The organism is Candidatus Marinarcus aquaticus (assembly GCF_004116335.1).
GTDB classification, from domain to species: domain Bacteria; phylum Campylobacterota; class Campylobacteria; order Campylobacterales; family Arcobacteraceae; genus Marinarcus; species Marinarcus aquaticus.
Genome location: NZ_PDKN01000006.1, coordinates 57,672 through 115,342, shown reverse-complemented (window position 1 = coordinate 115,342; position 57,671 = coordinate 57,672). Strand labels below are relative to the sequence as shown.

The window sequence follows — 57,671 nt, the reverse complement described above, 5'->3', positions numbered from 1 at the left end:
TTCCTTTAAAGCGTTCAGTGATCATTCGATACAATTTACTTCGCACATGCTCCAATAAAACATCTGGGGCTTTTGTAAATTCCGCAATATCTGCAATGGCTTCAATGATGGTCAGCATATCCACAATTGGTATTTTCTCGTGTAATAAATCTTTACACACTTTAAGCAATGCTCCATAAGAGGTCACCTTCATCGCTTCTTCAATTAAGACTGGGAAATCTTTTTTCAATCTTTCAACTATCTCCACAATATCTTGACGGGTAATGATATCTTCAGCATGTTTTTTAATCGTTTCTGAAAGGTGCGTTGAGATAATGGTGGGTGCATCAACAACGGTAAATCCTTTCATTAACGCTTCCTCTTTTAAGCCTTCATCAATCCAAGTAGCATCCAGATTAAATACGGGCTCTTTCACCTTTAAACCTTTAAGTGTTTCATTGCCCATACCTCCCATAGCCAGAAGCTTTTGAGGTTGCACACTTCCTTTGATAATTGGAATACGTTTAAGATGCAATGAATATTGATCGGGTTGCAAATTCACATCATCTGAAATACGAATTTGAGGAATCACAAAACCTAATTCACTGGCAATAGACTTTCGTATACCTCGAATTTTATCAAGCAGTTCAGAGTTTCCTTGTACCAATTGAAGCAATCGAACACCCAATTTCAGCTCCAATACTTCCATTTTCATGATATTTTCTAAAGTCTGCTCTTCATTTGGTTTACGTGCCGCAATTTTCTCTTTTTTAACTTCATCTAAATCTTTACTGTGGAGTGTTGATTTGGTTTCACTTTTACTTTTAAACATATTTGTAATAGCATTGTTTTGTCCATCTTCAATCATATAAATTGCGTATCCAATAAACGACAAGATAAGCCCCATAACCATTAAAATACCCGCAGGGAAACCAGGTACGAACCCAAACAGAATCATTCCAATACCGACAAGAATTAAAGATTTGCTGTCTTTGATCAATTGAGAAATCGATTGGTTCGCAAATCGGTCTTCATCCATGTTTGAACGTGTGATAATAATTGCCGTTGCTGTTGATAAAATCAGTGCAGGAATTTGAGCAACAAGTCCATCTCCAATGGTTAAAATCGTATAAATTTCACCACTTTGTGAAACGGTCATATCGTGTTGGAAAAGACCAATAAGTAATCCCCCCACTAAATTCACCAAAGTAATGATAATACCAGCAATTGCATCACCTTTAACAAACTTAGATGACCCGTCCATCGCTCCATAAAAGTTTGCTTCAGAGATAAGCTCTTTACGCCGTTGTTGTGCCTGTTTATCATCAATAAATCCGGCATTTAAATCCGCATCAATTGCCATTTGTTTACCGGGCATTGAATCAAGTGTAAATCTTGCAGTAACTTCTGCAACTCTGGTTGCACCTTTGGTGACAACCATAAAGTTAATCAATACCAAAATAATAAATACAATAATACCAATGACCAAGTTTCCACCCACAACAAACTCACCAAAAGCAGAAATAATTGAACTGACAGCTTCTGGACCATTGTGTCCTTCACTTAAAATTGATCGTGTGGTTGCAATATTCAAAGAGAGTCTAAAGAGCGCCAAAATAAGGATTAAGGTAGGGAAAGTGGTCAGGTCTGATGGTTTTTGAATATACAATGATATTAAAAGAACCAAAAGACCCAACGATAAAGATATCACCAAAAAGAAGTCAAGCGCAAACTTAGGTAACGGTACGATGATGATCATCAAGATTGCTACAAAAAGAGCAACCGTTACTAAATCTTTTGAAAATATCCTTTTTAAATTCATTTATATACTAAAAAAACTTTTATCTTAAGAAATTCACTAAACTCAAGTCATTCATTCGTGAAATCGTTGAATAAAGTGCGGCGTATGTTAACTCTAACTGTTTTGCTTCCATAGCCAATTTAGTCGTGTCAGATGCACCGTTTTCAATTGATAAAATGTTAAAATTAGTAATCTTTGCACTGATATTCACACTGGCATCTTTAATAATTTTATTACGAGATCCCACTTCTGAGTGTGCAATATTAACAGCATCAAATGCTGCTGTCATTTTATCTAGAGCTGCTCGGATAATATCATTTTGTTCTGTTTCTGTAATAGGTGTTACCCCATCAACTAAACTGTATCCATTGAGTGTGGTAATAATATCATCCAAATCATTGAAGATATTATGCTTAGCATTGATAATCATATCTGGATCAGTAACGTTAGCAGTACGATATTTGGGTTCCAATAACCCCGTATCATCACCCCCATCAACAATACCATCCCCATTGTCAATTTCAGTCACGCCCAATACTTTACCCGTGAGGTTTCCATATCGGTCATATTGTCGAATTTCAAGAGCAGGCGCAGTTGCAGAAGTTGCTGTAAACGATGTTACACTTGCACCCAATCCATCTTGAAAACCATCAGATAATTTGTCTTTAAACTGGTATCCTCCATTGAGTTTTACCACTTCAATACTACCACCATTTCCATCTTCGAGTGTTGAACTTAAAGGATTCAATGTCCACGTTGTACCATTATTATCCGTTATAGTATCTGTAGCAAAAAAATCCAATTTTTCCCCGGCATTGATACTTTCAGGAAAATCCCACGTATTTCCAGCATTATCAATGATTTTTTCACTGGCTAAGAAATCAATGCTTTCACCCTGTTTTGCCGTATCAGAAGTATACATAAAGGCATCATAACCCGTTGTACCTCTGTCTCGGTAACTGTTTGGTTCTACAGGTACTTGTTTTAAGACTGCATCCCCTTGATACACAATTCGACCACTTGCATCTTTAACAAATGGTTGCGTAGTCGAGTCAGACCCAGCGAAAAGATACTCATTGTTGATCTCTAAGTTTGCCCAAGTAAAAAAGTTGTCTCGAATTCCTTGAATTTCAGTCGCAACTGATTTTTTATCACTTTGTTGCATTCCTGCATTAAGTGTTTTGAGCATACTTGATTTAATGGTTCTGAGATCTTCCTTTACATTGGCCAGTGTTGAGTCAATTGAATCATTCATGGTCATAGAACGCTTAACTTGGTCTTGAATCCCTTCATAGACTCGTATTTTATCTTCAAAATAAAGCTGTTTTGAAAATATAGCACTGTCATCACTACCATTTTGAAGTATCTTTTGTGAACTTTGCTGGTAACTGATTCTCATATTTTCTTTATTCAGATTTCCCAATCTAAATAGCATTTGGTCAGTTATATTAATCATTTATAACCTCCTTAAACAGGCTAATAATCTGGTCAAAACCAAATTGTTCCTGCATCCCTTGAGTGAGGAACTCTCTGATTTTTTCCTTTTTAGCAAGTGCTGCATCCAGTTCTTTATCCATCCCCTGTTTGTATGCACCTACTCTTACTAATACTTCATTTTCTTTTATTAACGATAATACTCTTTTTAACTTTAAAAATCCATTATAGTGCTCTTTATCTACCACTTTATCCATCACCCTTGATGCAGATTTTAATAAATCAATGGGTGGATAAAAGCCTTGTTCAGTTAATTCTCGTGTTAAAACGATATGCCCATCTAAAATTGAACGACTCTGATCAGCAATAGGGTCATTCATATCATCTCCATCAACTAAAACAGTAAAAAATGCCGTAATAGAGCCTTTTTCATTGTTTCCTGCTCTCTCCATCAATTGAGGTAATAATGCAAATACAGAAGGAGGATATCCACGACTTACAGGAGGTTCTCCTGTACTGAGACCAATTTCACGTTGTGCCATGGCAAATCGTGTCACTGAATCCATCATTAAAAGCACATCATGCCCTTTATCTCTGAAAAATTCGGCAATGGCCATGGCTGTAAATGCCCCGTATTTTCTCATTAAAGCAGATTCGTCACTCGTTGCAGCAATGATAATGGTGTTGTCTAAATTATCATCTAAATTGTAGTGAATAAATTCTGGAATCTCACGTCCGCGTTCACCAATGAGTGCCACCACTTTTATTTGAGCTTCACACCCTTTGACAATCATTCCCATGAGTGTTGATTTTCCAACCCCACTTCCTGCAAAAATACCTACTTTTTGCCCTTTACCAGAAGTCAGCATTGAATCAATGGCTTTGACTCCTGTGGAGAATCGTTTGTCTATAATTCCTCTATCAAGTGCAGGCATGGAGAGTTTATTAATCGCTGAATTCTCTTCAAGATTGCTCACTTTTCCTTTATTATCAATGGGTTCTCCCAAAGCATTCACCACACGTCCTAAAAGGCCATAACCACTTTTAACAGATAAGCCCTCTTTTTGTAAAAAGACTTTATCTTGAATTCTAAATCCATCAATAAACGAAAAAGGCACAATGGCAAAATCATCGCTGTTAATGGATGCCACCATTCCAAGTACAGAGTAGATATGTTGTTGCGATTCTATTTTTACAATATCGCCCACGGCAACTTCTAAACCTGTTGCAGTGATAGTAGTGGTTGAGATGTGTTTGATTCGCCCAAATGGCAAAATTAAGGTATCTTCATTGATATTTTCTATGAAACTGTCTATATCTATCATCACATCTCATCACACATTTTTTTATATAAACTGGTTGTCGTTGCTGGGTCCAATGCTTTACATTGTTGCAGTACTTCATCTTTTTTTGTTTGATTATTGGTCAATTCATACAATTTGATCATCTCATAATAGACTTGTGCCAATTCATTGTTTTTTATTCGTCGTGTATTAGTAATACTCTCTTGTAAATACGCAATGGCTTTTAGATAGTTTTGATTCTCTTTGGCTCTTTTGGCCAACTCTATTTCAATTGAAGGAGAGTAGATAAATGCTTTATACTCTTTTTGTTTTTCATAGAGTTCATTGAGTATGGTATTGGCTTGTGCCGTTTCATTCATATCAAGCAGATAAAAATAGTATTGATAATAAAAATCCAAAATCAATGGATTATCTTGGTTATTTTCAATCAATAAGGGATTTTGAAATGCATAATTAAAAAAACGTCTCATTCGAAGTGGATTTTGAAGTGCATTTAATACTTGAAAACGGTATAAAAACTCTTTTTGTGATGCTTCTTGATCGTTGAGCATTTCAACTTTTTGAGAGAAGTCAAGTGCCTCTTCATAATCTCCAAGTTTATAAGCCACCCGTTCTAAATAGGTATATACTTGAGCGTCACGTGAATTAAACAACCCCTCTTTAGCCATATTGTACCCTTTTTCATTTGGGTACTCCAATAAACATTCAAAGAACTTATACTTTAAAAAATCATCTTCAATGAGTTTGACCATCGTCTCTTTTCTGGTCTTATTCAAAGCTGCATTTAAATCATTACACTTATTTTCAATGAGATATTGTTTGATCAATAAAACTCGAACCTTATCCAATACATCTTCTAAATTTTTATATCCGAATCGATTAAAAATGGTATCAGAAATCTTTTTATACACTTTTTGTGAACGTAAAATCAGCTCATACTGCTCTTTTTTCATTGCATTCACAATCTCTTGCATCAACACTTTTTGTTGCATTGAAGCGGACTCATAATATTTTGAGTTTAACACTGCTGGTTCAATTTTACCTTCACGCATCAATATTTCATCAATAATCATTTTAGCTTGTTGCGTATAACGTCCATCGGGATAATCATTAAGCACATCTTTGTAAAGCTCTTTTGCTTTATTCAGATACTTCATAGTACCATCATACATCAACATATAGGTTTCAGCCAATTCAAATTTAAATGTTTCAATTGATTCTAAGTTTTTCGTTCGTTCCAACAACGCCTCTAAAATTTGAGCTGCAAACTCGGGCATATCACTTTTAATAAGCTTTTTGACTTTAGTAATGGCCAAAAAACTGTCATTCGCATAATAATCCATATTTTTATTCAAAACTTGTTTGGCCAATTTATAGGCTTCAGGTTTTTGATCATCTAAAATATAGACATCAAACAACTCATCTGCAACTACTGTTGCTACATCAATATTGGTTGTTTTTGTTAAGACTTCATACAATACTTTAATGGCTTTTTTATACTCTTTTTTATACTCATAGAGTTTAGCTAAATAGATTTTTCCATAAGCATTAATAATGGGTGTATCAAAGTTATTGATAATCACATCCACAAAGTATCGAGCATCATCGGGTTTATTAGCTGCAAGTTTTAACTCCACTAGCAACATATAAGCTCGGGGCAAATCCTCTTCAGCAATGGCAGAACTGTTAATAGAATCTTCTAAATATTTTGCCCCTTTAACAGCAAAACTTTTAAGTCGTTTTTTAAGTAAAAATTCAGATTCTAAAAGAATGATATCAGAATTTAAAAGTGTTAAATTATTTCGTCCTTTAAAACTTAGAAGTCTTTTATACGCCTCTTCTAAGTTATCATCACGCGCAATTTTTTTAATATTTTCCAACGTGGCATAACCATCTTTCATCTCCTGTTTTTCTTGAGACTTAATTTGTGCACCGCTTGAATCAATATAACTGTAATAAAAATCTTTTTGTGCTTGTGCAACAAAAAAAAGTGATAAAAAAATCAATAAACTCTTCAATACTGCCCTTTATTTCTTTTTTAGTTCATACACATATGAGAAAATTTCTGCAATGGCTTTATAAAACTCTTCTGGAATTTGTTGATCCACCTCAATTTGATCATGCAATGCTCTTGCCAATGAAGGGTTCTCAATAATTGGTACGCTATTTTCTCTGGCAATCTCTTTAATACGGCTGGCAATAAAATCAATCCCTTTTGCAACCACCACCGGTGCGGATGTTGTTTTAGAATCATATTTTAAAGCAACCGCATAGTGTGTTGGGTTAGTAATAACAACATCGGCATCAGGAACATTGGCCATCATTCTTTTTGCTGACATTTGCATTTGAATTCTTCGAATTCGTGCTTTTACCTGAGGATCCCCGTCCATATTTTTAAATTCATCTTTAATATCTTGTTTACTCATGCGCAATGATTTTAAATAGTAAAACCGTGTAAAATAAAAGTCTATTATAGCGAAAATTATAATAATTAAAAGGATGGTAGAGAGGAAATACATGCTCAATGTAATCATTGCATCTAAAGAAGCACTGACTTCTTTATCCATCATGGCCAAGAAAGTGTCCCCTGTAAGTAAAAAAAGTATGACCATCACTGCAAATATGATCAAAAGTTTAAAGGTCAGTTTTAAAGCCTCTAATCCTTTTTTAGCTGAGAATACATTCTTCATTCCAGAGATGGGATCTAATTTTTCCAGTTTGAATTTTATGGGAATCATAATCATGCCAAATTGCACCCAGTTAAATACAAATGTCAATATCACCACCAGTGCAAAAATAGGCATCAAGGCATACAAAGCTGTTCGCACAATCGTGTGTGTAATAGCATACCAGACCGTACTGTCCATCTCTTGACCAATAAAACTATAAACAAAACGCATCATTTTTTGAATTTCAAGCATTGAAAAAGAGGAGAAAAAAAGCAAATAGACCGAACCAAAAAACAAAGTCGAAGCCCCTACAACTTCCATTGATTTAGAGACGTTACCTTCTTTTTTCGCATCTTCAATCTTCTTTGGGGTGGGTTCTTCTGTTTTTTCGTCGTCGTTATCAGCCATGTATGTACCTATAAAACTCTGTTTTAGTAATAAGTTATATTATAGGCAAATTTTGTAAAAAATCAACTAAATTTAGCAATAAAGTACTCTTTAAAATTCTCTGCAAAGATATCAAAGCCAAACATCATAAATAAAAATATCAATAAAAATTTCAATTGAAATGTGATAACAAAAGGAGAGAATGCCGGCATTGATTTGGTGCCATAACCATAATAAACATCCATAATAAAACCAATAAAGAAGAGTGGAAATGCAAAAGAGAATGCAAAAGCAAACATGCGATTAATCTCTGATATAGCAATTTGAATACCATCATATGAGAAGAGATTAAATGTTCCTAACTGCACCATACTGAAACTTTTTGAGAGCATCAAAATGGTCACCTCGTACATCCCTGTTTCAAAGAAAATTAAAATGGCAATGACATACAAAAATCGACTCACAATCCCTTCATTAGCTCCCGTGCTTGGATCAAACATATTGGCCATTGAAAGTGCCGTTGCATACCCTACAAAGTCACCAATAATACGCACTGCGGCGAAGATTATATTGAGTAAAAACGAGGCAATTAAACCTAACGTGATCTCACTGATAAGTGCTTCAACAAACATATCTTGTGTGATGGTGTTTTGAACGTCAATAAAAGGGTAAATAAACACTGTAAAATAAAAAGCCAATGCCACACGAATTGTTGGAGAAACTGCGGTGTGAGAAAAGACTGGCATAAAAGCAACAAATGCCAGTACTCTTCCTAATAGAAGTAAAAAAGGAAATACAAAATTTTCATCCAGAAGTGCAATTAAACTTTCCATTACATATAGTTAACAGGTTCCGCATCTGCCTCAGCTTGTGCTTTGTGATTGAGACTGTCTAATACGTCCGATGTGGTATGACGTTGCCCTTTCGAATTTTGTTGGTCTTGTTGAGCATTGTTACTGTTACTTGAACTGGCTTGTTGTTCAGAGCCACCTTCTTGCATATTGAAACTCAAATTGATATTGGAATCGGTGTTAAAATTTCGAGCCAATGCCGCTCTTAATGCTGCTTGATTATCCACAAATGAATCCAAAGTATTTTGGTTGGACATATTCAAGCTGATACTTAAGCCATTCTCTTTCTCATTTTTAATTAAAACAGCAATGTTTCCTAAATGTGCAGGGTTCAAGTTCATTCTAAATGCAGTTACAGGAGGCTTATAGTTTAAGTACATGTTTCTTGCAACATCAGACATCATGGTATTCATTTGCTGTTGTGCACCCACAATTCTGTTTTGAATATTATACACTGCCGTTGAAGAGAGGTTTATCTCTACATCTTGTGCAATATTGATATTATTCAAAGAGGTTGTCTTTGCACTTTGAGAGATGACTTCATTGATTTTTTGTAAATCATATTTTAATACATCTTTTGAGAAATTAAGTTTAGAAATAAACTCCTCTTTAAGCGTGTTTTTCAACTCTTGCTCTTTGATTAGTTGCGCATCTTCTAAACCTAAATCCAACATTTGTGCACTCTTTTGAACATCTTTAACCGATGTTCCCTCTGTGAGCACTTTTTTTGCATTATAAGCATTCTCAAGTGAAGCTTTGTTTAAGGCACTTTGTTGCGAGGTCAAATAGATATTATTAATGAGCGAGTCAGATGAACCTTTTGGTGTAGCCTCTTTGTTAACACTGTTATTGTGTGTTTGTTGTGTATTCTCTTGTGTTTTTTGAATATTTTGTTTGGTTTGGTCAATCAATCTGTCCAACAAGGATTTATTTTCAGCTTTTGCTTCTACGACTTTAGCATCATCTTTAATCACAGCTACTTTTACGGGTTCTTCTGCACTATTCAGTTTGGCCAACTCTTGCGCTACTTTTTCATTCTTTATATTTTGAGTTTGTGCATCTGTATTTTGAGAAAGAAGAGTTTTTACTTCAGTTTCTTGATTTACAGTGGTTGTTTTTGTAGTTGTTACAACTTGTTCTGCACCTTTTTGTGAGGATTGAGTCGCCTTATTTTTAACCTCATCAAGAACAGCTTCAACACTTTCATCACCACCGTTGACTTGAACAACCTCAGGTACCACTTTTGCATTTATATTTTCAGGTTTGTTTGTTGTTTGTGCAGCACTGACATTTTCAGCTTGTGTGGCCACTTTTGTTGATGGTATTACGGCTGTTTCTGCCTTAACATCTGGTTTTGTTGGAAGAACAGTGTCAATCTTTGATGCTACATTTTTACTGTTTTGCTCTTGTGAAATGGTTTTATTGGCTTGCTCAACCAATTTATCTAATAAAGAGCCCTCTTTTAAAATTTCAACTTGTTTGGTTGAAGTATTCACTTCTGCTTTTTTTGTTTCAGTGTTGGTTTCTTCACTTACGTCTGTTGTTGCTTGTGAAGAAGCCGTGGTCTCAGCTGTTTTTAAAGCATCAATAAGCTCTTTTTTACCCTCTACACTCTCTTTAACCCCATCAGAATTTTTACTGTTTTCTAAAACATCCACTTGTTTCGCATCTTGTACCACATCTTTGATACTCTTTGCTATAGCTGTACCTTTTGAAGTTTCGACTTCGCCTGTTTGATTATTTTCATTATCAATGCTTTGTTGTGCATCCATCATCAATCTATCAAGTAGGGAAAGTTGTTTGTTTTGTACAGTAGAATTTTTTGTATCTTTTTTAGAATTCTCTAAATCTTTATCATTTGTTTTTATTTCAGTCGTTTCAGATGGCTTTGCTTTATTATCTGTTTTGGGCGTTGTAGAAACTTCACTGTCTACTTTTTTAGTATCATTCGTAGAAGTTTCTACTTTTTTATCCAATGCAGTGTTGCTTTGCTCTTTTGGTTCTTCTTGCAATGTTGTTTTTGATTCAGCACTCTTCGTTTGAGCAGGTGTTGTTGTCACCTCTTTTTGTGCATCATTTAGCATGGTATCAAACAGAGATGGTGCCGTTTTAGCTTCACTTTTAAAAGTATTGCTTTTAGATGCAGAGTCATTTTTAGACTCTTGGGGAGCGATGTTTAAAAAACTCATCTCTTTAGTCATGATCTACGCCTTTAAAATATCCAATGTTTGCGTATCCATTTTTTTATGTGTTGTAAAAGCAGAAACATTCGCTTCATACGAACGTGTTGCTTCAAGTAAATCAACCATTTCAATCACAGGATTGATATTTGGATAAGCGACATACCCTTCTTCATTGGCATCAGGGTGATTGGGTTCATATTTCATAACCGGTTCATTTTTAGAATCTACAACTTCTCTGATTCCTACACCTCTTAATGGTGTTTTTTGATTTTGATCCGGCAATACTGCAATTTTATTCTCTTTTGCTTTATCATCTTGATTGAGTAAAATTTCTTCAAAGATTACATTTTTCTTTTGATAAGGTCCACCTTCTGCAGTGTGTGTTGTTTGTGCATTGGCAATGTTTGAACTGACCACATTGACTCTTGTTCGTTGAGCATTCATTCCTGAAGCTGCTACATCATAACCATCAAAAAAACTCATCATAAATCCTTATTAAACCTGAATTCTCATCACTTCTTTATAGGCACTGATTGCTTTATTCTTTACCTCTAAAGAGAGTCTCAAACTCAATTCTGCTTCTTCAATTTTCTGAACAGCCTCTTGTAAGTTTTTCACCTTACCTGTGGCAATGCCTTCCATGGCATCATATGCTTGAACTTGTGATTGGTTCACATCCGAAATTGCATTTTTTAAAATATTTTCAAAAGAATCACCTGCAACTTTTCCTGAGGTGTTTTGTTTTTGGACGTTATTACCTAAGTTTAAACTGTTTGATACGTCGGTGATATTCATTTAAGCTCCTTTGACTAGTTTGCCGATGATTCTTGAATCGTTAAATCGGCTAAAAGTGAATCAATTTTGTCGGTATTGTGTTTAAACTCTAACTCATCGCGTTTATTATCCAAACTGAATAAACCAACCAGCAATGCCAACATAATATTTGCTATGCCTTTTAACACAACCGTAACTGCTACAATACCAAACATCATTTCAATGGGGGTAAACAAATCAGCATTTATCACAAAAAAAATCAATGAACCAAAAAAACCCGTCGCAATATAGAGTCTTAGTATGCCACTGTTAATAATATTTTGTGAAAACTTCTCAATTACCAAGTTAACCCTTTTTGACAAAAAGTATCATAAGCAATTGAATTGATTTGTTTGTTCACTTTTACAATCCACCATTCATTTTTTTTAATACTTCATCAATCACCATTTCCAATTCTGTTGTTACAGTCTCATTTTCAAACTCATATGCAAAGAGTTTTCTCAATCTTCCTGTCGTAGAAATTGTACTAGATGACGATACATTACCTATATATTCTAACATAAAATTGGTATTTAGCCTATTTTTTTTGGCCAAATTCTCCAAAGATTTTGCAATTGAAAATCCAATTTTGGCCGTTTTTGTGTGATTAAAGCATAACATAAGCGAATTTTTATCTTTGGACAGCATTTTCATTAAAGCATAGACATCTGTAAGTGCACTTGGATCTGTTGTGGTTAAAGCCAAAATATTGTCTGAAATTTTTAAGAATTCTTTGACATAATCATTCAAACCAGCACCCGTGTCAATCAAAACATAATCAAATTCATTTAAAGCAACCACATCGCTTACTACTCGAGTCAGTACAAAAGAATTAGAGTGATTCGCATAACTGTAGCCGCTTTTGCCTGCAAGCAAATAAACATTGTAGTATGGCGTTTGCATGATGACATCACTAAGTTCAGCTTTGGCCTCAATATAATCAAAAATTGTATGTACAGGACGTACATTAAACAAAACTTGCATATTTGCCAATCCAATATCCGCATCAATAACGGCAACTTTATACCCTCTTTTAGAGAGCAAATAGGCAATATTAGCAGTGAAAGTGGATTTTCCAACCCCACCTTTTCCAGAGGTAATGGTCAGCAGTTTACTTTTAGAAGAACCATATTGTACGCCCTCTTTTGTCATGGAGACAAGCTTATGCGCTTGTGTCGAAATAGCATCAAACACGCACTATCTCCTAGGACAATTTCGGTTCATAAAACAGTCAATTAAAAACATAGCATCTGAGACAATTAAGTCATCTGGAACATTCTGTCCCACAGAGAAATAAGTGATCGATTTCTTTGTTTTGTGAGAAAAAGAGATCAGGTTTCCAAAACTTCGTGTTTCGTCCAATTTCGTAAACGTTAAATAATTAATACCCAAACGAGAATAGTTGTTATAAATCTCTTGTAAATCGGTCTGTTTTACATTCGCTGGCAACACTAAAGTCTTCTCTATAGGCAGTTCATCGACTTTTATTTGATACTCATTGATGAGTTCAATTTTATCCACATCATACTGACTGCTTCCAGCTGTATCAATAAAAATGTAGTTACAATCTTTTAATCGCAACAACGCTTCAATTAAATCTTCTGGTTTCTTCACCACTTCTAAAGGCAATCGCATGATATTGGTATACGCTTGAAGTTGTTCAATGGCCCCCACTCTAAAGGAGTCAAGTGTGACAATTCCAACTTTATAATTGGCACTCATTTTATACGCATATCGAGCTGCCAGTTTTGCGATGGTTGTTGTTTTTCCTACACCCGTTGGACCTACCATCATCACGATTTTTCTCTGATGCCTTCTTAACGGTTCCTCTTTTTTAATAGGAATGATTCGTCGTAAAATCAGTTTAAAGAAATCATTGATTTTTTTAGGGTTTGACTTCATTGCAACAGGAAGTTGCTTGATAGTTTTTTTCATAATGGTATAGGTCATCTCTTGGTCAAACTCATTTTGCTCAAATAGGGAATAAATATCAACAAATTCTGGAGGTATGGTTAAATCATAAAGCTGACTTTTAGGATCCCAAATGGTTTTTTGAACCTGTGCAATGGCATCTTGCATCTTAAGAATCTCTTCTTTAAAGTCATAAAATTGTGCCTTAAATTGCGTATCTTTTTTAGGGTCTTTGGCTACAATTTTTCGTTTAAAGGGTTGTTGTTTCTCTCCTTCAATCGCAACGATTACTTCATACATATTACTGTTTGAATCAGACGCATCCGATATTTTTTTCGTTGAGATAACAATCGCATCTTCTCCACACTCTTTTTGAGCGTTTTGCAAAGCAATCGTGGGAGTTTCTCCTAGAAAAGAGAGCATATTCATTTTAGTCTTCCATCTTTATATATTTTTTCAATCTGTCCGTCATTCTTTTTTATTCGTATGTATTTGTCATTTTCATAAATCAATTTTCCCTCTTGTTCAATTTGTAAACCACCAAAATCAAACACCACCGATTCACGTTTATAGATTTCAACGTCTTTGGTACAAATAACGCTTCCTTTAATGACATAGTGTGTGGTCACATAGGTATTTTTATTTAGCTTTTCTAAACTCAAAGGGACACAGCGATTATAAGCCGTTGCAACCTTTTTTACTTGCAAATCTTGTAAAGAAACTTTTGCTTTATAGTCCATGTTATTTTTTGCAATTAAAAGATCAAATGCCCATGCATTGATACTCAAAAGCGCAACCATACAGAAACTAAGCTTTAATTTCAAAGACATTCCCCCCTGTTTGTGCTGAAAGTTCATCCACAATCTCTTTATACATCTGTTTAACAGGCAATACAATGGAAGCGAGTTTTCCATTAAGGGCATACAACTCTTTGAGTTGATTCTCTAAGTCATTGACTTGGTCTCTGTAAATATTCACATCCACACCACTTTTCATTGCACTTACAAGTTGTTGATTGAGATCACTTTTAAGTTCAACAATCTCTTCCATGTATTGTTGTTTGACCTCATTTCTCTCTAAAAGTTTTTCATGATTGGCCAATTTTATATCTTCAATGTCATCTTTTATCGCCTGTTTTAACACTTCAATCAATGTAACCATTTTTTCTATTGTTTGTTCTATCATTTGTTATTCTCACTTAAGAAGTTATAGAGCATATCACTGATACCAAACGTTCCAGAAGAACCTTTTGAAATGGCTTCAGTATACATCCCTTTAATAATTTCAGAACCCGTACCCTCACCTGCAATATTACTTGATTTTAAAGATATATCCAACAGTTGTTGAGTAAAAAACGATTCAAAATCATCACATACTTTTTTTAAACTCGCATCTTGGGCATTGTGCACATTTAAACTTTTTAGATCATTTCCTTGAAGTTTTGTTGCATTCACAAAAGTATTATCTATGTTCATTGTTCAATCCTATCGAAGAAGTTTTCCTCTTCTAATATATTGTCATTGCTTTGTTGTGCATAGAAACGCATCTCTACACGTCTATTCTCTACTGGGTTATCGCTTTTTGGTTTATACGATGCAAACGCAGAGACTTTTAGCGAAGCTGGGTCTATTCGGTTTTTAATCAACTCTTTGACCACAGAAACCGCTCGAAGTGCTGATAAATCCCAATTGTCACGAGGTATCGTATCACTGACGTAGATGTTTCGTGCGGTGTGCCCCATGATTTCAATGTTATAAATATTGGGCATGGTGCGTACTACTCGTGCAATTTTTTGTATAAAGGCTTTGGCTTCAGGTTTACTCACATTATATTCACCCTCTTCAAACATCAGTGTTGAGGGAATATCCAAGACAAACTCATTTTTCCCTTGTATGAGTTGTACCGTTTCAAACTGTTCGGAAGCGTCATTGGCAACTCGAATAATCTCCTCAACCTCTTCAATAATCTCTTGATTATCACTGGATTCAGGAATATCACGATTTTCAACAGCAATGGGACTATCAGAGTGTTTTTCTGAATGATCAACCACCGTATCATTATCCGCTAAAAACCCCATCGCTTTTTTCATAATTGTAAAATACTCTTCCACCTTCTTGGTGTCCATAATCGACATCGAAAGCAGAAGAATAAAAAATGTCAAAAGCAGTGACATTAAGTCACCAAACTGGACCAACCATCCGGGTAAACACTTTGGACATTCTGGACATTTTTTATCAGCCATAATAAAACTTACTCTATCCCATCAACTAAGATGGCGTTCAATCTCATTTTAATATTACCAATGGACTCTTCAGCTGCTATCATTGAAGTTCCTACAATGATAATCTCACATGAAGTAATCTCAACACTGTTTTTTTCATTGAGTTTACTTTCAATAATCCCCGCAAAAAGTGTACCTATTAAAGCACCATACAGCGTCGTAATTAATGCAACTGCCATGGCGGGACCAACCGAAGCTGGGTCTGATAAGTTTGCAAGCATCGCAACCAGACCAATTAAGGTACCAATCATCCCCATTGAACCTGCCGTACCGCCAACATTGGTAAAGAGTTTCAGCATACGTTCATGTCGTTTAGCCATAAACTCCAGTTTGGTTTCAAGTAAAGGCACCAATACTTCAGGTTTAATTCCATCTACAAGCAATTGAAATGCTTCTCTAAAGAAGGGATTAGGTTCTTCTAAAACTTTTTGTTCAACGTGCATCACACCATGTTTCTTAATCTCTGTTGCATAAAAGATGATTTTTTCAATCAACTCTGGTTGCTCTTCTACAGATACTTTATTCATTGCAACTTTAAGAGCTGGTCCAATTCGTTTTAACTCATTTCCTTCAAATTGACCACTGGTAACGGAAATCGTTCCTCCCAATACAATTAAAACAGAGGGAATATCTATATAAGGACCAAATCCAACCCCACCTAATAAAATAGCAAAGCAAACAAATCCCCAACCAGCTGCGAGTCCTAGAACCGTACCTTTATCCATGACTTAGCTACCTAATCCCATTGAAGTAAGTCGTGATTGTTCACTTCCAATGTTTTTTACTTTCAGACCGAATTTACCTTCAACAATAACAGCTTCACCTTCACCAATTTTAATCCCATTAACTAAAATCTCCAAAGGCTCATTCACCATCTGTTCAAGTTCAATGATCTCTCCAATATCCCACCTTAAAATATCTTTGAGCAGAAAATTTTTACTTCCCAATCGAACACTCAGTTTCAATTTAATATCAAACAGAAGTTTTAAGTTGGTAATAGAGTCTTCCCCTAAAAGAGACAGAAGACCTGCAGCATCATCATTCATAGAAGGATTGCTTGAAGAAGACATTGCAGGCGCAACGGTACCACTGACAGTTGCTTGAGGTGAAGCTTGTGAAGGTGCAACGCCACTGATTTCATAGACATATGGTAAAATAATATCATCAAATGCAATGACCACTGGAATATCGTCTTCATCCATGGTCACACTGATTTTATAAAGATTTTTTATTTGGGCAAATTTATCCGTATTGACAATTTCGCTTCCACCTGATTCAAATTTTACACTTCCTAAATCTTCATATCCTTGTGCATTTACTGAGGTACTGATGCTTCCACAAATATTCGATACAATCTCATTGACTGCATCTGCAACTTCATCATCGATGTGTTCTTTTAATTCACCCATACCACCGAGCATAAAGTACTCAAACTTAGTTGCTGTTATGGTAGGTATATAAAAAATCCAATTGGTGGTAAGATTTTTAAACTCAAACTTTACATTGGCTTCAATCGCCTGAGAACCTTCAAATTCATTTGATTCAAGTTTTGATGTTCCACTGACTGAAGTTTTTTTAGACAATAATTGTTCCAGAGTGTTTGATAACTCTTCTTTAATAATATTTGATATATCAGATGGCAAAAATGAAACCTTTTATTTTAATTTGTTACTCTTGTTCCGCTTTCATCGCTTCAAGAAGTTGTGCTTTAATTTTCATCATATCCTCTGTAGGGTACTTATACTCTGCATTTCCTCTTGTTACTTTTACAAAAAAGTCTTGTGAACTTTTATTGTATCCAAACTGAACATTATCGATGATAACTTCATTGGTATCGGTTACAATTTCATTTGCTTTTGTGTTTTTGTGTTGCTCATTCGGATCAATTTTTTGATTATTATCCGTCTCTCGAACTTTTTGTGTTTTCTCAATGGTATTAACCTTAGATTGATCAATTTCTGCAATTCTACCTAATTCCATGATAGCCTCCTTGGCATAAACATTCTTTCATTAATTATACCAAAAAAAATTTAAATTTCATAAAAGTTTCAATTTAGTTCGATTTATAAGCCCTCCAAGAACCGGTCGAGTCCTTCAATATCAAAATCTATGAGAGTATCATAATAGGGGTGATTAAACATCTGTTTTGCACTGCTGAGTTTCAACTCTTGTATGAGTTGTACCCCACTTAAAAAATTCGCACCTGTGTCATTTAATAATGCTTTAATATATGACAGCTGTAAAGAGGCATTTTCATAATCCCCTTTTTGCAAATAGGCTGCAACGATTAAGTAGAGTGTAAATCGATCTTGAAGTTCATATTTCTTTTGCAAATATTCCAATACACTGATGGCTGCTTGAGCATTGTCATCATGAATGAGGCCAATACTTTTTGTACGCAAATATGAAGGAGAGTAGTAATTATCTATGGTAAAACTGGCTTTTCCAAACAGGGCCAATCCTTTTAAGATATCGACATAAAATTCCGTAATAATCAAAGAACCATCTAAAAAATTATTGTTAATATTTAAAGGAATCGTATCTTGCAGTCGAGAGATATACGCATACTTATTTTCACCCTCTTTACGAATGACCAATCTCATTAAGTAGACCAAAGGATCTTTTGCATTGAGTACAAAAAGAGGCTCATGTTCACTAATAGGCTTTTTGTCATGCAGTTTGCTTAAAAGGTGTATGGCGTTATATAAAATAGTCTTTTTGTAGGTTCCAGCATGATCTTTTACTTTAAACTTTGGATTAATAAAGAGTCGATACAACTCCTTTCCAAAATAGTTATATAAACCTCGATTTGAGTTAATCGAGTTGACAATATACTCTTTGTCTTTTACCACTGTATTAATACGTTGTGCACTGATTAAGGTCATCACTGCATAAAGCTTATTCCCTGGATTGAGTTTATATGCTTTGGTAAAAAATTTATGGGCATTCACAAAATCATGTATTTGAGCATATGATAATGCTAAGTTATAATAAACATAGGATTTTTGGTCACGGTTATGAATAAGATGTTTAAGTTTTTGAACTCGTACAATAGGATCTTCTTTAATAATATTGATAAATTTAGCATTATAACGTACCATATTTTCAAGGCTCTCTAAATTCTGTTTAGAGTTAAAAATAAACCCTTTCGAAGAGTCATAAATAATCTCTTCATTATCAGAAAAAATAAAGGGTGCAAAGTAAAATACCATGTCCGCTTGACGATTTAAAGAGTAGTCTGTGACGAACTTCATGTATTCACTGTTAAGATATTTATATTCATTAAATGCAATTTTAAGAGGCATCTCTTGATTGACAAAAAAACGCAGTTTTCGTTCATCTAAAATGGTCAAATGATCTTGCAATTTGGTCAAATTATTATCTTTTAAATCTCTGTAAATCATAAACCACAATATTTGATCTATTCTCTTTTCATCAAGTTCATCTTTATAGGCTCGTTCCAATAAAGCCTCTGCTTTTTTATAATCTTTAAGTTTAATATTTAAAAGGGCCTTTTTTAAATCATAAGAAATCTGCAACGAGTCCAATACTTTCAAGGCTTTTTCATACTCTTTTAAAAGAATAAACGTATCTGCAAGCATACGTTTTGAGGTCTCAGAGAGATTTTTTTTCTTTTTTGCTATTTGCGTAATCGATTCTAAATATTTTTGTTCATTATTGATTTTGTACAGATAAAATGCCGCACTCATATAGGCATATGTGTGTGTATAAATGCTCTCTTGAACATTATAAATCTGCTTTAAATAGACCTGTGCATTGTGATAATCATTGAGCTTGTAGTAAGCAATTCCTATATTTAAAAAGGATGGGATTCGCAAAATTCCAGCAGTTTGTTTAAAGATTTTAATGGCCTCTTCATACTGCTCTTTTTCAAGATGAGCCACGGCTTTATTAAAGTCAACTTGCAAGGTGGTAATGGTTTGCTCTTTTTTAAGTTTATCATAGGTGAAAAGGACATTAGGAAGTGCTTCAATGGTATCATTGACACGTGCAAAGATAGATACTGATAAAACCAGTAATAAGCCAATTATTTTCATCATACAACCGTTTAATTATACCATGGTATGAATTTGTGCATACAACTCATCACATCGTCGCTCTAAAACATCCACTTTATGTTTAAGTTCAGAATTCTCTATTCGTAATGATTGTAAGTCTGTTCGAGCCACTTGGAGGTTATCATGTTTTGACTCCAACGCAGAAATACTTCCTTTGATTTTTTGTTCATAATCTTTTTTAAGCCCTTCAAGTTTTTTAATTTCTTGCTCTAAAATCATCTTCTCTTCTTGCAATTTCTTATATAAGCTTTTATAAACACTCATACCTGAAAAGAAATAAAGCGCTAAGATACCAATGATTGTCAGTAGTAAAAAATTTTCCAAGAAGTCACCTTTGATACAAACAGATAGCTTTACCTATCTGTTTGTAGAATAATTAAAATTATCGTTTTAAATTGATCAGTGTGTTTAACAACTCATCTGAAGTTGTGATTGATTTTGCATTGGCTTCAAACCCTCTTTGGAATACCATCAAGTTAACCAAACTTTTACTTAAGTCTGCACCACTGAGTTCCACATATTTATTTTCAACATCTGCTGCTTTTGCATTGTTAAGACTGTAAATTGGATCCCCAGATTCATTTGTTTTTCGAAGAAGGTTGTTTCCAATAGATTCTAAACCACGATTGTTGTTAAACATTGCAATCGATATTTGACCAATGGCATAATCAACCCCATCTTGTCTGATGGTAATCACCCCATTAGAATCAACTGAAAAGTCTCCAAATGCAGTATCTGAAATTCCTAAAGTATCCAGTCTTAACTGTAAAGAGTCTTTTGATGACGTTTGGTCAATTTTAGTCACCATTTCAATAAATTCAGCACCTGCACCTTCTCGTCCACTGTGTGTTGCATTTTTCTCAATCAAACCAAGAGGACCTGATGTCTCATCTAGAACTCCACTGAATTCAACATCAAAGTTTGAGTCTTTTGTCTCAATCACCAATGCATTATTCACAATTGATGCATTCAAATATAAAGATAACTCTGGGTCACCATTAATTTGAGTCACAATATCTGCCATATTGGTTAAAGCATCTGTACCAGTTAGGTATGGCCCAAGAGTTAATGGACCCGCAGTTGGTATAGTTACATTTTGTTTGGCATCATTATCCCAAATTGTTACTCGATAATCAAACCCTGCATCGGCACTGAGTGTTGTTGTTGATGGGGTTAAAGTAAACAAATCACTTGGTAAGAAAACATCTCTTTGTTTTCCACTGACAGCTTCTGATAATGCATCACGAATCGATTCTAAAGCACCCAATCCGCTTCCTTCAACCGCAGCAACACCATCTGATGTTAAAACTGTACCATTGATTTCAGTTTGCCCAGAGGTCGTTAATACGTTACTTACAATAAATGGTTGACCTGGAATCAGTGACTCAATTTTTAAAACACCGCTTGCTACATCTGCATCGGCTGTACTTTCATTGTGTGCAGCTGTTGCATCAACGGTATAAACTTTAATACCAGGAATCGCTTCTGTCAGTTTGTCTGCAAGCTTTTTCATTGTATTTTCATACGAAGTATCAAACTGTTGTGTATATCGTTTGTTATTAATATATACTGAGATAAAGTCATTATCGTCAGCTAAGTGTCCTGCAGCTTTATCTTCAAAGTCTATATACGTTACTTGAGCTACTGAAGTTGCAGATGCCCCATCTGGATCTTCTTGATACTTTTGCAATGCCGCCGCATATGCTTTTTGCAACTCTTGAATATCGGAAATTTTTCCAGATTCAGTATTGTACCCAGCTCCTGCAAAAATTTGATGAGAATCCCCTTTAGCCGTATTGTTATAATCGGTTGTTTTTGCTGCAATGGTTTCAATATATGTACCATGATTGATGATTCGTGAACTGACAAGTTTGGTATAATCACTTGTAAAAATTGTAATATTTGGATTGGTTGTCACAACATCAGCATCAGGATCAATACTACTCAATACCCAACCTTGGACTTCATTTCCGTTGGCATCTTGCAGTGTACCATTATCACCCATACGTAAGTTACCCGCTCGTGTATAGTAGGTCTCAGAGGTTCCTCCTCCGTTATTTCTGTCTGTTACGGTGATAAAACCATCACCTTTCAAAGCGATATCGTAAGATACACCTGTTTTTTTAGTACTTGCTTGTTCATAAATTTTTTCAGCATCTAATACTTTAGAACCTTTACCAATTCTGTTTTGATACACTTGATCGGCAAATGCAATTCTTGTAGCTTTATACCCTATTGTATTAACATTGGCGATATTATTTGCTTCATTATCTAAAGCTGCTTGATGCGAAGCTAATCCGCTAATTCCTGTCCATAATGCACCAATCATAATAAATCCTTTACGTAAGACATAATGTCTTGAATTTTAGAATAGTTTTCATATTCAAAGTTCAATATTCAATAAAATACTGAACTTTAAATATAACAGCCATACAACCTATTTTTTAAGTTGTATGGCAATGTTTAAAAACTCATCCGCAGTTGTAATTGAGCGTGAGTTTGCTTCATAAGCTCTTTGGAAGGTCATCAATTCCACCAAACTCTCTCCCATGTTTGAGTTACTCAACTCTATGGTTTTCCCTACAACTTTTGAACCATAATCAGCATTGATAGGTTCCCCCGCATCTTTTGTACCCTTAAAGAGTCGTCCCCCTTCAGGAACCAGTCCACTTTCATTGTTAAATGCAACCGTTGGGATTTTTGCAATAGCATACTTATTATCCCCTTGAACCATGTAAATAATACCATCATCTACCATGAAATTACTGAACTGATTATCTGAGATTCCCAATTCCGTTAAATTCAATTGCAAATCACCATAACCATCAACATCAACGGTTACACCAGTTGTGGCTGTTCCTTTAGGAGGAATTGTAATATCTGTTACCACTTGGGTTAACTCTGCATTGGCTCTGGTCATGGCAGCTTCTAAAGCAGCATAACTGCTGTTCATCGCCGCTTCACCGCTTCCTGCAACAGCAGCTGTAGTAGCAATTGAAGTATACGCTGTATCATTGACCAGCAATGAGTTAATTTTGATATTCTCACCTGGAATCAGGGTATCTACAGTAATGGTTCCTGTTGCAGGATCAAAACTGGCATCTTTAACACCTTCTGCTTTAGCTATTTTTGCAGCTAAAAATTGCATGGTAGTCTCTGCATCCCCTTCAAAATTTTGCGTATATTTTGTATTATTCACTGTCACTGAAACAGAGTCATTGGCGTCATTTAACTGCGTTGCATAATCTGCAACCGTAATCGCTGTCACTTGATTCGTTGGTGCTGTTCCAGCATTTGTTGGATTGTTAGCATACGCTTGCAGTTTTTTTCTATAATCCGCTTTTAACAGTTCTATATCTGCGATAATGGCAGAGGATTCTTTCGTCTTAATTCCAGTAACCGGATCGATTTCATCGGTTGCTGAGGAGTTATAATCCGTAGCTCTGACATTCACACTTTGAACGCTGGTTGCTGATTTGATGATTTGAGAGGCCATAAAATTAGGAAAATCCTCATTCATAATCATATCCCCAGTAACAGCTGCAGGAATACCTCGAACATGCTCTCCTGTTTGAGTGACTAAAAAACCATCAACCGATTTCTTAAAATCACCCGCTCTTGAATAATAAATTTCATCTTTTTCAGGATCATACACCACAAAATACCCAGTACCTTCAATGGCTAAATCATAAGGATTATTGGTAAGTTTATAATCACCCTCTTTAAAGTTTTTTTGAACTTCTACGGTTGCCGTACCTTTACCCATTCGATTTTGGTACATCATATCCACAAACGATATTCTGTCTGTTTTGTATGCCACGGTATTGATGTTGGCAATATTATTTGACTGAGTATTAAGGGCTTTTTGGAATGATCCTAAACCCGACATTCCATTATATAAAGCACTGATCATTATACACTTCCGTTCATTACTCTTGTAATTTTGTTGTATTCAATAAAATCAGGTTCAGCTTTATAAAGAAGTTCCCCTGTCTCTTCATTGTATCCTACAATTTGGTGCCCTTGCATATAGAGTGTTCCATTAATAATCTCAACAGAGTTCACTTTAAATTGTTTTTGTACACCTGCTTCAGACATTTCACCCGTTTCAATAATTTGCCCAATAATATTTGATGCACTTGAAAGTGCGGTTTGTGCAAAAGAGCTTTGTAACGATTTCATTGCGTCAATGGTTGCCATATTGGTTTCAAGTGTTGACATTTGCAATTGAGAATCCATCATTTGAGTTGAGTCCATTGGTTTGGTTGGATCTTGAAGTTTCAACTCTTGAAGCATCAACTGCAAGAAATCTTCATTCGTTAACTTATCATTACTGATCGCTTTCGTATACGGATTTCCGTTTTTATCAACCCCTACTTCTGAATTTACTGTATCTACTGCCATAATAACTACTCCTTAAATCATTTGTTCTTCGAAGAAGTATCGAACAACATTATCTGAATCCATGGCATCTTGAACCCTTACTGCAAGTTTCTCATCCATAACAATAATATCACCCGTACCGACGATTCGAGTATTTACATAAATATCACCACCACTTCCTGCATCTTTATTCAAAGAGATAATATCCCCTTCACTCAAATTTAGAAAGTCGCGTACAGTTAACTCAGCATCACCAAGTATTACATCAACTATAATTTCAGTATCAACTAATAAATCATAATCTCTTTCAGTAATATCTATCATACTCATCTCTTTTCTTTAAATATGTAAAAATTATAACATAAGAAGGTTCTTTGGATAAGAAGAAAAAATAATAAAAGCGTGGAATTTATAACTTTGAAAGGTATTTTAAGCTAATTTTAATAAAAGTGTAATTAAATTACACTCTCTAACGACTCTAACATGGAGTTTACTTTGGCTTCGATATTGCCATCAAAATTACCCAAGTCGCTCGCAATAACTACCCCACCAAGCGTCACATTGACATCTTCATGAAGTTCAATAAAAGAGTCCAATTTCAATTGATCTTTTAATATAAGATAATCTTTTGGGTTCACATGAATTTGAATACGAGAAGCCGTTTTAACCTTGTTTAAAAGATTTTTGGTGGTCTCTTTAGCAATCATTGCAGAGTTTTCACCCAACTCAATACCAATGATTTTTTTTGCAATGGACATCGAAGTCTTAAGAATTTTACCCTCCATTTGAAAAGTGGCTTGTTCAAAAAAAGAGGCATAGTGTTTCAGATCTTTAATCGCATCAACGACTTGCTTATCAAAATCTTTTCCTTTAACGCCTTCATTCTCAATACTACTGACTTTAGTTTCAATATTTTGAAGTTGTGCTTGTAAATTTCTGATCTCATTTAAAAGGGTATCATGACCTCTGCTTCCTGGGATCATGTTCTCTGTAGCAGAAGGGTTTCCTGGGTCTGATAATGTAGCTACTTGTTGCATCTGTTCATTTTGTTGGTGTTCAATTGTGTTTTCATTAAAAAACGTTCCCAATTGATACGCTTGCAATTTTTGCTCTTTAACAGCTTTATCTTTTTCATTCCCTTTTACAATGGTTGCACTTGAGTATACATTATTTTTTTGCATTATTGTTCATCCATTTCTCGATCAATTACACCCTCTTCAATTAGTTTTTGAGCAACATCTAACATTTTACGTTGGGCTGCTTCAATGTCTTTGATTTTTACTTTAGTCAACATCTCAAACTCCTCCATAAATCGATCTCGTGCTCTTTGACTCATTGCTGAAGTGACTTTTTCAAGGTCTTCAGAAGTTGCATTTTTCATTGCAACTGCCACATCAGGTGTTTCACAGTTTTGCAAAATTTTCATTACATAATCATTATCCAAATTGAGTAAGTCTTCAAATACAAACATGTTCTCTTTGATTTTAGTTGCAAGCAATGTGTCCACTCCATTGATATTTTTAAGAATATCTTGCGATTTTGGTCCCACACGGTTGAGCATATCTGCAACCACTTTCACCCCACCAACATCAACAATAGAGGATAACAATGACTCCAGTTTTTTCTCTAAAATCAACGATACCGTTCGTACAACATCAGGAGAGACATCTTTAATAGTAGCCATTTGCATGGTTACTTTTACTTTCACATCTTCATCCAGTTGCATCAAAACCTCTGCAGCCCCTGGCGCTTCCATGTGCGCTAAAATAACGGCAATGGTTTGAGGAGACTCATCTTTAATAAAGTCTGCAAGCTGTTTAGGGTTAATGGCATCTAAATATGAGAATGCTTGTGAAGCCAACTTAATTTTAGACAATCGTGAAAGAACATCATCGGCTTCTCCTTTTCCTAAGGATTTATATAAAATCTCTTTAGCGTATTCATACCCACCCGAACTGATATACCCACTGGATTTGATTAAGATATGAAACTCATTTAAAATCGCCAATGAAGTCTCTTTATCAATCGACTTGATTTGCGTAATCGCAGTAGAAATATCTTCGACATAGTGTTTAGGAAGATGTTGGAAAATCTTAACAGTTGGGCCTTCTCCTAAGAGGATACAAAATGTTGCAACCCTCTCAATCATTGGCATCCCTTTTAAAATCTCCTTATGCTCTTCTTCTAATAAATCTAACATTCACTATGCCTTATTTTGTTTTGCAGCTTCTCGAAGTTTGAACTTCGCATCACCTTCAGTTAATAACATCTCAATCATTCCTGCAATCTCTTCAGGTTTATCATTGACTTGTTTATCAATCTCATCAATGAGTACTTCATATTTAGCAGCATCCTCTTCATCTAAACCTTCAATATTATTTAATAACTGACTTCGCACTTTTGCTTTGAGTCGTCCATGTGCTGTTTGTCGATCAAACTCATTTTCATAATCTTTAATGATTTGTCCATCATCATCAATAATGTTTCCATCTGCATCAACTTTATTGCCCTTTTCATCATAAATAACAATATCATTCTTTGCAATAAACTTTTTATAAAAAATAAAGAGTAAAAGTGTGGCAATGATATATTGAATATATTCACTGAACTCTTGTAAAATTGTTTTTACCATGGCCAGAGTATCAACAGAACCACCTTCTTCGGCAATAACATTTCCATTTGCATCCACTTGAGCTCCCGAAGTACTCACTCCACTGCTTAAAAACTTAAAGTCTTTAACTGTGATTTGGTCCCCTCGTGTTTCACTGAATCCAATGGTATCTTGAACCACTGACACAATACTGCTCACATACTCATCTTTATTTTCAACTTCCGCTAAAACGGTCGAGTCAAACGTAACCGCTGCCGTAATTCGTTTTAAAGAGGCAAATGCATTGTCTTCTTCATTAACAATACGTTTTGAAATCTCATAATTAATGATGTTTTTTGTCTCTTCAGAGGAAGATTGTGTGGAGTTTTGTCCTGCATTACCATCGGTGTTAACTTCAATATTAGATTGAACCCCTGGTACGCCTCCATTTTGTTGAACAACCCCTTGGGAGTTAGCAATATTTTCAGTCGTTTGTTGGCTTCGAATGGTTCCTTCTGGGTCATAAATCTCTTCACGTACATCTTTTTTAATAAAGGCCAAATCCACGGAAACTCTCGCAACTACTTTTCCCATACCTACAATGGGTTCAAGCAGTGCTATGATTTTGTGTTCATAATCTTTTTCAAGTTCTTCTTTATACTTGTTTTGCATTCGAACTTTGGTATGGTCCATCTCATCTTTAGAGTGTTCAAGTAAAGAACCATCTTGATCAATCAATTTAATGTTTTCTGCCGTTAAATTAGATACAGCTGAAGCAATAAAGTTTTTAATCCCATCAATTTGTTTTTGGGTCAGATAAATACCTGGTTTAATGGTTAACACAGCTGATGCGGTTGGCAATGTTTTTCTTTCTGTAAAAATCGTATCTTTAGGAATCGCAATTTTAACGCTGGCTCGCAGTACTCCCGAAAGAGACTCTAAAGAACGAGAGAGTTCCCCTTCAAGTGCACGTAGATACTTCACTTTGTTTTCAAAATTGGTTGTACCTAAAGAGGATTTTTCAAAAATCTCCCACCCCGTGTGTTTATTGGTTGCTGCTTCACTGGTCACTAGCTTGATTTTTGCAATGTTAATAAACTCTTTACTGGTTCGAAGCGTTAAGGTATTTCCTGAACCAATGACTTGAAAAGGGATTCCTGAAGCTTCAAGCTCACTGCTTGCAAGCATCACTTGATTTTTGGTTAAATTGGCTGCAATCGTATAATTAAGCTTCTCATCTTGAGCTTTAATATTTGACCAAACCAAAAGACCAATGAGTAAAACAAAGAGAATCGAAAAACCACCAATGATTACTGCTCGTTGCGAAGCATTAAGATTATTAATAAATTTAAGCAGTTGGTTCATATATTGTTATTCCTAGTAATCATTATTGACTTTTTGATGACGAATCAATGACGGTTTTCATCCATCCTGAATCTTTTTTAATTGAGGCTTGCAGTGCGTTAAACAAAACACTGTTTTTAGACATTTCACTCATTTGTTTATCTAAACTGACGTTGTTTCCATCATTTTTTTCAATCAGATTAGGTACATTCACTACTTGAGGTCCTGTCTTTTTAGGTTGTGTTAAATCAAATGGAATATGATTTTGATGTGTGGTTGCAAGTTGTAAATCATCCTTGCTTTTTGCTTTTTGAAGTTCATCTTCAAAGACTAAGTCTTTGGTTTTATAATCTGGAGTATTGATATTGGCAATATTTCCAGAGATTACTTTTTGTCTCTCTCCTCGAAAACTCAACTGGTTAAATAAGAGTCCGCTGACATGACTTGCTTCCATTAATTAAACCCTTTCATTAGTTCGCTGTTAGTTTATCCATCATTTTAGAGTTCATCTCTCCAATACCCGTAATCGCTTTTTGTGCTTGTTCAAAACGTCGGTGCGCATCAATGAGCTGTACCATTGCTGTCACAGAATTCACATTTGATTTTTCCAAGACACCTTGCTCTGCTGCGGTTAAAGGATCTTCTACAGCATTATAATTCACAAGCGCATTCTCTTTAACTCGAAAACCATTTTTTCCTACATTTTCTAAGTTATCGTAAGTGGTTTGCGCAATACCAAGTACAGCAGCAATATTGACACCCTCTTCAACTTGAATGGGTTCATTCTCTCCATCAAGTACAGGATAGTTATTGGCATTTACAAGTTGGTCATTGACCACTTTAAATGAACCATCACGTGTCAAATGAATTTCTCCATTAGGTGCTTGCACTTTGAAAAAGGTATCGGGTTGTTTTAAAGCAAAATCCAATGCATTGGCTGTTTGCACCATTGGTCCCATTTCACTGTTGATAAATCGTGCGTCCAGTTTGGGTACATTATTCATAACCACATTGAGTTTAGAAGTGGGTTTGTTTTGTTCCACTGCTTTATCTAAATAGTTGTTAAACGTGCCTTCTGTTAAACCGGTTTGTTTATAACCATTGGTGTTGGCATTGGCTAAATTATTAGAAATAGTATCAACTCGATTAAGTTGGTTGATCATTCCTGCTGCTAATGGATACATGGCTTATCCTTTATTTGTTGAACTCTTGAATTAACGCATCTAAATCATCCGCACCTACAACCTCAGAATCCCCATCACCGTGAATATACTTCGCAACAGCAATCTCTTTAACTTCTCCTTCTTCTTCAAAAAGGTTATTTAAATAGGTGCTGAGTTTTCGAATCACTGACATTACTCGTTCAATTTTTTGTCGGTTAATATCATGAAATTGCATCAACTCCATGGCTTCAAAGATTTGCATATTTTCTGCATCAAGTTTCGATGAAATATCAGCAGTAACAGCCTTCATATTTTCTGCCTCTTCAAGCCGATCTTTAAAAACGGCAATATTGGGAAACTTTTTTGACAATGAAGTTAACAGTTCAACCTCTTTGTCTAAAAACGCATCAATGTCTTTTTTATTTTTTGAAATGGCATCGTTTTCGTCCAACACAAAACTTAAGACGTCAAAAATCTTACTCGCTTTTTCCTCACTGTCATTTGCAACTTCATTAAGTTGGCTTACTACTTTTGTATTCGGCTCTACTGGCAATGGGAACTCTCCCTTATTAATTTTTTCGCTTGTCCATGATTCAGCTTTTTTATTGAACTCTTCATCATCATCGTTGTTGTCATCTATCTCTTGAATGAGTTCCTCTTCTAACTCATCTGTAGAGACATCATCCATTGATATCAATTCTTCATCTACGCTGCTGGTTTCCTCTTCAGACTCATCTTCAGGTACTTCATCCTCTGGCGTTGGCATGTTGTCAATCTCATTAAGTACATCTGTTATATCATCTTTTACATCAGGAGAAGCTAAAGTCTCGTCATTGTCACTCTCAACTTTCTCAATTTCGCTCTCTTGAGCTGATTCTTCTTCATCTTCAACTACGGCAGTCTCTTCTTCAGGGGTTTCTGAATTGGTTGCAGCAATCAATTGTTCGATGTCATCTTCAGACATAGAAGCACCGCTTTCCTCTTCTACTTCTGTACTCTCTTCAGCTGGTTTCTCTTCATCTGAAATATCCAGACCATTCATCAACGCTTCAATTTCTTCTTGACTCATACTCATTGCAAACCCCTTATTTTAATACACCGTCAAGTTTTTCTTTTAGTATTTCTGCACTAAAAGGTTTGACAATATAGTTGTTAACACCTGCTTTTAAAGCAGTAATAACTTCACTTTTACCACCTTCAGTGGTAATCATAATTATTGGTATGCTTTGATGTTGACCTTCACTTCTTACTTTTTTAACCAGTTCTAAACCATTCATATTGGGCATGTTCCAATCTGTTAAGATTACATCATATTTGTTACTTGATAATTCTTTCCACGCTTTTAATCCATCTTCTGCTTCATCGAAATCATCTTTGGTAAACCCGAGTTGCTGTACTACGTTACCTATAATTCTTCTCATAGTAGAACTATCATCAACAATAAGAATTTTCATCTTTTTACCTTTAGCAGCATTTTTATAAAATTTGCTACATTATATTTAATTTGATTTAAATATATACTTAATAATTTAAAAAAAATTGAATGCTAATTTTAATCTAACTTTAAAAGTTCTTTAAATATAATCTTACCATATATGGAAACTGACCTAAAGGATGCAACATGATCAGAGGTTTATACACAGCTGCAACAGGAATGACAGCGCAACAACATGCCATTGATGTCACGTCAAATAACATTGCGAACGTAAATACCATTGGTTTTAAAAAAGACCGAGCCGAGTTTCAAGACCTGATGTATGAAACACTCAACTACACTTCTGGTCGAACATCTCAAACAACAATCAATCCTACAGGTATTGATGTAGGTTTAGGGGTTCGAATCTCTGGTATTCAAAAAAGCTTTTTAGAAGGGGATTTAAAAGAGACAGGGAATCCTTTGGATATGGCCATCGAAGGAAAAGGTTTCTTTCAAATTACTCTGCCTGATGGAGAGATTGCCTATACAAGAAATGGGGCTTTTAAACGAGACAGCGATGGAGCTTTAGTCAATGGAAACGGATTCAAATTAGAACCTGAAATCGTTATTCCAAGTACGTTTACAAAAATCTCTATTGCCGAAGATGGTACAGTCAGTGCAGTTGATCCCGTCACAGGTGATACCCAAGATTTGGGTCAAGTGACCATTGTTGACTTCGTAAACCCAGCAGGACTTGCACCTCTTGGAAAATCTCTTTTCCAAGCAACTGACGCTTCGGGTGACCCAGTAGAAGGTATTCCCAGTGAAGACGCTTTTGGAAACATCAAACAAGCATTTGTTGAATCTTCAAATGTGGCCTTGGTAAACGAAATGGTTGATTTAATTACAGCTCAACGGGCATACGAAGCAAACTCTAAATCAATCACAACCACCGATGAGATGTTAAGTATCGTAAACAGATTAAAAAGTTAGTAGTCAGTTAAACAATGGATTTAGCAGAACTTAAACGAATCCGAAAAGAGAACATGCTTGCGCATAAGAAAAAAAAGCGTGAGTATTATCTCAAACAAAAGCTTGCAAAACAACAAGCAAACAATGCACCAGTCAGACCAGAAATTGACTATTTTAAAGAATTAAACGGAGACTTTTTTACTCAAAAAATCAAAGAGATTGCCAAAAAGCAGAAATCTCATGTTGATAGCCGTAAAGATAAAATTGTACAAAAAATCAAAGATTATAAAGAACAAAAACAGAAGTATTATGAAGAGAACCGAGAAAAACGACTGCAATACGATAAAGAGTACCGTGAGAAGAAAAAAGAAGATTTAAGAGAGTATAGAAGAGAATATTATCAAAGAAACCGTGAGAAAATTCTGCAAAAACAGAGAGAAAAAAGAAAACAATTAAAGAGTTCAAATGGCAAATGATACAACAAATGAAAATCTTGAAAATAATCCACTAGAGAATGAGTCTTTAGATGAGGATAATGTCAATATTGATGACATTGAAGGTCTAGAAAAAGATATAACATCTTCATCTGACAATGAAGAGGAGTCTGCTCAAGAAGAGAAAAAAGAGATTCTTTATGATGATGGTCCAAGACTGGAAGACAGACTACAAGCCATTGAAGACAGCATTGAGAAGAAACCTCCTGTACAAAATATTCCTGAAGAAGAACAGTATGTTGAAGGCACCGAACTGCCAACAAAAGAGTCTACAACACAAGATGATGATGTCGAAATTGTACATCACAATGAAAATGACGAAAATGATAACCAACTGCCTCAAAAACAGAGTTTAAAAGAGAAGCTCCAAGATAAGAAAAATCTGGTTAAACTTTTGATTGCTGTCTTGATTTTACTTTTAATGATCATTACCCTCATATTTATTTTTTTACCTGGTAAAAAAGAACAACCCGTACAAGCAGTCATGCCTGAAAAACCAACAGAGCAAACACAACAAGTGCAAAAACCAGTTGTACAAAAACCAACGTATGAATTTAAATTGGATCATATTAATGTCACTCGTGTCAATAAACAGCTTGAAAAACTTACAAAATATGAACTTCTTGGCATGAGTGAAGAAGAGTATTTACGACAAGAGAAACTCAAAGCTGAACAAAAAGCCAAAGAGGAAGCCGAACGTTTAGAAAAAGAGCGTCTGGCAAAAGAAGAAGCTGAACAAAAAGCCAAAGAGGAAGTTGAACGTTTAGAAAAAGAGCGTCTGGCAAAAGAAGAAGCTGAACAAAAAGCCAAAGAGGAAGCTGAAAAACTTGCAGCTCAAGAAGCAAGCCAAAATGGACAAACGCAACAAGAGCAAACCAATACTAGCAACACACAAAATGATGCGACATCACAACAAAACAGTGAAAAAAATGCCACAATACAAGGAAATACATTCTTAAAATTTGTTCATGTACCTACCTATAAAAAGACTCTGTTTAAAACAGAATTGGCAAAAATTAAAGACATTGATGCACGTATTAATCCCTGTAGAAACACTAAAAATTTTATAGAGATTTTTATTGGACCATTAGATAACAATGAGCAATACTCTGATATAGTAAATGCGTTACAACAAAAAGCAAACTATAAAAATATCACGATGTTAGAACTGACCAAAGATGAGTTTGAAACTCGTTGTATGGTCTATTAAGAGTTTTCTAAAATATAGATACAATCTTGGGTATAGATGGTTTTATTCTCTATATCCACTTTAATTACATACATAGGAATGTAAGGTATTAAGAAGTTTTTTGGAAGCTCTTTTTCCACTAATGCAGATGAAGTAATCACTTCAAAATAATCACTGCTTGGAAGTCGTTGGATGTCATTTACTACACCCAACTCAAGCTTTTCATTATCTACAATTTTACAACCAATCAAATCAAACCAAAAAAACTCATTCTCTTGAAGTTCACAAGTTGCTCTGGTTTGTTCAATGGTTGTAAACAGTTGCAGATTTACAAGTTTTTTTGCACTCTCTACATCATCAATGCTTTCAAATGTACAAATCCCTCTTGAGGCATTATAGGACTTAATGGTTAACGATGTTTTTCTATTGGTATGAAAAGAGATGCCTTTTCTAAATTGTTCAGGAAAGTCTGAGTCTAAATAGACCTTTACAGTGCCATCTAAACCAACAGTTTTACCTATTTTACCAATGTATATATCGTTATTATTCACGTTTTGCCTATTATGTTATTCGTTTGCTAAAACTTGTATTTTGTAAGAAATACCATCTTTTGCTTTACATCCATTGGCCATGGTCTTAATGGCATTAATCATGTTTCCATTTTTACCAATAAGTTTACCAATGTCCGCACTGTTTGCATGAATAACAATCTCTGCAAAAGTATCGTCAATGACCTCTTTTGTCACGGTGATTTCTTCTGGAAAACTCACAATTAATTTTGCGTAGTTTTCAATAAAGTTAGTGATCATGGTGAAAACTATTTAGCTGCTAGCTTTTTAACTTTTTCACTTGGTTTTGCACCAACACTTAACCAGTAGTTATATCTCTCTTCGTCAAGCTTTAATACTTTTGGCTCAACTACTGGGTTGTAGTATCCAATTGATTCAATCCAACCTGAATCTCTTCTCTTTCTAGAGTCTGTTACTACGATTCTGTAAAATGGTTTTTTGTTTCGTCCCATTCTTGTTAATCTGATTACTGTCATGTTTTTTTCCTTTTTATTGTTCAATTATAGTATTGAATTCTAAACTCAACTGAGTTTACAACTCAATACTATTTAAAAGTTTATCGTGGTAAGTTTGGCATTCCGCCGGGCATACCTTGCATTTGAGACATCATGTTTTGAAGTCCTTTCATGCCACCTTTGCTTGAGAGTTTTTTCGCCATTTTAGAGGCATTTTTAAACTGCTTCAAGATTTTATTGATTTGCACTTCTGAAAGTCCTGAACCTGTTGCAATTCTTTTCTTTCTGCTTGGGTTCATTAAGCTTGGATTTTCTCTCTCTTTTGGCGTCATAGAAGCAATCAATGCTTTGATTCGTTTAAGCTCATCCGAGTTTTCAAAATCCATATCTTTTAAAGGACCCGCCATTTGTGAAAGTCCGGGAATCATTCCAATAATTGATTTCATGCTTCCCAGTTTTTTCATCATATTGAGTTGTTCTAAGAAATCATTGAAGTTAAACTCACCCTTTTTAATTTTTTTAGAGACCTCTTTGGCTTTTTTCTCATCGATGATGGCAGCTGTTTTTTCTGCAAGACCTTCCATGTCCCCTGCTCCCATAAGTCGAGAGACAATTCTGTCTGGAATAAAGACTTCGATGTCGGGCATCTTTTCACCCACACCAATAAATCTTAAAGGAACTCCTACTTGGTGAGCGATTGAAAGTGCAACTCCCCCTTTGGTATCCCCATCATATTTTGATAAAATCACCCCATCAATTCCAATTTGTTCTTTAAATGATGTGGCTGTTTTGGTTGCATCATGACCCGTTAATGAATCTGCAACATAAAAAATTTCATTAGGAGAGAGTGCTTTTTTTACATCTGAAAGTTGTGCCATAAGCTCTGCATCAATGGCCAGTCGACCAGCTGTATCGACTAAAAGAACATCATAGTGCTCTTTTTTTGCTTTCTCTTGGGCTGCTTTTGCGATTTTAACGGGATTTTTTTCATTGTCATCAAAGTAGATATCGACTTCAATTTGTTCAGCAATTTGTTTGAGTTGTTCCACTGCTGCAAGTCGTTGTAAGTCACACGCTGCAACGAGTACTTTTTTCTTTCTTAGTTTCAGATAGTTTGCTAATTTACCAGTGGTGGTGGTTTTACCACTTCCTTGCAAACCTGTCATTAATACGGTCGTAGGAGGTGTATTTGAAAACACAAATCCTTGGTTTCCATTGGTCGTTAAAATATTGGTCAGTTCTTGTTGAAGTGATTTTAAAAATGATTCTTGACCAATTCCAAGTTGTTTGGTATTGAGTTCAACATTAGTAATCAATTCTTTGGTTGTTTTATGGTGAACATCGGCTTTTAAAAGTGATTTACGTAATTCAGTGGTTGCTTTTTTTAACGCATTCGCGTCATCTTTAAACCTGATTTTACTGACTGCATTTTTAAATGATCCGGTTAATACATCAAACAAAATAACTTCTCCATTTTTTAATTAGCTTGGGATTATACAAAGATATTTCTTTATAACAGTTTAAGTGCGAGATATTTTAAGTCATATTTAAAGTTTATATTTTATAAAAAGCCCTTAAATTGGACTTTTTATATTTTAAGAAGCTTAATTTAAAATTAATTTTGTCCTAAACCAAAGACATTGAACTCTCGTGGTTCTCTTGCTTCAAAGCTGTAATCAAAAATCTTAGTGATTTTAGAGTGCAGTAATACTCGCTTGATATTTGCTGATGGTTTTCCATAAGTGGCATCTCCAATAATTGGAAGCCCTAAATGGTTTAAGTGTACCCTGATTTGGTGCGTTCGTCCTGTGTCAATGACCACTTTTACTTTAGACTTATTCCCTTCAACAAAAAGTGGATAAACCGTTGTTTTAGCCGACTTTCCATTCTTTAAATCAATTTTACTTTTTGCAACCCCTTTGGTTTTAATCGTTAAAATTGGTTTGTCAATCTCTAGCTCTTCAATGACTTTACCTTCAACAATCGCCACATACTCTTTATAGACATTGTTATTTTTAAACTCTTTGATGGCTCTTTTTTGAAACGCTTCATTTTTAGCAAACAGCATCACTCCACTGGTCTCTTTATCCAATCGGTTCAGCAAAATATACTCAGGATATTTTTTTGAGATTTCATCAGCTGTTAAAAAAGCAGGTTTATCCACAACAAAGATATCATCATCTTGGAAAATGACTTTTATGTTGGCGACTTCTTTGACTATAAAACGAGTATCCACACGAATCTCACCTCGTGCAATTTGTACTTTTTTATTTCCCACATAGACCAAACCTTTGTCCATGAGCTCTTTGGCTTTTGAGTTTGAAATCCCCTCTTGTTTAGCCAGCAGTTTGTACGCTTTATCGTATTGCATTTATTTCCTTTATAATAGGTTCTACTGAACCAATATCCACCAGTTTTGCTTGTGGTAACTGGTGCACGTTTTGTAATACCTCTTTTAGTTTATCATTTTCAACCAAGGTATAGTTTTGAATCGATTCAAAGAGCGGTTTTTGGTTAAAAATCGCTTTCCCACTGATGATTCGACAATTAAAAAAGGCAGGCTCCACAGGATTGTGTCCCCCGATTTTTTCAAATGCCCCACCTAAAATTACGCAATCACTGATGGCATAAATATTGATCAACTCACCCATTGCATCAACCAATACAATATCACTGTTAAAATGTGTTTCTTGTGAGTATCGGTGATAACTCAGATTATACTTCTTGGCATAAGCTTGCATTAACTCATGTACTTGCTCAAATCGTTCAGGGTGTCTTGGTACCACAACCAAACGTCCTAAAGAGGCATCAAAAGCTTCTAAAATAATCGCTTCCTCTTTGTCATGTGTGCTTCCAGCAGTGATCATAAACCCTTCTGGTTTGACTAACGCTTTGCTTATTTTTGGAAGTTGTGCCAATTTGATATTGCCAATGACTTCCACATCACTTGCACCCAACTCCATCAATCGCTCTTTATCCAATTGACTTTGTGCGTAGACTTTATTTACGTGTTTAAAGACTCTTTTGTAAAAAAATGAAAATCGTTTATACGATGCATACGATTTATCTGAAATGCGTGCATTGATTAAAAACGTTTTCGTCTTTTTAATTTGAGCCCATAAAAAGAGCATATACCAAAGCTCTGCTTCTAACACAAAAAGTGCTTTTTGTTTGTTTACCCAAAAAGGTAAAAAAATTTCAAAAGGCAAATAGCGTACTTGCGCTTTAAATTTTTGTGCCTCTTCAAATCCTGTGTTGGTAATCACAGAGATGTTGACCTCTTCATCCAGACTATCTACGATGGGTTTTAACGCTCTTACTTCACCAAATGAACAACAATGAAACCAGACTCTTTCATCTGAAAAAGAGGGATTATTGCGTAAAAAAAATTTGGCTGGAATGGCGTGTTTGTATTTTAAAGTTCGTGATTTGTAGATGAGATATGGCAAAGCTAAGAGGTAAACGAAGCTTGCCAGAATGTAGTAAATAACACTAAAAAGGCTCAAATTAAGCCTCTTCAGTTTCTACTTCTTTATAAAGAATTCTTCCACAGTGAGGACAGTTAATAATCTCTTCTGCTTTAATGACTTCTGCGTATGTTTTGTCATTGATTTTCATAAAGCATCCACAACATGCTTGTTTTTTAACTGGAACCACAGCACTGTCTTTAGCCCATCTTCTGATTTTTTCATAGAACGTTAAAATTTTATTATCAAATTGCTCTAACAGCACTGAACGTTGTTGATATACATTGTTTCTGTCTTTGTTTAAATCTTCAATTGCATTGTCCACAGCCACTTGCAGTTCAGAAATTTGTTCTTTCTCTTCTTCAAGTTTTGCTTTTAATTCATTAAGTTGTTCTTCTTTAGCAACTGTTAAATCATCCAATCGTGCAATCTCTTCATTGGCAAATGAAACTTGCTCTTTTGCAATCTCTTCTTCAAGTTGTAAAGCTTTTAACTCTTTTTCATTTTGAACATCATGATGTTTTTTACTGATGTCTTCTAATTTTGTTTTTAATTCAGCTAAGTGAATATTGTTTTTTGTTCGCTTTGATTTTAAATCATCAATTTCTGCATACGCAGCATCGATTTGAGTAGAAATCGAGTCAGCTGTTTGTAAAAAAACTGATAATTTTGCTTTTTCATTCTCAATTTGTGGTTCAAATGCACTGATTTTGCCGTCATATTTTGATAACTGTACTAACTGTTCTAGGTATTTATTCAACCGTTTCTCCTTATAAATGAAACATAAATGGATTTTTTGAAGCTGTTATTATAGCTTGTAATTTATTTTTTTTCAAATATTCTTCACAAAGTCCTAAAAGAAGGGGTGCGAAATATTTTTCACTTTCATAGTGTCCAATGTCAATTAATGAAATTCCTCTGCTTTTTGCTTCCATAGCATCATGATATTTAATATCTCCCGTTAAGAAACAATCTGCTTGCACTTCTGCAATCATTGACATGCCTGCACCTGTGATGAGTGCAACTTTTTTCACTTCGTCACTGCATTGTACCACTTTGGTGTACTCTAAATTCAATGCACTTGAAATATGAGCATGAAATGTTTGAAAAGATTGATTTACATTGGCATAACAGATATATCCTTCATGTTCAATCACATCTAAGCCTAAAACCTCTTGTGCCACATAACGATTCAGATGCGTCACATCAAAATTGGTGTGCATGCAAATCAAAGCTATCTCTTTTTGAATCAAGACTTTTAAAAGTTTGGTCGCATATGAGTCATAATTGACCTGTTTTAAACTTGAAAAAATCAAAGGATGATGCGTGATGATTAAAGAGTTAGGTTTCACCTCTTCTAAAAGCTCTTCATCCAAATCCAAGCTGATATAGACTCGTTGAACATCATCATTCATATTCCCTACAAGTAGACCTGAGTTGTCCCATTTCTCTTGCAGTTCAAACGGTGATAGCTCATTTAAAAAAGCATATATCTCTTTTATTTTCATTCTTTTCCTTAATGCTTGACTCATCTCTCACAACGATTGATTTCGCGTCACTCAACTTCAATCGATACGAAGCTTCGCTTCTAGTTCACACCTGCCTTTTGTGTAAGTTCTTAACTTACAAACAAAAGTCAAAAAGAGCTGAAAGACTCAATCAATTGAGTCTTTCTAAACGCTCTTTTTCCTGCTCTTTATATTGTACTGCACACCCTTGTGCCAGTTCACGCACTTTTAAGATGTAGTTTTGTCGTTCAGTAACTGAGATTGCTTTTCTGGCATCGAGTGTGTTAAAGGCATGTGAAGCAATCATACATTGATCGTATGCGGGCAAGGGAAGTTGCGCCTCTAAACATCGTTTACACTCATTAAATGCATCATCAAAGTGTTGGAATAACATCTTTGTATCGGCAATTTCAAAGTTGTATTTTGAGAACTCAATTTCACCCTCTAAGTGAATATCTTTATAAGTTGTTACCCCGTGTTCATTCTCATTCCATACAATATCAAATACCGTATCAACCCCTTGAAGATACATTGCTAATCGCTCAGTTCCATATGTAATCTCTACAGCAACAGGATCACATGGAAGTCCACCTACTTGTTGAAAATATGTAAACTGAGTTACTTCCATTCCATCAAGCCAAACTTCCCAACCAAGTCCCCATGCTCCAAGCGTTGGAGACTCCCAGTTGTCTTCTACAAATCGAATATCATGTTTTGATGTATCCAATCCTAAAAACTCTAAAGATTGTAAATATAAATCCTGAATGTTTTGTGGGCTTGGTTTAATGAGCGCTTGGAACTGGTAGTATGAACCTAAACGGTTAGGATTCTCTCCGTATCGACCATCGGTTGGTCTTCTACTTGGTGCAACGTATGCCACACTCCAAGGTTTTGAGTCCAAACTTCGCAACAGTGTTGCAGGGTGGAATGTACCAGCCCCAGCAGGTATATCATACGGTTGTACGATATTACACCCTTGATTTGCCCAAAATTCTTGTAGTTTTAGCAGTAGTTGTGAAAATGTAACCATCTATTTTATCCCTAGTTCTTTATTTATTTTTGCTTTATCAAAACCACAAATCCATGTCTCATTGATGAGAACAACAGGGGCACCTTTGCACCCATGTCGTTTGCAATCATTTAAAGCGTGTTTGTTTTTAGATACATCAACGATATTAAATCGTATCTTTTTTGATTTTAAATAGGCTTTCGCCTCGTTGCACCATTTACAATTTGGCAGTGTAAACAGTGCAACTTGGTTCATTAAAGAATAACTTCAATCTCAGCTGAATCGGCTTCAACTTTTTTAGATTGAACCACTCGGTCCTCTTTAAGTTTAATCGCCAGCTCTTTATCTGTGATTGCTAAAATTTGCATTGCAAAGTATGCTGCATTTACTGCACCACTTCGTCCTAATGCAACCGTCCCAACAGGCATACCTGCAGGCATTTGAACCGTAGATAACATCGCATCCATCCCGTCCATTGCTCCACCTTTCATTGGAACACCAATAACTGGTTTCGTGGTTGTTGCAGCAACAGCACCAGCAAGGTGAGCCGCCATACCAGCAGCTGCAATAAATGCAACAGCACCTTTCTCTTCAGCAGATTTAATATAGTTTTTAGTTCTCTCTGGACTTCTGTGAGCAGAAGAGATAACAATTTCATATTTAACGTCAAATTTTTCTAAAGTATCTGCGCAGTGCTTCATGATTTCATAATCAGATTTACTACCCATTAAAATTGAAACAAAGTTCATAGATTTGCCTTTCATTAATATTATAATTTCGCCATTTTATCCAATTTTTTCTAATAACTTCATTACCTTACCCACTTTTAAACTCTGCCAGTTATCAAAATGGTATAAATTGAGTTTTTCATTTTCAAAAATAAACTTTGAAAGTGGTTTGGTTTTGTCTTTGACTTCAATACCTTTAACGTGTTCATAATAAGCAAGCCGTTGTTCCATTTTATCATTACTGAACATCACCAAGGTTGGGATAAAAAAGGCTTCAGCAATATGATACGTGGCCGTATCCACGGTCAAAATTCTATCCATTTGCGAGATAATATACGCAAAATCTCTAAAAGACTTTGAGTACTTGGTTAAATTGACATAATTATTCGCTTTCACCCCTTCAACATCCAATAACGTGACCACCATATAATCTTCAGCCCTTAAGAGTACTTTTTTTAAAATTTTTTTAGAAAGTTCTATGGGAATACTGCGTTTGTTATGCGCTGAAAAAGGGTGAAATAAGAGCAGTTTATGTTGTTTTTTTAAAGAGAGAAGTTTTTCATTCAACTCCATTTTAATTGCATAGTTTTTTAAACTGATTTCATTGTGTTTTCTGTATTGTTTTATATTTTGATAATCCAAACCAAATTTATGTAAATAGGCATCCACATAGGGCAATTCATCATAAAAACATTGATGTGATATCAAGCTGTTGTCAATATAATAATCATAACTGCAAAATGTTTTAAAACTCAATGACAACGGTTGAATAGAATGAATAAATGCAAGTTCAGACAAAATCTCTTTATCTCGTGAATAGTAGCTGTTTGAGGAAGCATTTAAATAGATGTCTATTTTCACCTCATTGTATACTGTTTTAAGCTCTTCATATAAAATACGCAAGGCAGGTATGGAAGCAACCATTTCTCCAATATCACGTCCCACTCCTCCAATAATGGCAACTGAAATTTCAGTTGCCTCTTTTGTAAGTTGTGTATGTAAAATGGCTTTTTGTTGCGTTTGTAAAAACAAAGAGCAACTCTCATTTTTAAGCGTTTCATTAAGAAAATGCGCCTTTTGGGTTGCTATTTCAAATGCCTTAATGCGTTTAAATTCATTTTGATTGCTCAATCCCAACTCAATAGGAAAAGAGTCAATCTGTCGAACTTTATTCTCATCTAAAATACGTGCTTTGTAACTCTCATCAATACGTGCAAACACTTTTTCAATGTCCAAAAAATCTTCATACGTTGTACAATATATCTCTTCATTGTCCAAAAGTGATGCTTGTTTGATCTTTTTATAAACAACCAAACTGCCATCGGTGATTTTGATGTTGACATTATTGCTTACACGAAAGAATATCATCAGTTACAGCACGCTTCCTCTTCATCATTTTCAACTCGAAGCATCGTCAGATATGGCAATTTCCCTGGCAGTTGGATTTTATTGGTGTTTCCACTATGAACAGACTCCAACTCTTTATTCGTTTCAGTCAAAATCTTTTTAAATTTCACGTAATATTTTCCATCTTCACCTTGGAAAATTGAACCAATTTCATTATCACAAGTTTCAATCTCACTGTTCAATGGAGCAAAGATTTCAATCGCTTCATTGGGATAAGTTTTATACTTACACATGAAATGCATTTCATCTTCAGTGACAAGACCACTGACTTCAAAACTTCCTTTACTTAAAGCATAGTCATGATTTTGTGAATCCATTTTATCAAATGGCCTGTGAATCAAATACGCATCGGTAAAGCCTCTGTTTTTTGTAGTGGCCAACTCTTGTTGATACTTTGAAGCATCAAAAGCATTGTTATAATAATCATCAATGGCTTGTCTGTAGGTATACGCAGTTACCGCTGCATAGTAAGGGGATTTTGTTCTCCCTTCAATTTTAATAGAATCCACAGCATCCGAAGCTAAAATTTCATCCACATGAGAAGCCAGATTCATATCTTTGGCATTAAAAATATAAGTCCCTACCCCTGGTTCTTCTTCAAGTCGAAAGAGTGTTCCATGGTCTTCATTGGCTGCATAAAGTGTGTATTGGAAACGACAATCATTGGCACAACTTCCTCGATTTGGAACGCGTCCCATTTGCACAGCACTGACCAAACATCGTCCAGAATAGGCAAAACACATTGAACCGTGTACAAAAATTTCTATCTCCATATCTGGCAATTGTTTTTTTATCTCTTTGATATCTTTAAGACTGATTTCACGTGCAGCAATGATTCTTCGTACGCCCATGTCATAATAGACTTGTGCATCCAAATAGTTCATTACATTGGCTTGTGTTGAAAGATGAATTGGAATATCAGGTGCTAATTCACGACACAATTTTACTACCCCAGGAGCAGCCACAATAAGTGCATCAGGTTTGAGTTCTGCCATTTGCACAATGTGTTTTTTCAATAAATCAATTTGTGAGTTAAAAGGAAAACCATTGATCGTTGCATAGACTTTTTTACCTAAACTGTGCGCATAATCAATCCCTTCTTTAAAACTTTCAAAGGTAAACTCTTTTCCACTTCGAATTCGTAAACTGAAGTGACTCACCCCACCATATACAGCATCTGCTCCATAAGCAAACGCAATTTTAAGTTTTTCTAAATTTCCAGCAGGGCTTAATAATTCTATTTTATTCAATCTGTAATTCCTCTAAATAGTTTATAATCAGTTATAAGTTTTCGCAATTATATCAAAAAAAAGTCTATAAAAAATAGTGTCGGCAGTTTATTTAAAAAAGAAAGGTTGGATTAAGCAAGCAAAGCAGAAGAGTTTAAAAACTCTCCCACTCATCATCGTCTTTTGCTTTTGAAGTGATGACTTCAGGTTTTGAAGGTTTTACAACCTCTTTTTTCACTTGCTCTTTTACAGGTGCTTCACTTTTTGTTACGGGTTGCGGTTTTGATGCACTTGAAGTCGGTTTTTTTACCTCTTTCGTCTCTTTAACATCGTTGACCTCTTTAACCACTTTGTTACTGTTTTTATTCACACTACTGCAATATTCTGCTTTGATTTGATCTAAACACTCAAAGAGTTTAGCTGTACAAACTTCAACCTCTTTAGAAATTTCAGCGAGTTTCTCATTTGATGCTTTGTTTGCATTCTCATTGATGTACTCTTGCACTTTTTTATGCACACACTCATGGAACTCTTTCATCGTTTTCCAATTTTGTGATTTAGTAAAGGATGTTCCTTTAGCTTCTTCTTGATCAATCCATTGACCAAAGTGACACTCAGTGCACGTTGATACTTTCCATGCAGGTGCGTTTTGATCCCCTACTTTTGCAAAATTCACATCTTTAAATGAGATATGGTCGTTTTTAATTTTTGAAATTTTAAAGACCAAGTCAATATCACAAATCTGTTTCTCTTTATTTTGGTTAAAACTTGCTCGTTGTGCAATCGCATTTAAATCTGTAGAGAGTTTTCGAACCCCTTCAGTTAATGAACTGATTTCATTGGCTGATGCAGCATTGACTTGCGTTGCTCGGTCTAAAGCATTAATCGCATCATTGATTTGAATGATACCTGCTTCTTGTTCTTTACTGGCTGTTGATACATCTGAAATCAGACCAATGGTTTCACCAATTTTACTGTTTAAGTCCTCATAACCTGAGATCATATCATTGGCAATGTGTTTACCTTCATTGGCTTTAAGCGTCGCATTTTCAACAATGGCTTTAATCTCTTTAGCTGCTTCAGCACTTCTTGAAGCCAAGTTACGTACTTCTTGCGCAACCACAGCAAACCCTTTTCCAGCTTCTCCTGCAGTGGCTGCTTCAACCGCCGCATTCAAAGATAGAATATTGGTTTGAAAAGCAATTTGGTCAATAACCGTAATGGCATCATTGATTGAGCTGACTTGTGTATCAATATCTTCCATCGCTTGCGTTGTTTTTGTTGCAAGTGATTCCCCTGTGGTTGCTGAGTTGGTTAAATCATGTGCCAATGAAGACATACGACTTACATTTTCACTGCTTTGTCGGATATTACCAGTAATTTGCTCTAACGCAGCAGCTGTTTGCTCTAACGATGCCGCTTGTTCATTTGCTGAAGTGGCTAATTTATTCACTTCTTGACTTAAAATACCCGTATCCGAGTTCAATTTTCGACCACTGGTTGTAATCATCGCTAAAAATTCAGAAACCGTGTTTCCAATAAAGGATGTACTGGTTGCAATTGAACCAATGATACCATTGGCACTGTGATGCTCTTTGTCAGAAACCGTATAATCAAACTTAGAGTTCCCATACTCCACAAGAATGTTGTTAATCTCTTCAAGTTTTTCATTGGTTTTTTCAATCATATTATTGATGGAATCACGCAATTTTTTCACTTGTGGATTATCAGATGTTTGATGTACTTTATAGACATAGAATCCATTATTCACTTTAGAAATAACATCTTCAACTTCAGCTATGACTTTTTCATCTTGAAGTGCATTTCGTTTTAAGTTTTCTAAATAACCATTAAAGCTGTCAATGATTTTTCCAATCTCATCATCATAAATTTTCTTAATGCCATTGGTTCTCTCTTCAGGATGCGTAATCAAGAATTGGATTCCATCATCCAGCTCTTCAAGTGGTTTGATGATGGCTTTTTTCACTAAATAATTGAAAATAAAATACAACAATACAATAGAAGCTATCGTAATTCCTAAAATCAAAGTAACGATATGAGCAATTTGGTTTTGTGTTTTATTCTCCATTGCCAGAATCTCTTCTTCAATGTTATCAACATACTCACCTGTACCAATGATCCAATCCCATTGCGCAAATTTTTGTACATAAGAAAATTTAGGTTGAGGCTTCTCTTTGCCTGGTTTTGGCCACATGTACTCAACCAGCCCTCCCTGCGGATTTGCAGAGGTTACTTTCACCATCTCATTAAATAAAAATTTTCCATTTGGGTCTTTCGATTTTGAAAGATTCTTTCCATTTAAAGCAGGTTTCATAGGGTGCATAATCATTTTTGGTTCAGAATCATTGATCCAAAAATACCCATCTTTCCCATATCTCATCTCTGAAATTGTTTTTAAAGCCTCTTCTTGAAGTTTGGCTGTTACGTTATCAACATATTCACCTGTTCCTACAACCCAATTAAAGGGTTTAAAGAGTTTTACAAATGAAACTTTATCTTGTGGTTTTTCAAATCCTGGCTTTGGCCATACATAATCAACATACCCTTCTCCCTTCTGTTTTGCAACATCAGAGAACTCTTTAAAGATTTGTTTTCCATTTTTATCTTTGAAATTGTACAAATCTTTCCCATCAAGTTGGGGTTTAATGGGGTGCATAACAATCACTGAATCGGTATCATTAATCCAAAAATACCCCGATTCACCATATCGTGTAGCTTTAACGATATTGACGATTCTTTTTTTCAATTCAGGTGTTGACATTTTTCCATTATATTGGTTGTATTCTCCCTCTATAATGGACATAATAAATCCTGTTTGTTCTTTTAAGTAAGCTTGAACTTCCAGTTTAACTTTCTCTTTTGAAGTTCTTTGGTAAAAAGAGTCAACGGTTTTCATTGCTAAAGAGACATAGTTTTTAAGTTCCGCTTCTTTTTTAGCATATGCTTCTTTTTTAAAGCTTTCGATATTCTCTGCTGAGAGTTGTTTTATCGAATAAATTGTGTTGGCTGCAACAACTAGAGAAACAATAATAATAGCAGCTAATGCTAATATTGTTAATTTAAGTTTTATAGATACGTTACTGAGCACACTTTCCTCCTAATACACCGTAAAATGAAATAATCTGGCTATTCATTTTAGCTGTACTCATACTTAAAAGTCAAGGAATGACACGATTTTTACACAACTTTAATCTTTTTTGAAACTAAAGCTATTTTCATGCTACGATACGGGTATGAAAGTCACCATAATACGAGAATGTAACTGTACTAAAAGACTCAGTCTTTCCAAAGAGGCAGAGTTGCCTTCAAAAGAATTGGCCATGCAAAATGCCCAAAAAAAGTGTGCCATTTTAAAGCAAAAAAGCTGTCAAATGCACACTTTTTTTATCACTGAAGAAGAGGATGAAATCTGCATTGAATCCAAACTCAATACAGACAAGATAATCTAAGCTTCGTTGAGCAGATTCGAAGCAAACTCTTTTGCCTCTTTGGTGATGTTTTCACCACTGATCATACGAGCAATTTCATTGATTCGTTCCTCATGGTTCAATGCTTTAACATGAGACTCACCATTGTGTTTATCCACAAAGAAGTGCTGATGTGCCGTAGAAGTGAGTTGTGGTTGATGAGAAATGGCAAAAATCTGATAGCTCTGTGAGAGTTTAGTCAACACTGTGGCAATGGCTTTGCTCTCTTTCCCACTTAAATTGGCATCAATCTCATCTAAAAACAAAATCCCTTTTTCACCCATCTCAAACTCACTGATAGTCGTTAACAGTGCCAGTCGTAGACGGTTAAATTCCCCTGAACTTATGGTATCTAGGTTGACTCCGTTAAGCTCAAATGAAATCACATCTGCCCCTGATTCATCCAACTCTTTTTTTTGAAAATGAATCGTAGCATTACTTAAATACAAATATTTTAAGTAATCATTGATTTTAAGTTCAATACTTTTTGCTGCTACTTCTCTTTTAGAAGTGAGTGTTTGAGCCAATTGTGTGATTTGTTCATGAAGAAGTGTATATCTCTTTTGCAGTTGAGACTTTTCAAATGAGATATTCTCATACTCTTCAAGCTCTTTCTCTTTTTGAACTTTATAATCCAACGCTTCTTGTATGGAACCAAACTTTTTTTGTAAGCTTGAAAGTTTTTCGATTCTATCAAGCACATACTCAATATCGAGCTCTTCAAGCTCACCTAAGGAGTCATTAAACTTTTCAAACTGGTTATTGACTTCATTGATTGCTTCATCAAAAAAACTGCTGTCAATTTCAAGCAGTTCTAAAGCGTATGATACATGTGCCGCATTGCTGAATATATCAGACGCTTTTGTGATGGCTTCTTGGATTTTATCTTTTGAAGAGAGGTTTCTTTTAAGAGCACTTAACTCTTCATACTCTTCTACTTTTGGGTCTACTGAAGCAATTTTCTCTATCTCAAACTTGGTAAACTCTTTTAAGTCTTCAATTTTGGCTTCATCTTCTTCAATCTTTTTAAGCCTTACAAGTGCCTGTTTATACTCTGTAAATGTTACATTAAACTCTTCTTTAAATACACTAAACTCTTTGTCATTGAGTTGCAAATAGTGGTCTAAAAAAGAGACCAACTTTGCACTTTCAAAATCACTGGTGTCTTTGACATGCAAAAATTTTACAAAACGTTTTGAAAACTCAAAGAGATTCTTTTTGGACACGGTTTGGTTATTTAAAAAGTATCGCACTTTATCTTTTTTGGTTGCTTTAATGATGATATCATCATCATTATCAAGCATAAACGCTTCATCTTCAATGTGTGCATTTTCGATGAGCACTTCTCCCATTGAAGCTCGAAACTCTTTATAAGCAAACAAAGAGAGCAAAGCATCCATCAAGATCGATTTACCGGCTCCACTGGGACCTGTAAAAACAATGAGTCCTTTGTTTAACTCCAACTCTACACTTTTAAACGATAAAAAGTCTTCAATATATACTCGGTTAATCATACGCTTAATTTCCCCATTGAAGTTTTTTATTTAAAACTTCAAAATAATTTCTCTCTTGTCGGTGAATCAACTTGGCTTTGGTTGAAGCAATCTGAATTTTAATGCTCTCATCTTGTTCAATCTCATAGATATCTTGGCCATCCACAATCACCACAGCACCTAAACTGTCAGTCACATGAAACTCTATTTCAAAATCCACAGGCAAAACCAAAGGGCGTTGCGTTAAACTGTGAGGTGCTACAGGTGTTACAATAAAAGCATCGGTTAATGGAAAGACCACCGGACCACCTGCAGAGAGGTTATACGCTGTTGAACCCGTTGGAGTTGAGATAATCAAACCATCACCATAATAGCTGTTAAAAAGACGCCCATCAATCTTCGCATCCACTCTCAGCATATTTGAAATCGATTTTCGAGAAATGACAATATCATTGAATGCCACAAAACTTTTTAAATTGGCACTGCCTTTTATCATCATTCGATTATCAATTCGGTACTGATCATTTTTAAGTTTTTCTAAAAATTTTGGTAACTCTTCAGGCATGATGTCTGTTAAGAAGCCCAAGGTTCCTAAATGAATTCCAAGTACCGGTAAGCCATACTCAAAGCTTCGTCGAACCACCGAAATTAAAGTTCCATCACCGCCAACTGAGACCAGAAAATCAGAGTTTTTACACAGTGTTTGAAAATCGACCCCGTTGTCCTCACCAATCATTTTTGCACTGCTGGCTTCAAGTTGTACAGCAATATCAGCATGCATAAAAGCAAGCTTTATCATCTCATACGTCTCTTTGACTTCAGGTGAGCTTGGTTTTAAAACAATCCCTGCTTGTCTGACGCTGGGCAGTTTTTCATTCGATTTGGTTGTTTTCATTCCTATCTTTCATGCAATGCATTCTGTTTTGTTTTTAAAATAGGTTTGAGTAAAAAATCCAAAATCGTTTTTTGCCCCGTTACAATATCCACACTGGCAATCATACCTGGAATAATGGGCAATTTCTCTCCATTTTTTTCCAAATAATTTTTATTGGTTTTTACAACCACTTTATAGTAACTCTTTTGATCTTTACTCTCTTTATCCACAATAGAATCCGCAGAGATTTCAATAATCTCGCCCTCTAATCCACCATAAATAGAGAAGTCATACGCTGTGATTTTTACAATCGCTTTCAAACTTGGGTTGATAAAAGCAATATCTTTAGGGTCAATTTTTGCTTCTACTAACAAAATGTCTGAATCAGGCACAATCTCTATTAAATCCATTCCTGATTTTACAACACCCCCAATTGTATTTATATTAATTGTTTTAATAAATCCATCAACGGGTGATTTAACTTCGGTTTTATCCAATTTATCTTTTTCAGAAACCAAAATCGATTCATACTTTTTAACATCGGCATTCACTGTTTGAAGCTCTTTTGCCACTTCCCCTTTGAAATTTTCAAGCTTTTCAAGAATTTTATTTTTGGCTTCTTGAATAGAGAATTCAATTCTTGGTATAGAGAGCTCTGTTGCTTCTACTTCACCATCAATGGCATTGAGGTCTTTTTTAATCGTAATAAGCTCAATCTTAGACTTAGAACCTGATTTAACAAGTCGTTCAACTGTCTCATACTCCTCTTTTACAAGCTCTTGTTTCCCTTTAAGTTGTTTGAGTTTGCTTTTTTGTTCAACCAACTCTTGTACCTTTTGTGCCAGTTGTGTCTCTAAGACTTTCAAAGAGTTTCTAAACTCTTCTACTTGAGTGGTATAAAGCTTAATCTCATTGGATATAAAATTTGCGGCATTCTTTTGTAACTCATCACTGAACTCTAAAGGTTTAATGGGTCGTTTTGGATTAAGCGCGTATTCTGCTTCTAATCTTATTTTACTGACCAAATTTTTCCAATAAAGTTGTCGATTCTCTTGTAAAGATGCTTGAAAACGTGTTGTGTCAATTCGCATTAACGATTGCCCTTTAGAGACATGCACACCCTCTTTAACCAAAATCTCTGATACAATTCCTCCATCAAGATTTTGAACCGTTTGAATCTTTTCAGAAGGGATAACTTTCCCCTCTCCTCGTGCGAGTTCATCAATCTCAGCAAAAGCTGCCCATAAAACAAAAATGACAAAAAAACTGATAATAAATATAAATAACAAATCATAATTCTTATTCACTCGTGCATTGGCTTGTGCATGAAGTGAATGCACAAAGTTTATATCAGATGTTGACATGACTTACCCTTTTTTCTTATTGCCAGAGAGTACTTTAAGCACTTCTTCTTTTGAACCATCAGCAATGACTTTTCCATCATCCATGACAATTAAACGGTCAACCAAGGAGAGTACAGATGGACGATGTGTCACTAAAATCAACGTTTTATCTTTGACTATCTCTTTCATTCGACGTTTAAATGCCTCTTCAGTTTGCCCGTCCATTGAATTGGTTGGTTCATCCAAAATCAAGATTTTAGGGTCGGTTAAAAGGGCACGTGCAAGTGTAATGGATTGTCGTTCACCTCCACTTAAACCTTCACCTCTCTCACCCACAATCAAGTCATACCCAGCATCATGTTTTCCTAAGAAGTCATGTACTCCAGCAATTTTGGCTGCTTTTAAAATCTGTTCATCGGTTGCAAACTGCTCCCCAATGGTAATGTTATCTTTTACTGTTCCCATAAACAAAAAAGCCTCTTGTGGCACACACCCAATCGCTCGTCGTAAATCCACTGGGTCAATTTGTCGAATATCGGTTTTATCAATTAAAATCGAACCTCGTGTTGGTTCATACAAGTTCATCAAGAGTTTCCACAGTGTTGATTTTCCGGAACCAATCTTTCCAATAATTCCTACTTTTTCACCCTCTTTAATGGTAATATTCAAGTTTTTAAGTACATCAAAGTTCTTCCCCTTATATGAAAAAGTGATGTCTTTAAACTGAATATCCCCACTTAAGTCTGGTCGACTTAAATATCGTTGTGCATCGTTTCGCTCTACTGGCATGTTCATAATCTCATCAATATTATTTAATGATAACATCGTTCTGTCTAAACGTATGATCATTCCCACAATTTGTGAAACAGGAGCAATAACACGACCATTTAACATCATAGATGCAATAATGGCACCCATGGTCATCTCCCCTTCACTGGCTAAATAGACGCCTACAATTACCACTGCAATATTTGAAAACTGAGAGATAAAGGCTGTAAAAAAGGTAACCACTTGTGACAGATAGTGTGCTTTTTTACCAAAATATGAAGTTTGATTAATCGAGTTTTCCCAGTGTGTTCGCATACGATTTTGTGCTCGAACACTTTTAATAATCTCCAAACCTGCAACCGTTTCAGTCAGTGTCGTTTGTTTGATTTGATCCTCTTTAGAAGATTTAGCCACCGTATCTTTGATGGGTTTTTGCATATAATATGAGAACGCAAATGCGATAAACACCGTAAAAATTGAGATGTACCCAATAGGGCCACCAATAAAGAAGATAATGGCAATAAAAATCACAATAAATGGTAAATCTACCACCGTTGCGACCGTGGCACTGGTAAAGAACTCACGTACACTTTCAAACCCTTGTAATCGGCTTACAAATTGTCCTGTTGAAGCGGGTTTAGCGTCCAGTCGTATGTTCAAAAGTTGGTCGAAAATTTTACTGGACATTGTAATATCTGCACGTTTTCCTGCAATTTCAATAAAATGAGCTCGTAAAAGTTTAAGTATAAAGTCAAACACCATCACCACTAAAATACCAATGGCCAATACCCACAGTGTATCCAAGGCATTATTAGGTAAAACTCGGTCATATACATTCATGGTAAAAAGAGGTGTGGCTAAAATAAACATGTTAATGACCAATGCAGCAATGGCTACTTTGATATAAATAGGTTTATTTCGTCGCATGGTTCCCCAGAACCATTTTTTAGGCTGTTTTACAGAGATTTCACGTGAGAGTCGGTTATCAAAATTATACGCAGGTTTAATGACCAATAAATATCCATTGTATAACTTTTCAAGTTCATCAATACTGATTTTGGTTTCACCCAGACTTACTTCAGGCATCATCACCAACGCTTCATTCTTTTTTAAATCCAAATCAAGAAGCACACATGATTTATCGCTGCCCAACATCATCACAGAGGGCAATGCCAGTTTAGAGATGTCTTTAATATCACGTTTGACTGTTTTTGTAATCAGGCCTATTCTTTTTGCCGATTGAGTGAACATTCTTGGATTCATTACAGTGTTATATACAGCAAGTCCTGAAATTAAAGATTCAGCAGAAGCTGGACGTTCATGATATTTTGAAAGAAACAGCAGACACTCTAAAAGAGTATCCGTGTTTCGGATATCAGCCATATTATCAAGTTCTTTATTCAATTCTTCGTTATTTGTTGTTTCCACAGTTATTCCTCAATCACATTACTGTATTTATAAAAAAGTCTGATGTGTTTATCTACTCTCTCGACATAAGGCTTATTGGCTAAAAGATTGGTATCGAGTTTTATCAATGAGTCAAAAGCATCTTCATATGTTTTATATGCTCCATAAATAATTTTAACATACTTATCTTTTTGTCCAAAGCGATACGCCACGGCATTGTGTTTAATATTGTTATCCTCGATGAATTTTTCATAATTCAAACTTGGATTAACCGTTGCTAAAATAATCGTATAATATTCACCTTTTTTCTTTGAAATCACATCTTTAAGTGAGTATACACGATGCTTTCGCAATATTGTACTTGACAAAGATGTATCATTGGTCAAATCGATATTAAACTCTTTCATTTGCTCTTTAAAGGCTTTATTCTCTTCAGGTTGAAGTGTTGATTTCTCTTTTTTACCTTCATAGATTTCATTCATTAAATTATCAAGCATCTCATTGATTTGAAGCTCTTTTTGCTCCTCTTCATTCACAACAGGTTCAGGTTTTTCTTGCAATAAACCAGAAAGATCATCACTGCCTTTATTCCCCACACTCTCTTGCAATAACCCTTCCAATTCATTCTCTGTTGAACCTAATTGATCCATTGAAAGCGCCTCTTCAGTGTCCACTTCAATTTTTTGACACTCTTGTGTTTGTGTAGCGACAATCGTATCACTCAATCGACTTGAGAGCATCATAAGTTGGTAATACGCCGTGTACATTGTAAACTGCTCTTCTATGAGTTCTGTTTTGGCTCTGAAAAGTTCTGCTTCATTATTTAAAATATCAATAAAGGTTCGTGTTCCACCCAAGAACTGCTCTTTATAGATTTTAAGAATCTCTTTATTTTTTGCTACATAGGTTTTAAGGTATTGTACTTTTTCTTGTGTATTCACATAAGTATTATAGGCAATCTTGACCTGCTCAATAACCGCATTGGTCGTATCATCTAACACCTCTTGCGACTCTTTTAAGAAGATTCGCTCTCGCTCATACACCGCTTTATCTTTAAAACCATTAAAAAGCGTATAACTCAACTTTAACTTTGCACTGGTGATTGTTGATTTTATTCCCTCATCTTCCAACTCTTTATCAATCTCTTCAGACAATTGCACAGAAAGCACCGGCAAAAATCGAGACTTCTCTTGGTTTAAAACCTCTCGTTGAGCATTCAAAGCTTCCACTTGCGCCAAGATATCATAATTAAATTTCAAGCTTGCATTGATGCTCTCTTTTAAAGATTCAGGCACTTTTGAAGCATCAATATTGGGTCTACAAATAAAACCTTCTGGTTTTCGTCCTGTCATTTTTTCAAAGGTACTTTTTGCACCCTCTTTGTCGGTTTTCATCTGAATATATTTAGATTGTGCGTAACTCAGTTTTGATTCCACTTGAATCCTGTCAAGCACTTCACCACTGACCGCTTCACTGTCTCGTGCAATGGTTAAGTAGTTTTCATGCACTTCAAGGTTATTTTTTGACAATTGTTCCAGCTCTTCATATTTTACAAGGTTCAAATAACTCTCAGTGACCGTAAAAACTGCATCTTCAATTTTGGCAATATTTTCAATCCGTGTTTTGTTATAATTGAACTTTGCTTCACTTACTTTGGCATTGGTTAAGCCTCCATCATAAATGGTTTGGTCAAGCATCAACATAATATTATAACCGTTTTGATCCAATTCCGTTTTATCTCGACCGTCATAAAACTCTTTGATGGTCTGCTTATCTTCTAAATACGCATCCAGTGAAATGACAGGCAAATAACTTCCTTGTTCTTCATCGACATAGAGCCTGTACGCCTTCATATTGGATTGTAAGGATTGAATCTCTGGGTTATTGACTAAAGCGCTTTGGATTGCTTCTTTGATGGTTGTAGCGTGCAAACTTACAAAACATAAAAGCAATAATACACTTTTTCGCATTTCTCTTCTTTCTTCTCATAATTTAGGGCTATTCTAACTAAGTTTAGATAAACAACCTCTAAATATCTCATGTTTTTAAATGGTGATTTTTGATAATTTTATAACTTATATTAATATTATAATATTATTTTCTTTACGAATTGATTTATATATCTGAAAAGATAGCTTATATTGTCCCGTTCCAAGAAGAGTTTATGACCTACAATAAGTTCATAGAGCATAAGAAATTGTCTTGACTCTAAAGTAAAAAAGCCCAGCCTTTCGGCTGAGCTTTTTCTAAGGAACGGACCTTTTCGGTTCTTTCCAGAACATCGAAAAGCTCGTTAATAAACTTAACATTAAAAAAGGGCATGCTAAACGCACACCCTTTTCTATCGCGCCAACTGTGAAGTTAGCATACGCCCTTCCGGACCTTTTCGGTTCCTAAAAGGAACATCGAAAAGCTCGTTAATAGCGATAAAAGCCAAGAAATTGGCTTTTATTTTACGCTATTAACCATTTCTCTTTTTGATGATTTCTTCAGAAACGTTTTTAGGAACTTCTAAATATGAATCAAATAACATAGAGTATGTTGCTCTACCTTGAGACATAGATCTTAAGTCTGTAGAGTAACCGAACATTTCAGATAATGGAATCATTGCAGTAACTAATTTAACACCAGCTCTGTCGTCCATTGATTGAACTTGTCCTCTTCGTTTGTTACAATCTCCAATAACGTCACCCATGTACTCTTCTGGAGTTTCGATTTCAACTTTCATGATTGGCTCTAAGATAACTGCGTCTGCTGCAGCACTTCTACACCCTTGTTTGAATCCCATAGAAGCAGCCAATTTAAATGCCATTTCAGATGAATCCACGTCGTGGTAAGAACCGTCATACAGTGTAACAGAGATATCAACCATTGGGTAACCAGCAAGGATACCACCAGCCATAGCTTCTGCACAACCTTTTTCAACTGCAGGAATATACTCTTTTGGTACAACCCCACCTTTAATTTCGTTGTTGAAAATAAAGTTTTCTTCGCTACCAGACTCTAATGGCTCGATTTTTAAGTATACATGACCGTATTGACCTTTACCACCAGATTGTTTCGCATATTTGTACTCTTGGTTAACAGCATTTTTAATGGTTTCTCTGTATGCAACTTGTGGAGCACCAACTTCAGCTTCAACTTTGAACTCTCTTTTCATTCTATCAACTAGAATTTCAAGGTGTAACTCACCCATTCCTGAGATAATAGTTTGTCCAGATTCTTCGTCTGTTGCAACTCTAAATGAAGGATCCTCTTCAGCTAATTTACCTAAAGCAATACCCATTTTCTCTTGGTCAGCTTTTGTTTTTGGCTCAACTGCAACAGAGATAACTGGCTCAGGGAATTCCATTCTTTCTAAGATAACTGGATCTTTTTCACTAGCTAAAGTATCCCCTGTAATTGTCGATTTAAGACCAACAACTGCACCGATTTCACCAGCATATAACTCTGTGATCTCTTCTCTGTTGTTTGAGTGCATTTTAAGTAATCGACCGATTCTCTCTTTTTTCATTTTTGTAGAGTTATATACGTATGTACCAGATTGTAATACACCTCTATAAACTCTTGTAAATGTTAACTGTCCAACAAATGGGTCAGTCATAATTTTAAATGCCAATGCTGCCACTTCACCTTCATCAGAAGAAGGAACAATAACAGCTTCACCATCTTGAGTCTCACCTCGAATATCAGCAACCTCAGTTGGAGCTGGTAAGTAAAGTGCAACTGCATCAAGTAAAGTTTGAACACCTTTGTTTTTAAATGCTGTACCACAAGTCATTGGTGTAATAGCCATTGCTAAACACTGTTTTTTAAGACCTGCAATGATTTCATCTTCAGATAAGTCACCCTCTTCAAAGTATTTTTCCATTAACTCTTCAGAAGCCTCAGCTGCTGCTTCAACCATTTTTTCTCGGTATTCAGTCGCTTTATCCATCATATCTGCTGGAATCTCTTCAACATGGTAGCTTGAACCCATTGCTGCATCTTCGTCCCAAACAATAGCTTTCATTTGTACTAAATCAACAATACCTTGGAAGTTCTCTTCAGCACCAATTGGTAATTGAACAGGAACTGGGTTAGCTCCTAATCTTTCAGCAACTTGTTTTTCAACGTTATAAAAATCTGCACCTGTTCGGTCCATTTTATTAACGAAAATCATTCTTGGTACTCTATATTTGTTCGCTTGTCTCCAAACTGTTTCAGATTGTGGTTGAACTCCACCAACTGAACAGAATACTGCAACTGCACCATCAAGAACCCTCATAGATCGCTCAACTTCAATTGTGAAGTCAACGTGCCCTGGAGTGTCAATGATGTTAATTTGTAGTTGGTCATTAGTCTTTGGGTGTTTCCAGAAACAAGTAGTCGCAGCAGAAGTAATTGTAATACCTCTCTCTTGCTCTTGCTCCATCCAGTCCATTGTAGCTGCACCGTCGTGAACCTCACCGATTTTGTGTGATACACCCGTGTAGAATAAAATTCTTTCTGTTGTTGTAGTTTTACCCGCATCAATGTGTGCAGCAATACCAATGTTTCTAACTTTACTGAGTGGTGTTTTTCTAGCCATGTGTAATTCCTACCATCTATAGTGAGCAAATGCTTTATTTGCTTCAGCCATTCTATGCATGTCTTCTTTCTTCTTGAAAGATGCACCTCTTTCGTTTGCTGCTTCGAATAGT

General features: G+C 35.4%; 56 protein-coding genes and 1 pseudogene (2 of these 57 cut by a window edge). 4 read left to right on the top strand and 53 right to left on the bottom strand.

Features of this window, described 5'->3' with window-relative positions; translation table 11 throughout:
• The 32 genes from flhA to CRV04_RS09385 form a co-directional block, all read right to left on the bottom strand.
• Nucleotides 1–1,801 carry the 5' portion of a flagellar biosynthesis protein FlhA gene (flhA, locus tag CRV04_RS09540; RefSeq protein ID WP_128996617.1) on the bottom strand. Its footprint begins 317 nt before the window's first position, so only the first 1,801 of its 2,118 coding nucleotides appear in the window; its start codon is at nucleotides 1,799–1,801; its stop codon lies beyond the left edge, outside the window.
• 19 nt (nucleotides 1,802–1,820) lie between these two features.
• Nucleotides 1,821–3,236 carry a hypothetical protein gene (locus tag CRV04_RS09535; protein WP_128996616.1) on the bottom strand — a complete coding sequence of 472 codons (1,416 nt, stop codon included), beginning with the start codon at nucleotides 3,234–3,236 and terminating at the stop codon, nucleotides 1,821–1,823.
• The gene (fliI, locus tag CRV04_RS09530; protein ID WP_128996615.1) at nucleotides 3,229–4,539 is read right to left on the bottom strand and encodes a flagellar protein export ATPase FliI; all 1,311 of its coding nucleotides are present in this window, start codon (nucleotides 4,537–4,539) and stop codon (nucleotides 3,229–3,231) included. Before fliI ends, CRV04_RS09535 begins: the two co-directional genes overlap by 8 nt.
• Complete coding sequence (locus tag CRV04_RS09525; RefSeq protein WP_128996614.1) at nucleotides 4,539–6,536, bottom strand: hypothetical protein; 1,998 nt, start codon at nucleotides 6,534–6,536, stop codon at nucleotides 4,539–4,541. Before CRV04_RS09525 ends, fliI begins: the two co-directional genes overlap by 1 nt.
• 9 nt (nucleotides 6,537–6,545) lie before the next feature.
• Nucleotides 6,546–7,595, bottom strand: coding sequence for a flagellar biosynthesis protein FlhB (flhB, locus tag CRV04_RS09520; RefSeq protein WP_128996613.1), 1,050 nt, complete (start codon nucleotides 7,593–7,595; stop codon nucleotides 6,546–6,548).
• Nucleotides 7,596–7,657: 62 nt separating this feature from the next.
• A complete protein-coding gene (locus tag CRV04_RS09515) occupies nucleotides 7,658–8,407 on the bottom strand; it encodes a flagellar biosynthetic protein FliR (protein WP_128996612.1) in 750 nt (249 codons plus the stop codon).
• Nucleotides 8,407–10,626, bottom strand: coding sequence for a flagellar hook-length control protein FliK (locus tag CRV04_RS09510; protein ID WP_128996611.1), 2,220 nt, complete (start codon nucleotides 10,624–10,626; stop codon nucleotides 8,407–8,409). The genes CRV04_RS09515 and CRV04_RS09510 overlap by 1 nt, the downstream gene beginning before the upstream one ends.
• 3 nt (nucleotides 10,627–10,629) lie before the next feature.
• Complete coding sequence (gene flgC / locus CRV04_RS09505) at nucleotides 10,630–11,091, bottom strand: flagellar basal body rod protein FlgC (protein WP_128996610.1); 462 nt, start codon at nucleotides 11,089–11,091, stop codon at nucleotides 10,630–10,632.
• A gap of 12 nt (nucleotides 11,092–11,103) precedes the next feature.
• Entirely contained in the window at nucleotides 11,104–11,403 is a 300-nt protein-coding gene (gene fliE, locus CRV04_RS09500) for a flagellar hook-basal body complex protein FliE (RefSeq protein ID WP_128996609.1), read from the bottom strand.
• A 14-nt stretch (nucleotides 11,404–11,417) separates the two neighbouring features.
• Nucleotides 11,418–11,726 carry a hypothetical protein gene (locus tag CRV04_RS09495; protein ID WP_128996608.1) on the bottom strand — a complete coding sequence of 103 codons (309 nt, stop codon included), beginning with the start codon at nucleotides 11,724–11,726 and terminating at the stop codon, nucleotides 11,418–11,420.
• Between the two features lie 58 nt (nucleotides 11,727–11,784).
• Entirely contained in the window at nucleotides 11,785–12,615 is an 831-nt protein-coding gene (locus CRV04_RS09490; protein WP_228126525.1) for an AAA family ATPase, read from the bottom strand.
• A 3-nt stretch (nucleotides 12,616–12,618) separates the two neighbouring features.
• Nucleotides 12,619–13,761: a flagellar biosynthesis GTPase FlhF gene (flhF, locus tag CRV04_RS09485; RefSeq protein WP_128996607.1), complete on the bottom strand. Its 1,143-nt coding sequence runs from the start codon at nucleotides 13,759–13,761 to the stop codon at nucleotides 12,619–12,621.
• A complete protein-coding gene (locus tag CRV04_RS09480) occupies nucleotides 13,758–14,156 on the bottom strand; it encodes a hypothetical protein (protein ID WP_128996606.1) in 399 nt (132 codons plus the stop codon). The genes flhF and CRV04_RS09480 overlap by 4 nt, the downstream gene beginning before the upstream one ends.
• Entirely contained in the window at nucleotides 14,140–14,517 is a 378-nt protein-coding gene (locus CRV04_RS09475) for a hypothetical protein (RefSeq protein WP_128996605.1), read from the bottom strand. Before CRV04_RS09475 ends, CRV04_RS09480 begins: the two co-directional genes overlap by 17 nt.
• Nucleotides 14,514–14,807, bottom strand: coding sequence for a rod-binding protein (locus CRV04_RS09470; RefSeq protein ID WP_128996604.1), 294 nt, complete (start codon nucleotides 14,805–14,807; stop codon nucleotides 14,514–14,516). The genes CRV04_RS09475 and CRV04_RS09470 overlap by 4 nt, the downstream gene beginning before the upstream one ends.
• Nucleotides 14,804–15,574, bottom strand: a complete 771-nt coding sequence (locus tag CRV04_RS09465) for an OmpA/MotB family protein (RefSeq protein ID WP_128996603.1) — start codon at nucleotides 15,572–15,574, stop codon at nucleotides 14,804–14,806. The genes CRV04_RS09470 and CRV04_RS09465 overlap by 4 nt, the downstream gene beginning before the upstream one ends.
• Nucleotides 15,575–15,582: 8 nt before the next feature.
• A complete protein-coding gene (locus CRV04_RS09460) occupies nucleotides 15,583–16,338 on the bottom strand; it encodes a motility protein A (RefSeq protein ID WP_128996602.1) in 756 nt (251 codons plus the stop codon).
• A 3-nt stretch (nucleotides 16,339–16,341) separates the two neighbouring features.
• Complete coding sequence (locus CRV04_RS09455; protein WP_128996601.1) at nucleotides 16,342–17,256, bottom strand: FliM/FliN family flagellar motor switch protein; 915 nt, start codon at nucleotides 17,254–17,256, stop codon at nucleotides 16,342–16,344.
• A gap of 25 nt (nucleotides 17,257–17,281) precedes the next feature.
• A complete protein-coding gene (locus CRV04_RS09450) occupies nucleotides 17,282–17,593 on the bottom strand; it encodes a flagellin (protein ID WP_128996600.1) in 312 nt (103 codons plus the stop codon).
• Between the two features lie 83 nt (nucleotides 17,594–17,676).
• Nucleotides 17,677–19,671 (bottom strand): tetratricopeptide repeat protein, encoded by a 1,995-nt coding sequence (locus tag CRV04_RS09445; protein WP_128996599.1) that lies wholly within the window; start codon nucleotides 19,669–19,671, stop codon nucleotides 17,677–17,679.
• 15 nt (nucleotides 19,672–19,686) lie between these two features.
• Nucleotides 19,687–20,016, bottom strand: coding sequence for a hypothetical protein (locus CRV04_RS09440; protein WP_128996598.1), 330 nt, complete (start codon nucleotides 20,014–20,016; stop codon nucleotides 19,687–19,689).
• A 58-nt stretch (nucleotides 20,017–20,074) separates the two neighbouring features.
• A complete protein-coding gene (locus CRV04_RS09435) occupies nucleotides 20,075–22,021 on the bottom strand; it encodes a flagellar hook-basal body complex protein (RefSeq protein ID WP_128996597.1) in 1,947 nt (648 codons plus the stop codon).
• Between the two features lie 108 nt (nucleotides 22,022–22,129).
• Nucleotides 22,130–23,605, bottom strand: coding sequence for a flagellar hook-basal body complex protein (locus tag CRV04_RS09430; RefSeq protein WP_128996596.1), 1,476 nt, complete (start codon nucleotides 23,603–23,605; stop codon nucleotides 22,130–22,132).
• Nucleotides 23,605–24,096: a flagellar hook assembly protein FlgD gene (locus CRV04_RS09425; RefSeq protein ID WP_128996595.1), complete on the bottom strand. Its 492-nt coding sequence runs from the start codon at nucleotides 24,094–24,096 to the stop codon at nucleotides 23,605–23,607. The genes CRV04_RS09430 and CRV04_RS09425 overlap by 1 nt, the downstream gene beginning before the upstream one ends.
• Nucleotides 24,097–24,108: 12 nt before the next feature.
• Nucleotides 24,109–24,405, bottom strand: coding sequence for a FliM/FliN family flagellar motor switch protein (locus CRV04_RS09420; protein WP_228126524.1), 297 nt, complete (start codon nucleotides 24,403–24,405; stop codon nucleotides 24,109–24,111).
• 125 nt (nucleotides 24,406–24,530) lie between these two features.
• Nucleotides 24,531–25,256 (bottom strand): FliH/SctL family protein, encoded by a 726-nt coding sequence (locus tag CRV04_RS09415; protein WP_128996594.1) that lies wholly within the window; start codon nucleotides 25,254–25,256, stop codon nucleotides 24,531–24,533.
• Nucleotides 25,256–26,275, bottom strand: a complete 1,020-nt coding sequence (fliG, locus tag CRV04_RS09410; protein ID WP_128996593.1) for a flagellar motor switch protein FliG — start codon at nucleotides 26,273–26,275, stop codon at nucleotides 25,256–25,258. The genes CRV04_RS09415 and fliG overlap by 1 nt, the downstream gene beginning before the upstream one ends.
• A 3-nt stretch (nucleotides 26,276–26,278) precedes the next feature.
• A complete protein-coding gene (gene fliF / locus CRV04_RS09405; protein ID WP_128996592.1) occupies nucleotides 26,279–28,030 on the bottom strand; it encodes a flagellar basal-body MS-ring/collar protein FliF in 1,752 nt (583 codons plus the stop codon).
• 22 nt (nucleotides 28,031–28,052) lie between these two features.
• Nucleotides 28,053–28,463 (bottom strand): flagellar basal body rod protein FlgB, encoded by a 411-nt coding sequence (gene flgB / locus CRV04_RS09400; RefSeq protein WP_128996591.1) that lies wholly within the window; start codon nucleotides 28,461–28,463, stop codon nucleotides 28,053–28,055.
• A gap of 16 nt (nucleotides 28,464–28,479) precedes the next feature.
• On the bottom strand, nucleotides 28,480–29,193 hold the full coding sequence (locus CRV04_RS09395; RefSeq protein ID WP_128996590.1) for a flagellar hook-basal body protein: 714 nt from the start codon (nucleotides 29,191–29,193) through the stop codon (nucleotides 28,480–28,482).
• Nucleotides 29,194–29,203: 10 nt separating this feature from the next.
• On the bottom strand, nucleotides 29,204–30,241 hold the full coding sequence (locus tag CRV04_RS09390; RefSeq protein ID WP_228126523.1) for a hypothetical protein: 1,038 nt from the start codon (nucleotides 30,239–30,241) through the stop codon (nucleotides 29,204–29,206).
• Nucleotides 30,242–30,257: 16 nt separating this feature from the next.
• Entirely contained in the window at nucleotides 30,258–30,626 is a 369-nt protein-coding gene (locus tag CRV04_RS09385) for a response regulator (protein ID WP_128996588.1), read from the bottom strand.
• A gap of 167 nt (nucleotides 30,627–30,793) precedes the next feature.
• Between CRV04_RS09385 and flgG the strand changes: the two genes are divergently transcribed.
• From flgG to CRV04_RS09370, 3 genes are read left to right on the top strand one after another with little or no spacing between them, the layout of a single operon-like run.
• Complete coding sequence (gene flgG, locus CRV04_RS09380) at nucleotides 30,794–31,582, top strand: flagellar basal-body rod protein FlgG (protein ID WP_128996587.1); 789 nt, start codon at nucleotides 30,794–30,796, stop codon at nucleotides 31,580–31,582.
• A gap of 14 nt (nucleotides 31,583–31,596) precedes the next feature.
• Nucleotides 31,597–32,037: a hypothetical protein gene (locus tag CRV04_RS09375; protein WP_128996586.1), complete on the top strand. Its 441-nt coding sequence runs from the start codon at nucleotides 31,597–31,599 to the stop codon at nucleotides 32,035–32,037.
• On the top strand, nucleotides 32,027–33,265 hold the full coding sequence (locus CRV04_RS09370) for a hypothetical protein (RefSeq protein WP_128996585.1): 1,239 nt from the start codon (nucleotides 32,027–32,029) through the stop codon (nucleotides 33,263–33,265). Before CRV04_RS09375 ends, CRV04_RS09370 begins: the two co-directional genes overlap by 11 nt.
• Here the strand turns inward: CRV04_RS09370 and rimM are convergent.
• From rimM to CRV04_RS09300, 14 genes and pseudogenes are all read right to left on the bottom strand, one after another.
• Nucleotides 33,262–33,795 (bottom strand): ribosome maturation factor RimM, encoded by a 534-nt coding sequence (rimM, locus tag CRV04_RS09365; protein ID WP_128996584.1) that lies wholly within the window; start codon nucleotides 33,793–33,795, stop codon nucleotides 33,262–33,264. The genes CRV04_RS09370 and rimM overlap by 4 nt on opposite strands.
• 15 nt (nucleotides 33,796–33,810) lie before the next feature.
• On the bottom strand, nucleotides 33,811–34,053 hold the full coding sequence (locus CRV04_RS09360) for a KH domain-containing protein (RefSeq protein ID WP_128996583.1): 243 nt from the start codon (nucleotides 34,051–34,053) through the stop codon (nucleotides 33,811–33,813).
• Nucleotides 34,054–34,061: 8 nt separating this feature from the next.
• Nucleotides 34,062–34,289, bottom strand: coding sequence for a 30S ribosomal protein S16 (gene rpsP / locus CRV04_RS09355; RefSeq protein WP_128996582.1), 228 nt, complete (start codon nucleotides 34,287–34,289; stop codon nucleotides 34,062–34,064).
• Between the two features lie 80 nt (nucleotides 34,290–34,369).
• Nucleotides 34,370–35,728, bottom strand: a complete 1,359-nt coding sequence (gene ffh, locus CRV04_RS09350) for a signal recognition particle protein (protein WP_128996581.1) — start codon at nucleotides 35,726–35,728, stop codon at nucleotides 34,370–34,372.
• A 155-nt stretch (nucleotides 35,729–35,883) separates the two neighbouring features.
• A complete protein-coding gene (locus CRV04_RS09345) occupies nucleotides 35,884–36,639 on the bottom strand; it encodes a pseudouridine synthase family protein (protein WP_128996580.1) in 756 nt (251 codons plus the stop codon).
• The gene (gene waaA / locus CRV04_RS09340; RefSeq protein ID WP_128996579.1) at nucleotides 36,626–37,774 is read right to left on the bottom strand and encodes a lipid IV(A) 3-deoxy-D-manno-octulosonic acid transferase; all 1,149 of its coding nucleotides are present in this window, start codon (nucleotides 37,772–37,774) and stop codon (nucleotides 36,626–36,628) included. The genes CRV04_RS09345 and waaA overlap by 14 nt, the downstream gene beginning before the upstream one ends.
• Before the next feature lies 1 nt (nucleotide 37,775).
• The gene (locus tag CRV04_RS09335) at nucleotides 37,776–38,495 is read right to left on the bottom strand and encodes a zinc ribbon domain-containing protein (RefSeq protein WP_128996578.1); all 720 of its coding nucleotides are present in this window, start codon (nucleotides 38,493–38,495) and stop codon (nucleotides 37,776–37,778) included.
• A 10-nt stretch (nucleotides 38,496–38,505) separates the two neighbouring features.
• Nucleotides 38,506–39,243 carry a Nif3-like dinuclear metal center hexameric protein gene (locus CRV04_RS09330; protein WP_128996577.1) on the bottom strand — a complete coding sequence of 246 codons (738 nt, stop codon included), beginning with the start codon at nucleotides 39,241–39,243 and terminating at the stop codon, nucleotides 38,506–38,508.
• Nucleotides 39,244–39,394: 151 nt separating this feature from the next.
• Nucleotides 39,395–40,273, bottom strand: a complete 879-nt coding sequence (glyQ, locus tag CRV04_RS09325) for a glycine--tRNA ligase subunit alpha (RefSeq protein WP_128996576.1) — start codon at nucleotides 40,271–40,273, stop codon at nucleotides 39,395–39,397.
• Complete coding sequence (locus tag CRV04_RS09320; protein ID WP_128996575.1) at nucleotides 40,274–40,507, bottom strand: glutaredoxin family protein; 234 nt, start codon at nucleotides 40,505–40,507, stop codon at nucleotides 40,274–40,276.
• Complete coding sequence (gene purE / locus CRV04_RS09315) at nucleotides 40,507–41,001, bottom strand: 5-(carboxyamino)imidazole ribonucleotide mutase (RefSeq protein ID WP_128996574.1); 495 nt, start codon at nucleotides 40,999–41,001, stop codon at nucleotides 40,507–40,509. Before purE ends, CRV04_RS09320 begins: the two co-directional genes overlap by 1 nt.
• Before the next feature lie 36 nt (nucleotides 41,002–41,037).
• Nucleotides 41,038–42,348, bottom strand: a complete 1,311-nt coding sequence (locus CRV04_RS09310) for a glycosyltransferase family 9 protein (RefSeq protein WP_128996573.1) — start codon at nucleotides 42,346–42,348, stop codon at nucleotides 41,038–41,040.
• Complete coding sequence (locus CRV04_RS09305) at nucleotides 42,348–43,637, bottom strand: peptidase U32 family protein (protein ID WP_128996572.1); 1,290 nt, start codon at nucleotides 43,635–43,637, stop codon at nucleotides 42,348–42,350. The genes CRV04_RS09310 and CRV04_RS09305 overlap by 1 nt, the downstream gene beginning before the upstream one ends.
• A 781-nt stretch (nucleotides 43,638–44,418) precedes the next feature.
• Nucleotides 44,419–46,725: pseudogene (locus CRV04_RS09300) on the bottom strand (methyl-accepting chemotaxis protein); the annotation flags it as partial.
• Nucleotides 46,726–46,870: 145 nt separating this feature from the next.
• Between CRV04_RS09300 and CRV04_RS09295 the strand changes: the two are divergent.
• Nucleotides 46,871–47,086: a hypothetical protein gene (locus CRV04_RS09295; RefSeq protein WP_128996570.1), complete on the top strand. Its 216-nt coding sequence runs from the start codon at nucleotides 46,871–46,873 to the stop codon at nucleotides 47,084–47,086.
• Here the strand turns inward: CRV04_RS09295 and CRV04_RS09290 are convergent.
• From CRV04_RS09290 to rpsG, 7 genes are all read right to left on the bottom strand, one after another.
• Nucleotides 47,083–48,618: an AAA family ATPase gene (locus CRV04_RS09290; protein ID WP_128996569.1), complete on the bottom strand. Its 1,536-nt coding sequence runs from the start codon at nucleotides 48,616–48,618 to the stop codon at nucleotides 47,083–47,085. The two genes, CRV04_RS09295 and CRV04_RS09290, sit on opposite strands and share 4 nt — an antisense overlap.
• 4 nt (nucleotides 48,619–48,622) lie before the next feature.
• Nucleotides 48,623–49,492 carry an NAD(+)/NADH kinase gene (locus CRV04_RS09285; protein ID WP_128996568.1) on the bottom strand — a complete coding sequence of 290 codons (870 nt, stop codon included), beginning with the start codon at nucleotides 49,490–49,492 and terminating at the stop codon, nucleotides 48,623–48,625.
• A 2-nt stretch (nucleotides 49,493–49,494) separates the two neighbouring features.
• Complete coding sequence (locus tag CRV04_RS09280; RefSeq protein WP_128996567.1) at nucleotides 49,495–50,835, bottom strand: HlyD family type I secretion periplasmic adaptor subunit; 1,341 nt, start codon at nucleotides 50,833–50,835, stop codon at nucleotides 49,495–49,497.
• A gap of 3 nt (nucleotides 50,836–50,838) precedes the next feature.
• Complete coding sequence (locus CRV04_RS09275) at nucleotides 50,839–53,010, bottom strand: type I secretion system permease/ATPase (protein WP_228126522.1); 2,172 nt, start codon at nucleotides 53,008–53,010, stop codon at nucleotides 50,839–50,841.
• A 2-nt stretch (nucleotides 53,011–53,012) separates the two neighbouring features.
• Nucleotides 53,013–54,959 (bottom strand): TolC family protein, encoded by a 1,947-nt coding sequence (locus CRV04_RS09270; RefSeq protein ID WP_128996566.1) that lies wholly within the window; start codon nucleotides 54,957–54,959, stop codon nucleotides 53,013–53,015.
• 491 nt (nucleotides 54,960–55,450) lie between these two features.
• Nucleotides 55,451–57,559 carry an elongation factor G gene (gene fusA, locus CRV04_RS09265; protein WP_128996565.1) on the bottom strand — a complete coding sequence of 703 codons (2,109 nt, stop codon included), beginning with the start codon at nucleotides 57,557–57,559 and terminating at the stop codon, nucleotides 55,451–55,453.
• A 9-nt stretch (nucleotides 57,560–57,568) separates the two neighbouring features.
• Nucleotides 57,569–57,671: the end of a 30S ribosomal protein S7 gene (rpsG, locus tag CRV04_RS09260; RefSeq protein ID WP_128996564.1), read on the bottom strand. The gene runs 365 nt beyond the window's last position; 103 of the gene's 468 nt are visible here — the last part of the coding sequence; its start codon lies beyond the right edge, outside the window; the stop codon is at nucleotides 57,569–57,571.

Excerpts from the sequence above, each read along its gene's own strand:
- rpsP (WP_128996582.1), bottom strand. The coding sequence starts at position 34,289 with ATGACAGTAATCAGATTAACAAGAATGGGACGAAACAAAAAACCATTT.
- CRV04_RS09270 (WP_128996566.1), bottom strand. The coding sequence starts at position 54,959 with ATGCGAAAAAGTGTATTATTGCTTTTATGTTTTGTAAGTTTGCACGCT.
- CRV04_RS09285 (WP_128996568.1), bottom strand. The coding sequence starts at position 49,492 with ATGAAAACAACCAAATCGAATGAAAAACTGCCCAGCGTCAGACAAGCA.
- CRV04_RS09430 (WP_128996596.1), bottom strand. The coding sequence starts at position 23,605 with ATGATCAGTGCTTTATATAATGGAATGTCGGGTTTAGGATCATTCCAA.
- CRV04_RS09510 (WP_128996611.1), bottom strand. The coding sequence starts at position 10,626 with ATGACTAAAGAGATGAGTTTTTTAAACATCGCTCCCCAAGAGTCTAAA.
- flgB (WP_128996591.1), bottom strand. The coding sequence starts at position 28,463 with ATGGAAGCAAGTCATGTCAGCGGACTCTTATTTAACCAGTTGAGTTTT.
- CRV04_RS09465 (WP_128996603.1), bottom strand. The coding sequence starts at position 15,574 with ATGGCTGATAAAAAATGTCCAGAATGTCCAAAGTGTTTACCCGGATGG.
- flgC (WP_128996610.1), bottom strand. The coding sequence starts at position 11,091 with ATGAGTTTTTTTGATGGTTATGATGTAGCAGCTTCAGGAATGAATGCT.
- CRV04_RS09425 (WP_128996595.1), bottom strand. The coding sequence starts at position 24,096 with ATGGCAGTAGATACAGTAAATTCAGAAGTAGGGGTTGATAAAAACGGA.
- CRV04_RS09310 (WP_128996573.1), bottom strand. The coding sequence starts at position 42,348 with ATGATATTCTTTCGTGTAAGCAATAATGTCAACATCAAAATCACCGAT.
- CRV04_RS09385 (WP_128996588.1), bottom strand. The coding sequence starts at position 30,626 with ATGAAAATTCTTATTGTTGATGATAGTTCTACTATGAGAAGAATTATA.
- CRV04_RS09345 (WP_128996580.1), bottom strand. The coding sequence starts at position 36,639 with ATGCAATACGATAAAGCGTACAAACTGCTGGCTAAACAAGAGGGGATT.
- CRV04_RS09420 (WP_228126524.1), bottom strand. The coding sequence starts at position 24,405 with ATGAGTATGATAGATATTACTGAAAGAGATTATGATTTATTAGTTGAT.
- CRV04_RS09390 (WP_228126523.1), bottom strand. The coding sequence starts at position 30,241 with ATGAGTCAAGAAGAAATTGAAGCGTTGATGAATGGTCTGGATATTTCA.
- fliG (WP_128996593.1), bottom strand. The coding sequence starts at position 26,275 with ATGTTAGATTTATTAGAAGAAGAGCATAAGGAGATTTTAAAAGGGATG.
- CRV04_RS09460 (WP_128996602.1), bottom strand. The coding sequence starts at position 16,338 with ATGGATAAAGGTACGGTTCTAGGACTCGCAGCTGGTTGGGGATTTGTT.
- CRV04_RS09370 (WP_128996585.1), top strand. The coding sequence starts at position 32,027 with ATGGCAAATGATACAACAAATGAAAATCTTGAAAATAATCCACTAGAG.
- CRV04_RS09450 (WP_128996600.1), bottom strand. The coding sequence starts at position 17,593 with ATGGAATTAGGTAGAATTGCAGAAATTGATCAATCTAAGGTTAATACC.
- CRV04_RS09445 (WP_128996599.1), bottom strand. The coding sequence starts at position 19,671 with ATGAAAATAATTGGCTTATTACTGGTTTTATCAGTATCTATCTTTGCA.
- flhF (WP_128996607.1), bottom strand. The coding sequence starts at position 13,761 with ATGAATATGCTCTCTTTTCTAGGAGAAACTCCCACGATTGCTTTGCAA.
- fliE (WP_128996609.1), bottom strand. The coding sequence starts at position 11,403 with ATGAATATCACCGACGTATCAAACAGTTTAAACTTAGGTAATAACGTC.
- CRV04_RS09295 (WP_128996570.1), top strand. The coding sequence starts at position 46,871 with ATGAAAGTCACCATAATACGAGAATGTAACTGTACTAAAAGACTCAGT.
- CRV04_RS09415 (WP_128996594.1), bottom strand. The coding sequence starts at position 25,256 with ATGCAAAAAAATAATGTATACTCAAGTGCAACCATTGTAAAAGGGAAT.
- CRV04_RS09320 (WP_128996575.1), bottom strand. The coding sequence starts at position 40,507 with ATGAACCAAGTTGCACTGTTTACACTGCCAAATTGTAAATGGTGCAAC.
- CRV04_RS09290 (WP_128996569.1), bottom strand. The coding sequence starts at position 48,618 with ATGATTAACCGAGTATATATTGAAGACTTTTTATCGTTTAAAAGTGTA.
- glyQ (WP_128996576.1), bottom strand. The coding sequence starts at position 40,273 with ATGGTTACATTTTCACAACTACTGCTAAAACTACAAGAATTTTGGGCA.
- flhB (WP_128996613.1), bottom strand. The coding sequence starts at position 7,595 with ATGGCTGATAACGACGACGAAAAAACAGAAGAACCCACCCCAAAGAAG.
- fliF (WP_128996592.1), bottom strand. The coding sequence starts at position 28,030 with ATGAACCAACTGCTTAAATTTATTAATAATCTTAATGCTTCGCAACGA.
- fusA (WP_128996565.1), bottom strand. The coding sequence starts at position 57,559 with ATGGCTAGAAAAACACCACTCAGTAAAGTTAGAAACATTGGTATTGCT.
- CRV04_RS09515 (WP_128996612.1), bottom strand. The coding sequence starts at position 8,407 with ATGGAAAGTTTAATTGCACTTCTGGATGAAAATTTTGTATTTCCTTTT.
- CRV04_RS09535 (WP_128996616.1), bottom strand. The coding sequence starts at position 3,236 with ATGATTAATATAACTGACCAAATGCTATTTAGATTGGGAAATCTGAAT.
- purE (WP_128996574.1), bottom strand. The coding sequence starts at position 41,001 with ATGAACTTTGTTTCAATTTTAATGGGTAGTAAATCTGATTATGAAATC.
- CRV04_RS09280 (WP_128996567.1), bottom strand. The coding sequence starts at position 50,835 with ATGTCAACATCTGATATAAACTTTGTGCATTCACTTCATGCACAAGCC.
- CRV04_RS09475 (WP_128996605.1), bottom strand. The coding sequence starts at position 14,517 with ATGATAGAACAAACAATAGAAAAAATGGTTACATTGATTGAAGTGTTA.
- flgG (WP_128996587.1), top strand. The coding sequence starts at position 30,794 with ATGATCAGAGGTTTATACACAGCTGCAACAGGAATGACAGCGCAACAA.
- CRV04_RS09330 (WP_128996577.1), bottom strand. The coding sequence starts at position 39,243 with ATGAAAATAAAAGAGATATATGCTTTTTTAAATGAGCTATCACCGTTT.
- CRV04_RS09435 (WP_128996597.1), bottom strand. The coding sequence starts at position 22,021 with ATGATTGGTGCATTATGGACAGGAATTAGCGGATTAGCTTCGCATCAA.
- CRV04_RS09470 (WP_128996604.1), bottom strand. The coding sequence starts at position 14,807 with ATGAACATAGATAATACTTTTGTGAATGCAACAAAACTTCAAGGAAAT.
- CRV04_RS09360 (WP_128996583.1), bottom strand. The coding sequence starts at position 34,053 with ATGATCACTAACTTTATTGAAAACTACGCAAAATTAATTGTGAGTTTT.
- CRV04_RS09375 (WP_128996586.1), top strand. The coding sequence starts at position 31,597 with ATGGATTTAGCAGAACTTAAACGAATCCGAAAAGAGAACATGCTTGCG.
- fliI (WP_128996615.1), bottom strand. The coding sequence starts at position 4,539 with ATGATAGATATAGACAGTTTCATAGAAAATATCAATGAAGATACCTTA.
- CRV04_RS09395 (WP_128996590.1), bottom strand. The coding sequence starts at position 29,193 with ATGTATCCATTAGCAGCAGGAATGATCAACCAACTTAATCGAGTTGAT.